Source organism: Streptomyces sp. NPDC001070 (assembly GCF_053598835.1).
The window spans coordinates 1-55,193 of sequence record NZ_JBSFLB010000030.1 but is presented as its reverse complement, the minus strand read 5'-3'; the positions used below and the strand labels follow the sequence as shown (position 1 = coordinate 55,193).

Below are 55,193 nucleotides of genomic sequence, written 5' to 3'. Positions count from 1 at the left end.
ATCTGCCGTACGCGTGTGTGGTGATCCATCGCCTGCCCGCCGTGCCCCCGGTCCGACGTGAGCAGTCCGAGGCTGCTGTGCATGGCCGCCTGGCCGAACAGGTCGCCTTCCGCCGTGGCCGCGTCCAGGGCTGTCCGTGCCGTGGCCTGCCACGTCGCCCGCGGCAGATGGAGCCAGAAGTAGCCGAACAGTGCGTTCGCCAGGTGCCAGGCGACGGGGCGGGGACCGTGGCGGCCGGCATGGTTGATGACGGCGAGCAGGTTCGCCCGTTCCGCCTCCAGCCATCGTCCGGCCGCGGTGGCGGGCGGAACGCCCGGGTGATCGCCGGGGGCGAGGTCGTGGGGCAGCTCCGGGAAGAGCCAGCTTCCCCCGACGGTGCGAGCGGCGCTCAGGTACCAGGTCAGGACGCGCTTCAATGCCGCGTCACGATCCGCAGCCGTCTCCTCCACCCGCGCGCGCTCCCGCGCGTACTCGCGGAGGAGATCATGGAAGAGGTACCGGCCCGCCGTCGCGGCCTCGACCAGATGGGCCGCGGCCAGGGCGCCGAGCAGGCGTCGGGCCTGCGGCAGCGGTACGTCCAGGAGGGCCGACGCGACCTCGGCGGTGAACTGTGGACCGGGGAACAGGCCGAGCAGGCGGAACAGCCGGCGTGCGGCGGGCGCCAGAACCGCGTACGACGCGGAAAAGGCCGTCCGCAGAGGGGAGTCGTCGTCATCGTCCGGCTCCAGCGCCTCCAGCCGGTTGCCCTGGGACATCTCGGCGACCAGGTCGGTCAGGCGCAGCCCCGGATCGCCCGCCAGCCTGGCGGCGGCCACGCGCAGCGCCAGCGGAAGTCTGCCGCACAGCCGGATCAGGTCGTCTGCGGCGTGCGGTTCGGCGGACAGCCGGTCGGCGCCGAGTGCCCGGCTGAGCAGCGCGCGGGCCTCGGCCGGCTGGAGGAGGTCCAGGGGCAAGGCGTGGGCCCCGTCGCGGGCGACGAGATCGCCGAGCCTGTTGCGACTGGTGACGAGGACGCAGCAGGACGGGCTGCCCGGCAGCAGAGCTCGGACCTGCTCCGCCGATGCCGCGTTGTCCAGCAGGACGAGCAGGCGTCTGCCCGACAGCAGAGTCCGGTACACGCGGGCCTGCGCCTCGTCGTTCAGGGGGATCTCCGACGCCTGGAGCCCCAGGCTGCGCAGCAGGAGTTCCAGGGCCTCGCCGGCCTTCAGCGGCGGCCGGTCGTGGTCGAATCCGTGCAGGTTCACATAGAGCTGACCGTCCGGGAAGCGTTCACGCACCTGGTGCGCCCAGTGCACCGCCAGAGCGGTCTTGCCGATGCCGGCGGCACCGCCGATGGCGGAGATGACCACCGTGCTCACCGGCTCCTGGCCGTGCTCCGGCGGAAGCAGCGCGTGCAGCCGGGCGAGTTCCCCGGTGCGGCCGGCGAATCCCGCGGCGCCGTGCGGCAACTCGGCCGGTGCCAACGGGGCGCTGCCGTGTGACGGGTGGGCGGACCGGGCCGGTGACCCCGGTCGCGCCGGCGCGGCTGCTGCCGGATCGTCGCGGGGGACGGGCCCGGAGAGCGTCTGCGCGGCAGGAGTAGCCGGACCGAGGAGGCAGGCGTCGTCCTGGCGCAGCACCGCCTCGTACACCCGGCGGAGCTCCTCACCGGGATCGACTCCGAGCTCGTCACGCAGGCGTTCGCGCATGTCCTGGTAGGCGTTCAGTGCTTCCGCCTGACGTTCGCAGCCGTACAGGGCCCGCATGCGCAACGCCAGCAGCGACTCGTCATACCGGTCGGACGCGGACAGCGCGGCGAGGCCGTCCAGGGCCTCCCCGAAGCGGCCCAGCAGAACGAGGCCTTCGAGCCGGGCCAGCCGAAGCGTTCGCCGGCGCTCCAGCAGCCGTTCCCGCTCGGCCTGCGCGAACGGTCCCGGGAGGTTGGCCAATGGCTCACCCCGGAACAGCGCGAGCGCCACGGACAGCTGGTCCGTCGCGGTGGCCAGGTCGCCGGACGCTTTGGTCCGCAGTGCCTCGTCGCCGCGCTCGTCCAGGTCCGCCACATCGAGCCGGACGTCGTCGGTGACGACGCGGTACCAGCCCTTGCCGCTGCGGATCACCGACTCCGTGTGCCGGGTGCCTTCGGCATCGAGTGCCCTGCGCAGCGGGTTCACGTGACTGGCCAGCACCTTGTGACCGGATGCGGGCGGCTCCGTCCCCCACACCGCGTCGAGCAGCCGCTCATGGCTCACCACGGTTCCCTGACGGAGCAGCAACGCGGCCAGCACGGCCTGTCGCTTGGCAGGCCCGAGATCCAGCGGTGTTCCGCCCTGCCAGGCCCGTAGCGGCCCGAGCAGCTCGATCCGCAGCCGCTGGGGAGATCCCCCGCTCATCTCCGAGCCTCCACTCCCGTACATCATCGGAATTTCATCAGCATTGCAGCACGCCCGGCCATGGTGGCGGACATGACATCGCACAACCCGCACAACCGAAGGGGGTCCGAGTGACCGAAGCGGAGTTGGTGGCCACCGCGTTGGCCACGGGGGCGGCGGCCGGACTCACGGACACGTCACGCGGAGTCGTCCACGACCTCCACGCCGCGCTGAGAGAGGTGGTCCGCCGGCGTTTGAGCGGGGCCGGCGGCAACAGTGTGCGCGGCGGTTACGGCGTACGGGTGCTGGACGCCTACGAGACGGACCCCGACGTGTGGTGGACCCGGCTGCTTCAGGTCCTGACGGGCTGCGGGGTGGAGTCGGACGAGGAGGTCCTCGCGGCGGCCCGTGCCGTGCTCCGCGCGGAGCGCCGGACACGGCACGAATCGCTGGTCGCCCGTGGGAGCGGGGGCTGACCTGAGTTCGACGACGAGCTTCACGGGGTCCGCCTCCTCCTGCTGCCGCCACGGCGGTCGGGGCGCAGGCCGAAGCGGGCACCATGCACCACCATTGACCGCAGGGTTGACGGCGCGCCGTTCAGGCGCCGGGCGCCACCCGGAGCGCGGTCAGGCCGTCAGCCACTCCATGACGGCCCTGGCGTCGAAGGCGCTCTGCCCACCGCGCACCAGCAGGCCGGCCGTCCCGAAGGCCGGATCGTCGGCCTGCATCGCGAGATACGGGACGGCGACGCACCGCATGCCCGCCCGGTGCGCCGCCTCGGCACCGGGCGGCGCGTCCTCGACCACCACGCAGTCCACCGGGTCCACCCCGAGCCGGGCCGCCGCCTCCAGGAAGACGTCGGGGGCGGGCTTGCCGCGGTCGACCTCCTCCGCGGACACCACGGTCGTCAGCAGGGCGTCCAGCCCGGTGCCCGCGAGCACTGCACGGATCGCGTCCCGCGAGGAGCCGGAGGCCACCGCCATGGGGTGACCGGCGTCCGCCAGCAGGTCCACGAAGGCGCGCATCCGGGGGAAGACGTCGGTGGCCGCACGGGCCAGCTCCAGGTAGAGCCGGTTCTTGCCGTCCAGCAACTCCTGGACGGACGCGGACAGGCCGTACTCCTCGCGCAGGGTCTCCAGCGTCTCCTTGGTGCCGATCCCGATGAAGCGCCGGTGCTGCTCCCAGGTGAAGTCGTCCACCCCGTGGGCGGCCAGCAGCCGGCGGCCCGCCTCGAAGTAGTTGGGCTCGCTGTCCACGAGGGTGCCGTCGAGGTCGAATATCACCGCGGGCAGGGTCATGCTCCCCAGCATGCCAAGACGGCGATCACGGCGTGCGGCGGCCGGCGGCGGCTTCCCTGCCGATCTCCCGCACCAGCGGCAGCATCCGCTGCGGCACCCGTTCGCGCAACGCGACCTCGGTACGGGTGCGGACCACGCCCGGCACCTGGATCAGGCGCTGGATCACGTCCTCCAGATGCGCGGCGTCGCGGGCGACCACCCGGGTCAGCAGGTCGCCGCCGCCGGTGATCGAGAACGCCTCGATGATCTCGGGCACGGCGGCCAGGGCCTCACCCGTGTCGTCCAGATGGCCCTGGGTCACCTCCAGGTGGACGAAGGCCAGCACCCGGTAGCCCAGCGCCTCGGGCGACAGCCGCGGGCCGTACCCGGTGATCACCCCGTCCCGCTCCATGCGGTCCAGCCGGGCCTGGAGCGTCCCGCGCGCCACCCCCAGGATGCGGGCGTACTCGCGCACGCTCGTGCGCGGCTGCTCCAGCAGCAGCGCGAGGATCCGCGCGTCCAGCTCGTCGGCGGGCATGGGCCGCCTTCCTCCTTCGGGACCCGGGTCGTACGACACACGACCAGCGGACCGACCGTACCAACGGCCCGCGCGGGCGGCTCAGAGGAGGACGTCGAGGGTGATCGGCAGTTCGCGGATGCGCTTGCCGGTGGCGTGGTAGACGGCGTTGGAGATCGCCGGCGCGATGCCGACCAGGCCGACCTCGCCGACGCCCTTGGTGCCGGTCGGCGTACCGTGGTCGGGCTCGCCGACGAAGATCACGTCGAGCTCCGGGATGTCCGCGTTCACCGCCACGAGGTAGTCGGCGAACGTCCCGTTGGCGATGCGGCCGGTGCGCGGGTCGGTGACGGTGTCCTCGTACAGGGCCATGCCGATCCCGCCGACGGTGGCGCCGATGATCTGGCTCCTGGCCGTCTTCTCGTTGAGGATGCGCCCGCCGTCGATCACGGACACCACCCGGGAGACCCGGACGAGGCCGAGGTCGGCGTCGACACGGACCTCGACGAACTTCGCGCCGTAGGCCCCGGCGGGCGACATGCCCAGCTCCTCGGCGTTCAAAGGGGTGCTGCTCCCGGTCGCCGTGAGCTGAGGCAGCCCGTGCCGGGCGAGGATGTCGACGTACGACTCGCCGTGGCCTGGGCGGCCCACGAGGTGGACCCGGCCGCCGGAGACCTCGACATCGTCAGGGGACGCCCCCAGCAGGGGCGAGTCGGCGTCCCCGCGCGCGAGGTCCGCGAACAGCCCCACCAGCTTCTGGCAGGCGTCGTGCACGGCGTTGCCGAGCGCGCCCGTCAGGCCCGAGCCGCCCGCCATCATCGAGTCGGGCATGTCGGAGTCGCCGAGGTCGAAACGGACCTTCTCCAGGGGCAGGCCCAGCTCCTCGGCGGACAGCTGGGCCATCACGGTGCCGGTGCCGGTGCCGATGTCGGTCGCCGCGCTGCGCACGAAGGCGCTGCCGTCGCGGTTGACGGTGGCCTCGGCCATGCACGCCGTCGCGAAGTACGGGAACATCGCGCTCGCCATGCCGTAGCCGACGAGCCAGTTCCCCTCGCGCATGGACCGCGGCTCGGGGGTGCGGTCGTACCAGCCGAAGCGCCGCGCGCCGACCTCGTAGCACTCCAGCATCGCCTTGCCGGTCCAGGGCAGCCCGTTGCGCGGGTCGACGTCGGTGTGGTTGCGCACCCGAAGCTCCACCGGGTCGATGCGCAGGGTGTACGCCAGCTCGTCGAGCGCCGACTCCAGCGCGAAGTTGCCCTGCGCCTCGGCCGGGGCGCGCATCGACGTCGGGACGGCGATGTTGAGTTTGACCTGCTGGTCCCGGGTGATGACGTTGGGACACCGGTAGGCGAAGGAGGTTCCGGAGGAGAAGGGCTCGAAGTCGTTGTCCTCCATGCTCAGCGAGCTGAGGCTGCGGTGGTCGAGGGCGACCAGTTCGCCGTCGCGCGTGGCGCCGACGCTGAGCCACTGCACCCCGCTGGGGCGGTGCCCGATGGAGGTGAACATCTGCGGCCGGGTCAGCACCAGCTTCACCGGGCGCTTGAGCACCCGGGCGGCCACGGCCGTGAGGATCACGTGCGGCCACGCCCGCAGCCCGGCGCCGAAACCCCCGCCCACATAGGGGACCAGGACCCGTACCGAGCTCTCCGGGATGCCGAAGGCCATGGCGAGGGTGGTGCGCACCATCGACGGCCACTGACTGGTGTCGTGGACGGTGAGGGTGTCCTCCTCCCACACGGCCAGGGTGGCGAACAGCCCGAGCGGGTTGTTGGTGTTGTCCGCCGTGAAGTACGTGCCGCGCACGGTCACGTCGGCGGCCTCCAGCGCGGCGGCGGCGTCGCCGCGCGTGTGGTCCATCCCCCATGGGTCGACGAGGTGCTCGGCCCGGGGGTCCTGCAGGTCCAGCAACGGCTCCGCGGCCTCGTACTCGGCGCTCACCAGCCGCGCCGCGGCAGCGGCCTGCTCGGGCGTCTCGGCCACCACGAAGGCGATGTGCTGCCCGTGGTGGATGATCCGGTCGTTGCGCAGGGGGGCTGGGGGTGCCGCGCCGAGCACGGTCGTCGGGCCCGTCCCGACCTCCGGAGTGTTCTCGTGGGTGAGCACCGAGATCACTCCGGGCGAGCGCTCGGCCGCCTCGGTGTCCATCCGGGCGATCCGGCCCGCGGCGATGGTGCTCTGCACCAGGGCGCCGTAGGCCTGGCCGGGGACGCTGAAGTCCATCGGGTAGGGCGCGGCGCCGGTGACCTTGCGCGGCCCGTCGACCCGGCTGACGCCCGCGCCGACCAGGGGCCTGCTCTCGACGGTGCTCATGCGGTCACTCCTGACACTGTCTGCAGCTCGCGCACCAGGGTGCGCCGGGCGAGCGGCACCTTGAACGCCGTGCCCGGCACGGTCCAGGCGTCGCGCATCGTCGCCTCCGCCGCGTCCCTGAAGGTGGCCGTCGTGGCCGGCGCGCCGGTCAGCACGTGCTCGGCCTCGTAGGCCCGCCAGGGCTTCGAGCCCACCCCGCCCAGCCCGACGCGGGCCTGACGGACCGTGCCGCCGTCCACGACGAGCAGCACCGCGGCCGAGGTGAGGGCGAACTCGTACGACATACGGTCGCGGACCTTGAGGTAGCCCGACCGGGCGGCGGGCGGCGGCAGCGGGATCTCGACCTCGGTGATCAGCTCGGCGTGCTCCAGGACGTTCTCGCGCTCGGGGCTCTCGTCGGCCGTCAGGTAGAACTCCGTCAGCGGCACGGTGCGCCGGCCCGACAGCCCCTGGATGTGCACGACCGCGTCGAGCGCCACCAGCGCGACGGCGAGGTCGGAGGCGTGCAGGGCGATGCAGCGCTCGCTCACGCCGAGCACGGCGTGCATGCGCGCCGCGCCCCGCACCGCCGCGCAGCCCGTGCCCGCGGAGCGCTTGTTGCACTCCAGGACCGCGGGGTCGCGGAAGTAGCGGCACCGCGTGCGCTGGAGCAGATTGCCCCCGATGGTGGCCATGTTGCGGAGCTGGACGGACGCGGCCAGCAGCAGGGCCTCGCGCACCACGGGCAGCCGCTCGGCCACCGTGGCGTCGGCGGCCAGCTCCTCCATCGTGGCCAGTGCTCCCACGTGCAGGGACTCACCGCGCCGCTCGATGCCGTGCAGGGGGAGCCGGGTGATGTCGATGAGCCGCGGCGGTTCCAGGACCCCGTCCTTCATCAGGTCGAGCTGCGTCGTGCCGCCCGCCAGACAGGACGCCGCCGGGTCGTCCGCCAGCATCCGCACCACCTCTTGGGTGTCGGTCGCCCGCACGTAGTCAAAGGTGCGCATCGTAACCTCCCGACGCCGCCTCGCGGATCGCGGCCACGATGTTGGGATAGGCCCCGCAGCGGCACAGGTTGCCGCTCATGAACTCCCGGATCTCGTCGTCCGAACCGGTACGGCCCTCGGCCATCAGCGCCACCGCGGACATGATCTGCCCGGGGGTGCAGAAGCCGCACTGGAAGCCGTCGTGCTCGACGAACGACCGCTGCACGGGGTGCGGCCCGTCGGCGCCGGAGATGCCCTCGATGGTGGTGATCGCCCGGCCCTCGGCCTGGGCCGCCAGGGTCAGGCAGGACAGCACTCTCCGGCCGTCGACGTGGACCGTGCAGGCGCCGCAGGCACCCTGGTCGCAGCCCTTCTTCGTGCCCACCAGGCCCATCCGGTCCCGCAGGGCGTCCAGCAGTGTGACACGGGTGTCGAGGCGCAGGGTGTACGACCGCCCGTTCACGTCGAGTGTCACGACCCGCTCGATGCTGTCGGGACGGTCGTCCACGTCCCGCTTGCTCGCCACGTCCCTCATCGCGTCCTCCTCCGGACGGGTCGGATTCGACTCGAGCCCCTCCTGGGGCGGATCCGGTGAGATGGTTCTCAGGCGCTGTTAAAGGCGGGAATCGACTATTTCACGTCAATAGATCCGCCTTTTCCATCAATATACGCCGAATGGGCGTTTCGGCATGGCCACTGGCCCCGCCTCGGCCGGGGCCGCGCCCTGTCGGCTGTGCCAATGGCCCAGCGAAAGGACGGGCGCTTGAGCCACGGGCACGGAGGATGTTTTCCTGGGCCGACGATGGCGTTGCGGGAGACCTGGGGTCCCCGCAGCGCCTTTCCCATGTACGGAGCCCTGCGGGGGCACACATCGCGACACAGCGAGGGGGCAGGACGGACAAGGTGGTGAAGCGGATGTTCATCGCAGCGGACCCGGGACGCGCGCGGCTGCGCAGCGCCACGCGCGCCGTCCTGGGCATCGGAGGGGCGGTCGCCGCCGTGGCGTCGGCCGGGCTGCCGCTGCCCGCCGTCGTGGTCGGCGGGCTGGCCGCGCTGCTCGCGCTGTTCGTCGTCGCCGACCCGGGCCCGGCGCGGCAGGCCGTGACGACCGCGCTGATGCCCGTCGTCGGCTTCCCCGTCCTCGCGCTGGCCGCGTGGCTGCACCCGTACCCGGGCGCGCGGGACGCGGCCTTCCTCGCCGTCGTCTTCGCCGGGGTCTACGCCCGCCGCTGGGGGCCGCGCGGCCACGCGGCGGGCGTCTTCGCCTTCATGATGTTCTTCATCGCCCAGTTCCTGCGGGCCGGGCCGGGCCTGCTGCCCGAGCTGTACGGGGCCATGGGCCTCGGGCTCGCCTGCGCCGCCCTCGTCCGCTTCGGCCTGTGGTGCTACGAGCGCGGCGCCGCGCCGGCGCCCGCCGTCGCCCTGGCCCAGCCGCGCGGGCTGCGCCGCCCGACGACCCGGCAGGCCTTCCAGGCGGTCCTCGCGGCCGGCATCGCGGTGGCCGTGGGCCAGGCGCTGTCCGAGGACCGCTGGTACTGGGCCGTCGGCACCGCCTGGTGGATCTTCGTGAACACCACGTCCCGCGGCGAGACGCTCGTGCGCGGCTTCCGCCGCGTCCTGGGCACCGTCACCGGCATTGTCGCCGGGTTCGCCGTCGCGCTCCCGCTGCACGGGGCGACCGCGCCGACCGCCGCGCTGGTCGCCGTGTGCGTCTTCGGGATCTTCTACACCGCCCCGGTCTCCTACAGCTGGATGATGTTCTTCGTGACCGTCATGGCGGGGCTGCTCTACGGCCTGCTCGGCATCCTCCACCCCGGGCTGCTCGCGCTGCGGCTGGGGGAGACCGCCGTCGGTGTCCTCGGCGCGGCCGTCGCGGTCCTGGCGGTGCTCCCGGTGACCACGCACGCGGCGACCGACGCGTGGATCCGGCACGCGCTGGGGGCCGTGCGCGACTTCACCGGCGAGGCCGCCCGCCACCTCGCGGGCGGCCCGGGTGAAGACCTGGGCCGCCATGTGGCGGAACTGGACGTGCTCCTGGAGCGCGTCCGCGCCACCGTCGCCCCGCTGGTGCATCCGCTGAGCCCGATGCGGCACCGCAAGGCCCGGGCCCGCACGGTCCTCGCCCTGCTCGACGAGTGCGCCCGCCAGGTCCGCGGCCTCGCGGAGGTCGTCGCCGACCCGTACGCCTGCCACGACGAGCGCCTCACGGCCGCCTGCCGCCGCGTCGAGATCGCCGTCCTGCGCCTGGTGCCCCCGGGCGCTGCCGGAAGCGGTGCCCTGACGCCCGCGGTGCCCGCCGCCGACGCCGCCGGCCCCCACCCACACGCCGACCGCGCCCTGGGGCACCTGCGGAGCCTCGAGACCGCCCTCACCGGCCTGGCCGCCCCCCTCAGTGCCTCGCCGCGCCCCACGGGCACCCCCTGACCCGTCCGCGCACGGGTCGCCCTGCCGGGCGCGCCGACGCTGCGAGGCCCGCCGTGGCCCCGCGCGCCCCGCGGGGGGCGCGCTCACGCCGTGCCGTGCCCACTTGTGGCGGCGCCGGGCGTGCGCGCTGCGTTGGTGTGCGCCCCCAGGCGGATCGGGACCGGTCACGGTCGTGACGTGACCGGATTGCGGCCAACCTGAGTCGTGTTGTCGTCAATTCACCCAATTCGACGTCGTGTTCGGCGGGGCATGCCAGGATGACTCACTCCTGACAAGCGGTAAGACCGATTCCATCTCGCGTCGTATCCGCGGGCCGTAAGGGACACGGTCCGCGCAGGGCGGTCTTGGGGGTGCCTGGCGTGCTGAGATTTCTGCGCCGTACCGGTGCGAAGAACGAGCGGCCGGCCGGACCGGACCGCGTGCCGCCGACGGCGGAGCACGCGCGGATGGACGGCCCCGAGCCGATGACCGGATGCCCCGCGGGGCACCCGCAGGCCCCTGAGGAGGGCGACGACGAGCGACATCCCGATGGCGTGCCGCTCTCCTGCCCCGTCGAGGGCGAGGCCGGTCACGGCGCGGGCCGGATCGCCCAGCACAAGGACGTGGACGTCCGCGCGCTGGCCACCGACTTCGTACGGCAGTACCACGAGGAGCTGCCCGGTGCCGCAGGGGACCCGGAGGAACGGCTGGCCGCGGTGCTCGCGGAGATCGACGCGACCGGCACCTACCGGCACACGCACGAGGAGCTGGTCTTCGGAGCGCGCGTCGCGTGGCGCAACAGCAACCGCTGCATAGGGCGGCTGTACTGGAACTCCCTCCAGGTCCGCGACCGCCGCCACGTCGCGACCGCGCGGGGGGTGGCCCTGGAGGCCGCGGCCCACCTGCGGGTCGCCACCAACGGCGGCCGAATACGCCCGGTCATCACCGTCTTCGCCCCGGACACACCGGACCGGCCCGGCCCGAGGATCTGGAACGACCAGCTCATCCGCTACGCCGGCTACCCCCGCCCCGACGGCGGAGTGCTCGGCGATCCGTGCAACGCGGGCATCACCGAGGTCGCCCGGCAGCTCGGCTGGTCCGGCGGCCCCGGCACGGCCTTCGACGTCCTGCCGCTGGTCGTCCAGGGCGGTGGCGAGCCGCCGCGTCATTTCCCGCTGCCGCCCGACGCGGTGCTGCAGGTGCCCATCGTGCACCCGGAGTTCGACTGGCTGGCGGAATGGGGTCTGCGGTGGCACGCGGTTCCCGCCATCTCCTCCATGTGCCTGGAGATCGGCGGCGTCTGCTACCCGGCCGCCCCGTTCAACGGCTGGTACATGGGTACCGAGATCGGCGCGCGCAACCTGGCCGACACCGACCGCTACGACCTCCTGCCGCGCTTCGCCGAACGCCTGGGCCTCGACACCTCCAGCGACCGCTCGCTCTGGCGCGACCGGGCCCTGGTCGAACTCAACCGGGCCGTGCTGCACTCCTTCGACCGCGTCGGTGCCACCATCACCGACCACCACACCGAATCCCGCCGCTTCCTGGCCCACATCGACCGGGAGGAGCGCAAGGGCCGTCCCGTTCCGGCCGACTGGTCGTGGATCGTGCCGCCCATCTCCGGCTCGGCCACCGGCGTCTTCCACCGCTACTACGACACCGGCGAGCTGACCCCCGCCTATGTCCACCACCCCGAATCGCTGGCCCTCTCCCGGGGCGAGACCCTGGTGTGACGGGGGCAACGGGATCGGTTTCCGGCCACTGCGTTACTCTCAGCCGCCGTACAGACAACCAGCGGAAGAGGTACGGCAGTGGCCGGGCACGTTTACATCGGGTCGTTCACCTCGGCGGGTGGCAAGGGACTGACCACCGCCGCCGTCGACCCCGACTCGGGGGCGCTGACGGTGCTGCGCGCCGACTCCGCGGTGGAGGACCCGTCCTTCCTCGTGCTCTCCGAGGACCGCACCCTGCTCTACGCCGTCAGTGAGCACGCCGAGGCCGGCGGCGCGGCCGTCTTCTCGCTGGACGACCCCGCCCGTCCGGAACCGATGGGCGCCGCCGTACCGGTGGGCGGCGGTGCGCCCACCCACCTGTGCCTGCACCGGGGCCATCTGCTCACCGCCAACTACGCCTCCGGCACCGTCAGCGTGCTGCCGGTGGACGAGCGGGGCGCGCTCGGCGAGCCGCGGCACATCCTGGAACACGAGGGCGACGGCCCGGTCCGGGAGCGGCAGGAGGGCCCGCACGCCCACATGGTGCTGCCCGACCCCTCGGGCCGCTGGGTGCTCAGCGTGGACCTCGGCACGGACTCCGTGCGGGTCTGCGAACTCGACGTGGCGAGCGGAGAACTGGAGATAGAGCGCGAGATGGGCCTGCGCTCCGGCACCGGACCGCGTCATCTCACCTTCCACCCGCGTGGCGACCGCGCCTACGTCATGAACGAGCTCGACTCCGTGGTGACGGTCTGTCACTGGGACGCGGAGGTGGGCCGTCTGAAGCCCGTCGCCGAGGTCTCCGTACTGCCCGCGGACGCCTCGGGCCCCAACTACCCCTCCGAGCTGGTGGTCTCGCCCGACGGCCGGTTCGCCTGGGCCGCCAACCGCGGGCACAACAGCATCGCCGTGCTGTCCCTCGACGAGAGCGGCGATCTGCTGGAACTGCTGGAGACGGTGGACTGCGGCGGCGACTGGCCGCGCCACCTGGCCCTCGACCCCTCGGGGAAGCGGCTCTACGCGGCCAACGAGCGCTCCGGCGACGTCAGCTGGTTCGACGTGGACCCGGCCACGGGCACTCCCAAGCACGCCGGCTCGGTGGCCGTACCGGCCGCGTCCTGCGTGGTCTTCGGCTGACGGACGCGGTCCCCGAACGCACAACGGCGTGGTGGCGCCACCCCGGGATCCCGGGGCGGCGCCACCACGCCGTAGTCGTCGGCGGCCCGGCCGGCTCAGCCGAGCGGGGCGCCCTGCGGCGGCTGGGCGAGGCCCAGGGCCGCCGTGTACGTGGCGACGATCAGCTTGCCGATGGTCGGGTAGGGGCCCAGCGCGTCGGCCGAGGAGCAACCGGCCTCCTTGGCGGCGTCGTGCAGCACCTCGGGGGCGACCTCGGGGCCGACCACGTACGGCGCGAGCGCCAGCGTCAGCGAGCCGGAGGACCGCAGCTGGTCGGCGGCCTGGGCGACCGAGCCCTCGATGTCCAGGGCGGCGGCCAGCACCGGCACCGCGAGGCGCGCGGCCAGCAGCAGACCGGTCACACCGGCGGCCTGGACGGCCTCCTCGCCACCGACGGTGGCCAGGATGATGCCGTCGGCGGCCGTGGCCACCGTGAACAGGCGGGCGCGGTCGGCGCGGGCCAGGCCGGCCTCGGAGAGCCGCACGTGCAGCGCCTCGGCCAGCAGCGGGTGAGGGCCGAGCACATCGGTCACCTCGGCGGCGGCGCGGCTGTCCATCACGGCCTGGCGGATCCGGCGCATCACCGACGGCTCGGGGCCGGCCAGCAGCGGGACGACGACGGCCGCGGGGGCCTCGTCCCCGCGCTCGGTGGCGGCCTGGGCCACCACGGACTCGAGCGTCGGGTACTCCTCGCCGTCGCCGTCGACGTAGCCGATGCGCGGGTCGAGACCGGACAACTCGATGCGGGCGATGCTGACGATCTCCTCCGCGAGACTGCGTATCGCGGGGGACGGGGTGCCGGGCACGGCGAGGACCAGTGCGGGGGCGCCCTCGGGCGTGGTCAGCGGTTCCGGCCGCCGGTGCCGCCCGGGCTGGCGGGGGCGGGGCATACGAACGGGCAGCCCGGGTGCGGGGCCTTCGGCAGTGCTCATGGCGAGGCATGCTAGTGCCTTTGCGCGCTCTGTTGTTCGGGCGGGTCCATCCCAGGGGTTACCTGTCCGGTTCTGCCCCGATACGGTGCCGGGTCCGCACACCCCGACACCGTATGCGCGCCATGATCAGCCCAGGCCGCGCGAGTCCTGCTTGAGGGCGGTGTCCACGGTGAGGGCCGAGGCGACGACCATGCTCAGCAGGGGGTCCGGCAGCTGCCGGTGGATCTGCAGCACGTAGTTGTCGGCCGTGGTGAACATCGTCTTCGCCAGGCCCTCCCAGGTCTTGGTGATCCGGGCGACCTCGGTGTCGGTGTGGTCGACGATGGCGAAGTTCCAGGCACGCCAGTTCTCGGCCTTGATCGCGCCGATCTTCTGGCCGTTGGCCTCGAAGGAGAAGTTGATCTTGCCGATGGCGTTCTGCTGGACGATCTCGCCGAGCGTCGTGCCGTCGGCGCGTTGCACGACCACCTTCGACTTGATGAACTTCGCCGGCCGCGTGAGCAGCAGCTGCGGCTGCCCGTGCGCGTCCCGCACCTCGAGCCGCACCGACATGAACTGGTCGACGCTGGCGACGAAGCGCAGCACCTTGCGCGCGGTGCTCTGGCCGACCTGGATCACCGAGCCGAGCTGGCGGCCCTGCTGGTCGAAGACGCTGTACTCGTTGTTCAGCTCGATGAGTTTGGCCTTCTGATTGACCACCAGGACCGGCTCGCTGAAGAGTGTGCCCCCGCCGGGCCCACCGGGGGCGACGCCGGCCTGCTGCTGCACCTGGCGCTGGATGCGCGACGGGTCGTGCCCCCCGTCTACGCCCAGCTCCCAGGGGTTGTCCTTGGGCTGCGGAGGGACCTGCGGGCCGCCCGCGTGCGTGTGCTCCGTCCACTGGGATCCGTCCCAGTAACGCAGCAGGTTCTGAGTGCCGTGCGGGTCCGGGTACCAGCCCGCCGGAGTGTTCGAATGCGTCGTCACCCGGGCAGACTAACGGCTGCCCCTGTCAGGGCAGCCGCCACTCCACCGGATGCCCGCCCTGCCGCGCCAGGAGGTCGTTGGCCCGGCTGAACGGACGCGAGCCGAAGAAGCCGCGGTCGGCCGACATGGGGGAGGGGTGGGCGGACTCGACGGCCGGCAGACTCCCCAGCAGCGGACGCAGCTTGCGCGCGTCGGAGCCCCAGAGGATGGACACCAGGGGCTTGCCGCGCGCGGCAAGTGCGCGGATGGCCTGCTCGGTGACCGCCTCCCAGCCCTTGCCGCGGTGCGCCGCGGGCTTGCGCGGGGCGGTGGTGAGCGCCCTGTTGAGCAGCAGGACGCCCTGCCGGGTCCACGGCGTGAGGTCGCCGTTGGAGGGCCTGGGCAGGCCGAGGTCGGTGTTGAGCTCCCGGTAGATGTTCTCCAGGCTGCCGGGCAGCGGCCGCACCTCGGGGGCGACCGAGAAGGAGAGCCCGACGGCGTGCCCCGGGGTGGGATACGGGTCCTGGCCCACGATCAGCACCCGGACGTCGTCGAAGGGCTGCTGGAACGCGCGCAGCACGTTCGCCCCCGACGGCAGGTAGGTGCGGCCCGCGGCGATCTCGGCGCGCAGGAAGTCGCCCATCGCGGCGATGTTCCCGGCCACCGGCTCCAGCGCCTTGGCCCAGCCCTCTTCGACGATCTCGTTCAATGGTCGTGCAGCCACAGTTGGTCACTCTAGTGGCTCACACCGACACTCAGACCACGGCCGCCCGCACGCACAGCACGTCCGGCAGGTGCGAGGCCACGAGCCGCCAGCTGTCGCCCTCGTCGGCGCTGGCGTACACCTCGCCGTTGCGGTTGCCGAAATACACCCCGACCGGGTCCGCGTCGTCGGTGCGCAGCCCGTCGCGGAGCACCACGCCGTAGTGCTCCTCGTCGGGCAGGCCGGCGGACAGGGCCGTCCACGAGCCTCCGGCGTCCTCCGTGCGGTAGACGCGGCAGCGGTAGTCAGGCTGGTAGCGGTCACCGCCGTCGTTGACGGGGGAGACGTACGCGACGCCGCCGCGGCGCGGGTGGGCGGCGATGGCGAAGCCGAAGTCGGCGGGCAGGCCCTTGCCGATCTCGGTCCAGCTCGCGCCCGCGTCGTCGCTGCGGTAGACACCGCCGTGGTTCTGCAGATAGAGCCGGTCGAGGTCCTCGGCGTCCCGGGCGACCTTGTGCACGCACTGGCCGAACTCCGGATACGGGTCGGGCATGAACTCCGCCTTGATCCCGGTGTTGGAGGGCGTCCAGCTGCCGCCGCCGTCGGCCGAGCGGTAGACCCCGCCCGTGGAGACGGCCACGGTCACCGCGTCGGCGTCGCGCGGATCGGTGAGCACCGTGTGGACCGCCTGGCCGCCGAACCCGGCGCCCCACTGCTCCCGTTGGGGGTGCTCCCACAGACTCCGCACGAAGTCGAACGTCACTCCTCCGTCGTCGGACCGGAACAGCGCGCCCGGCTCCGTGCCGGCCCACACCAGGTCCGGGTCGCCGGTGCCGCCCGGCTGGAGCTGCCAGACGCGCTCCAGGGACGTGTCCGTCTCCTTGGGGAACCGCACCGCCGGCCGGGCCGGCTCCTCCCAGCTGCGCCCTAGGTCGTCCGAGCGGAACACCGAGGGGCCCCAGTGCGAACTGTCCGCGCCGACCAGCAGCCTGGGCGCCGCGCGGCGCGTGTCGATGCCCACCGAGTACACCGCCTGCATGGGGAAGTGCGGGCCGGTCAGCTCCCACCTCCCGGCGCCGCCCCGGCGCCCCAGGAAGAGTCCTTTGCGTGTGCCGATCGCGAGTACGACGTCGTCCATGACGCACCATCTCCGAGCTACGGGAATGTGTCCTGCATCACAGATTCTGCACCGTCCCACCGACAACGGGGGCCGCGGCGCGCGTTCTTCCCGCTCGGCGGCAACAGGGCCCCATGGCGCCGCAGCAGCCTCCGACCAAGGCAGCCCGCGCTCCGGCCACCGGCGGGAGGGTGTGCGAGCACCCGGAACGCGCGGACATCCGCCTGGAGGCCGTGCTGCACGCGCTGTCCGACCCCCTGCGCCTGCGTGTGGTGCGCACCCTGGCGGCGCTGGGGCGGAGGCGGCGTGCTCCGACGTCGAGTTGCCGGTCAGCAAGTCCACCTGCACCCACCACTTCCGGGTGCTGCGCGAGGCCGGGGTGATCAGCCAGACCTACCGGGGCACGTCCAAGATGAACGCGCTGCGCCGCGAGGACCTAGACGCGGTCTTCCCCGGTCTTCTGGGCAGCGTCCTCGCCGCCGCCGACGGGCAGGACGGGCGGCTCGGCGGGGCCGCCGGCCGCGTCCGCGCCTGAACCCGATCCGCCGGGCAGGTGGTTGAAGAGCAGGTTGAGCACGATCGCGGTGATGCAGCCGGCGCTGATCCCGCTGTCCATCACCGTCTGGAACCAGTCGGGGAACCCGTCGTAGACCGTCGGGACGCCGACCGGCAGCAGCCCCACCGCGACCGACACCGCCACCACGGTCAGATTGCTGTTGCCGTGGAAGTCGACGCTGGACAGCGTCCGCACCCCGCTCGCCGCCACCGTCCCGAACATCACCAGCCCGGCCCCGCCGAGCACGGGCGCGGGGATCGCCGCGACCACCGCGCCCAGCTTGGGCAGCAGCCCCAGCAGGACGAGGATGCCGCCCGCGGTCGCCACCACCCAGCGGCTGCGCACCCGGGTCAGTCCGACCAGGCCGACGTTCTGCGCGTACGCGGTGTACGGGAAGGTGTTGAAGACCCCGCCGAGCACGGTCGAGACGCCGTCCGCGCGCAGTCCGTCCGCGAGCCGCCGCGGCCCCACGTGGCGGCCGGTGAGCTCGCCCACGGCGATGATGTCGCCGGTCGTCTCGGTCATCGTCACCAGCGCCACGACGAGCATCGAGGCGATCGCGGCGCCCTGGAAGGAAGGCGTGCCGAAGTGGAAGGGCGTGCTGATCCCGAGCCAGTCCGCGTCACCGACCGCGCCGAAGTCGGTGAAGCCCAGCGGCACTGCCGCCAGGGTGCCCAGGACGATGCCCGCCAGGACCGCGATGCGCGCGACGAACCCGGGCGCGAAACGCTGGATCAGCAGGACGGCCACCAGCACGCCGGCCGCGAGCGCGAGGTTCCTCGGCGCGCCGAAGTCCGCGGAACCCACCCCGCCGGCGGCCCAGTTGCCGGCCACAGGCAGCAGGCTGAGGCCGATGATCAGGATGACGGTCCCGGTCACGAGCGGCGGGAAGAACCGGAGCAGGCGCCCGAAGACCGGTGCCAGCACGAGCATCGCCAGCCCGGAGGCGATGACGGCGCCGTAGATGGCGGGGAGTCCGCCGTCCTGGCCGATCAGCACCATGGGCGAGACCGCGGCGAAAGTGCAGCCCTGCATGATGGGCAGCCGGACTCCGAACCGCCACCAGCCCACGCACTGCAGGAGCGTGGCGATGCCGCACACCAGCAGGTCGGCCGTGATGAGGTAGGCGAGCTCGGCGGGTGACAGCTTCAGCGCGCTGCCGACGATGAGCGGTACGGCGACCGCGCCCGCGTACATCGCCAGCACGTGCTGCAGGCCGAACGCCCCGAGTTGGGCGGCGGGCAGGACCTCGTCGACGGGATGGACGGCAGGGCTGTGCGTCGGCGTCGCCATGGGCAGCTCCTCGAACGCGGCGCGAATGAGCGGTTGATCGTGAAGGGGATGCCCGGGACCTTGGAGAGCGTAAACGGTTTGTTGATTGCGGAGGTGTTTCCAGCGCGTCTCACCCCGTGGGGCGGGCCGCCGCCAACAGTCCTTCCCAGTCGGGGATCTTCACGGTCCCGCGGTTGAGCGACCGTCCCAGCGCCGCCTCGGCGGCCTCGATGGCCTCCCACCCGGTCCACTCGACCGGGCGCTGCCCGAGCGCCCGCAGTCCCTCCAGCGGATCGGCGGCCGTCGTGCGGCGGGCCAGCAACACGTCCGCGTCCGCGATCAGGGCGGCCGCCGTCTGCTTGGCGCAGGGCCGGTTGGTGCCGATGACCCCGGTCGGCCCGCGCTTGATCCAGCCGGCGACGTACTCGCCCGGCGAGCGCGTACCGGCGCGCAGCACCCGGCCCTCCTCGTTGGGCACGATGCCGAGCCGGTCGTCGAACGGCAGCCCGTCCAGCGGCACTCCGCGGTAGCCGACCGAGCGCAGCACCAGTTCGGCGCCGATGTCCTCCAGGACGCCGGTGCCGCGCACTCCGCCCTGTCCGTCCGGCGCGGTCCGTTCGAACCGCACGCCCGTCACGCCGTCCTCGCCGAGCACCGCCACCGGCCTCAGGAAGAAGCGCAGATGGATGCGGCGGCTCCGTCCCGCCACGGGCCGTGACGTCCAGCCGCGCAGCACCTCCACATTGCGCCGGGCGACCGCGGGCAGCCCCTGCGGATCGGCGTACGCCGGGTCGAGTGCCAGCTCATCGGGGTGGACGAGCACGTCCGCATCGGGCAGATCGCCGAGCTCGCGCAGCTCCTTGGTGGTGAACTTCGCCTGCGAGGGCCCGCGCCGCCCCACCATGTGGACATCGGTGACCCTGCTGTCGGCCAGGGCGTGCAGCGCCCCCTCGGGCACGTCGGTGTGCCGCAGTTCGTCGGCGCCGCGGGCCAGGACGCGGGCCACGTCCACGGCCACGTTGCCGACACCGATGACGACGGCGGAGCGGGCGTGCAGCAGGAAGCCGCCGGATGCCTCGTCGGGATGCGCGCTGTACCAGGAGACGAAGTGCGTAGCGGCGTGACTGCCGGGCAGGTCCTCGCCGGGCACCCCCAGACGGCGGTCGGTCGCCGCGCCGACGCAGTAGACCACCGCGTGGTAGAGCCCCAGCAGCCGCTCGGTGGAGAGATCCGGACCGCCCACGGTCACATTGCCCAGGAAGCGGATCCGCGGGTCCTCCAGGACGCGGCGCAGATTGCCCTGCAGGGACTTGATCTTCTCGTGGTCCGGCGCCACTCCGTACCGGACCAGCCCGTACGGGCAGGGCAACCGGTCGAGCACGTCGACGGTGACGTCCGGCACCGTCTCCTGGCGGGTCAGCGCCTCGGCCGTGTACACCCCGCTGGGACCTGATCCGACGACTGCCACACGAAGCACGGGCACCTCCCCTTCGGCGAGGGTTCGGTTCACCTCTGGCGGGCCGGTTCGCCGCCCGGAGCGGGGCGGGATGGGCGGCCATGTCCAGCATTGCACCGAGTGACCACCGACGGGAGAGCGCCGGAGCGTGTCGCGGCACGGGTGTCAGCCCATGCCGCGCATCCGGGCGATCTCGGCGCTCTGCTGGGCGATCACCTCGTTCGCCCACTCTTCGACCTGGACGTTGCGGCCGTGCGTGAGCACGTCGGTGGCCATCGTCACCGCTCCCCGGTGGTGGGTGATCATCAGGCGCAGGAACTGCCGGTCGAACTCGGCGCCCCGGGCCTGGCGCAGCGCGGCCAGCTGTGCGGCGGTGGCCATCCCGGGCATCGCGGCGTGGTCGTGGCCGCTCTCGTGCGCGCCCCCGCCGTTGGTCTTCAGCCAGGCCTCCATGCTCGCGATCTCCGGGCCCTGGGCGGCGTCGATGCGCCCGGCGAGGCCGCGGACCCGCTTGTCGGAGGCGTAGGTGCCGGCGAGCGCGGTCATGGCAAGCGCCTGCTGGTGGTGGGCGATCATGTTCGTCACATAGGTCAGGTCGGCCGCGTTGGGGGAGTCGTCGGGGCGGGCCTTCGCCGCCTCGTCCGCGGAGAGGGTGGCGGCCCGCTCGCCGGGTGCGCCCGGTGCGATGACCGAAGGCGCCGCGGACGTGGAGTCCTGCCCCGAACCGCCGTCACAGCCGGTCAGAGCGAGCGCCAAAGAGGCGGTCAGGACAAGAGCGGGCAGCGTCGCAAGGCGATACGAAGAAAACACCGGCCCATTGTCATCTTTTGACGCGTGCATGAGAAGGGCCATACTGCCGGGGTCCGCATGAAGTTCAATCCCGAACGGACACAAGGGAGGACGCGGTGAAGCGCTTACGTACAGCCCTCGCTCGCCCCGGACGACTCGCGGCCCTCGCGGCCGCGGCCGTCATGATGCTCGGACTGGCGGCCCCGGCCCCTGCCGTCGCCGACGGGAGCATCCCCGGCGTCGACGAGGTCGTCACGAGCGCCAACGTCGAGCACCTGGTCAACATACCCAAGCAATCCCTGGCCGGATTCAACTCCGACCTGGCCTTCCAGGGCGGATACGCCTTCGCGGGCAACTACGACGGCTTCGTCGTCTACGACATCAGCCGTCCCACCAGCCCCAAGGTGGTCAGCCAGGTCCTCTGCCCCGGATCGCAGAACGACATCTCGGTCTCCGGGAACCTGCTGATCCTGTCCACCGACTCCTCGCGCTCGGACAACTCCTGCGCGAGCACGAGCCAGCCGGCCACGGAGAAGTCCTCGTGGGAGGGCATCAAGGTCTTCGACATCAGCGACAAGGCCAATCCGCGCTACGTCGCCGCCGTGGAGACCAGCTGCGGCTCCCACACCCACACGCTCGTCCCCGGCAAGCGCGACCTCTTCGTCTACGTCTCCTCCTACTCGCCCAGCGCCACCTTCCCGGACTGCCGGCCGCCACACGACGGCATCTCCGTGGTGAAGATCCCGCGCCACCACCCGGAGGATGCGGCCGTGGTCGGCTTCCCCGTCCTCTTCCCGGACGGCGGCAACCCGGGCATCCCGCCCACCGACACCCAGGCCCGGGTCAGTGAGACCACCGGCTGCCACGACATCACCGCGTTCCCGGAGCTGCGGCTCGCCGCCGGCGCCTGCATGGGCGACGGCATTTTGATGGACATCTCCGACCCCGAGCACCCGCAGGTCATCGACCGCGTCCAGGACAACGTCAACTTCTCGTTCTGGCACTCGGCGACCTTCAACGAGCGCGGCACCAAGGTCGTCTTCACCGACGAGCTGGGCGGTGGCGGCGGCGCCGAGTGCAACGCCGCGATCGGTCCCCAGCGCGGCGCCGACGGCATCTACGACATCGTCCGCAAGCACGGCGAGCTCAAGCTCGTCTTCCGCAACTACTACAAGATCCCGCGCCACCAGGCCGACACCGAGAACTGCGTCGCCCACAACGGATCGCTCATCCCCGCCAAGGGCCGCGACATCATGGTGCAGGCCTGGTACCAGGGCGGCGTCTCCGTGTGGGACTTCACCGACTCCGCGCACCCCAAGGAGATCGGCTACTTCGAACGCGGTCCCATCTCGACCGGCACGCTGACGGTCGGCGGCTCCTGGAGCGCGTACTACTACAACGGTTACATCTACTCGAACGACATCGCCAAGGGCTTCGACGTCCTCAGGATCTCCGACCGGCGCACCGACAGCGCCCGGGGCATCCGGCTCGCCGAGCTCAACGCCCAGTCCCAGCCCGACTATCGCTGAGCGGCACCTGGCAGCGGCGTTCCGCCGGGCGGCATCTCGCCCGGCGGAACGCCGAGCTCCCAGGACAGGCCGTACCGCTGGAACAGCTCGGCCCGCAGCCTGGGCAACGGCATCGCCGCCCCGGGGATCAGCTGCGCGAACACCCCGCCCATGAGCAGGGCCCTGAGCATCCGGTAGTCCTGCTCCGGATCCGTCGAGCCCCATGCCCGGACCGCGCCCAGCAGCAGCTCGGCCAGCCGCTGCCGTTCCTCGCACTCGCTGAACCCCTCCACCTGGAGGATCCCCGCCATGTGCGCCCGCATCACGACCGGATGGTGCACCGGCAGCCCCAGGACGGCGTCGATCGCCCGGGCCAGTTCCTCGCGGCCGTCCGCGGGGCGCGGCTCCCGTTCCAGGGCCGCCGCCAGCTCCCTGTGCATCAGCCGGTGCGCCGCGGACTGCAGCAGCAGCCGCTTGCCCGGGAAGTAGTACGAGACCAGTCCGCGCGCCGTCCCGGCGCGGTCGGCGATGTCCCCGAGGGTCGTGGCCTCGAACCCGCGTTCCTCGACCAGCTCGATGGTCGCCTGCAGCAGGCGCTCCCGCGAACGCCGGCGCATCGCTTCATTGACCGACGGTCGCCGAGGGGACATGATTTACTCCTGCGTTTACTGGCTCAGAGCCAATATACTCAGAGTCGACCCACGCGAGTGGCATGCTCATGCGGGTCACGGGGGTGAGGTGCACGTACCCGGCGGCGCGGGGGACCGCCGGGTGCCGCACCTCCGAGCCGGATCAACCGGACCCGCTCACACCTCGCTCACGCCGTCAGGTCCAGTACCGGCAGCAGCCCGGACGGCCGCCGCTGCACCGGCAGGTGCTCCACCAGGTGCACCGCGCAGCCCAGCGCCGCCGCCCCGCCGTCCGCCCGCCGGTCGTCCCCGACCATCGCCACCCGCTCCGGCGGCAGTCCCAGACCCTCGCACGCGATCCCGAACAGCCGCGGATCCGGCTTCTGCACCCCGTGCTCGAAGCTCAGGACGAAGACGTCCACCAGCCGCTCCAGATCATGCGCGCGGAACACCGGACGCAGATCCCAGCCGATGTTGCTCACCACCGCCACCGGCACGCCCCGGCGCCGCAACTCGCCCAGCACCTGCGCCGTGTCCGGGTACGGCGACCACGCCGCCGGCTTCATGTGCCGGTCGTACAGTGCCTCGTACACCCCCTCCCAGGGCAACTCCACCTCCCGCGCAAGCCCCGTGTACGCCGCGCGGTGGTGCTCCGCCGACAGGTCGCGCTCGCGCCACAGCCGCTCCAGGTGCCCGGGTACCCGCTCCGGCGACGCCCCGCCCGGCAGCGCCCCGGCGCGCTCCAGCCGCTCCGCGTACCCCGCCGATTCCCGCTCGCCCAGCGAGATCCCCATCCCCTCCAGCACGGCCCGCAGCCAGTCCGCGGTCGGTTCCACCCGCATCAGGGTCCCGGAGAAGTCGAACATGCATCCCTTGATGGTCATGACCGCCATCCTCCCCCCGGCCGGCGCCACCCCGTACCCGGAGCGGTGGAGGTACGGATGCGGGCGGGCCCGTCAGGCCCGTCATGACGGCGCCTCGTCCGGCGGCGTACGGCCCGTGCGCCACGGCTCGCACAACGCCGCGGTCCCGGCGAGGACGGCCGCGGCCAGGAGCCAGCCGCCGAGGACGTCGGAGGGCCAGTGGACGCCGAGGTAGACGCGGGTGAAGGCGACGCCGACGACGGAGACGAAGGCGACCGCGCAGGCGACCGCGCGCCACGGCGAGTGCGCCGGGAGGCGGAGCAGCAGCAGCCACAGCAGGGCGCCGCAGACGAGCGCGGCGGTCATGGCGTGACCGGAGGGGAAGGCCGCGTAGGCGGCGGTGTCCACGGGGTCCGGCCAGTGCGGGCGCTCGCGGCCGACCAGGGCCTTGACGGACTGCTGGAGCACCCAGCCGAGGGTGCCGGCCAGCACGAGCCACAGGGCCTGGCGGTTCTCGCGGCGCACGGCCAGCCACACGACGGCGGCCAGGAGCAGCAGGCGCATCGTCAGCGGGTCCCAGACCCAGTCCGTGAGGACGCGGTTGAGGTGCGTCCAGCCGGAGTGGCGTACCGCGAAGGCGTGCAGGTCGAGGGAGATGCGCCGGTCGGCGGCGAGCAGCGGCCCCCAGTGCCCCGCGACGAGCCCGAGCAGCAGCAGGAAGGCGGCGGAGGCCGCCGCGCACTGGCTCAGGCACGCGCTGCGCAGGGCGCGGTCGGGGTCCCGGACGCCGGAGGGTGCGGGAGGGGCGTGCATGAACCGAGGCTACGTGAGCGCCCCGATTCCGGGGCCGAAGGCCACGAGCAGCGGGACGACCGGGATCAGCAGCGCGCAGGCGGAAGCGCGGGCGCGGCCGAGGCGGGTGAGGCGGGGCGCCGGGTCCAGCAGCCGGTTGACGCGGAACGGGACCTGCGCGTCCTGCACCGGAAACGGACCGAACACACCGCGGTCCTCGTTGAGTTCGACGAGCGCCAGGGCGGTCGTGAGACGCCCGAAGCGGCGTGACGCGATGTCGTCCGCGGCCAGTTCGATGAGCCGGTGCACCTGGTCGCGGAATCCGGCGAAGACCGGCACCTGCGGGAAGCCCGAGGCCAGCGCGCCGGCGCAGTGCAGGAGGACGTCGTGGCGGGCCCGCGCGTGGCCCTGTTCGTGGGCGAGGACGGAGTCGAGTTGACGGCCCTTCAGGCGGTGCAGCGCGGCCGTGGTGATGACCAGTTGCGGCCGCGGGCCGGTCAGCCACCAGGCGTCCGGGCGGTCGCTCTCCAGGACGACCAGCCGCTCGTCGGAGGCCGCGGTCTCACCGGGCAGCCGGGGCGAGCGGGCCCGCAGTTCGGCGCGCCGCTGCCGCTGCCGGGAACGCGCCGCGCGGATCTCGCGGGCGAGCATGGCCGCCGTCCAGACACCGCCGCAGGCCAGCAGGACCGCCAGATAGCCCGCCCAGGGGCCGTAGCCGGGCAGCCCGTACGCGTCGACGACACCACTGGGAGCGAAGGCGAACAGCCTCTCGCGCAGCCACGTCCACGTGGCGGAGGCGCTGAGGGCCATGGCCAGGAACAGGCACAGCAGGACCGCACCGACCACGCACTGCCACACCCACAGGGCCAGTACGGGTTCCCGCTCCGGCCAGTCGGCGCGGGTGAGCAGCCGCGGGGCCATGGCGGCCGCCACCGCACCGAGCAGCAGCAGCACGAGCGGGACGGTCATGCCGCCACACTATGAGGGCGTCACCGCGCACCGGTACGGTCTTTCGCGCGAAAGTGACGCACGCCTCACAGCCGTCACAGGGTGAGCAGCATGGCGAACATCCCGATCGCCATGGACACGCGGCACGCCGACGCCAATTCGGGCGCGTGCGCGACCGGTGCCGGGTGCCCGGCGGCTGCCGTCGCGGTCACCGTCGCGGTCGCGGGCGCGGCAGCCGAGACCAGGCGGACCCCCGTCGCCAGAACGTATATCGCGAAGTACACGAGCAGCAGGCCGGTCAGCGCGGGCGTGCCCGCCGGGGCGTGACCCACGTGGGCCGTGGCGCCCGCGGTGCCCGCCTCGGCCATGGCCACCGCCATGTAGACCATCGCCCCCGCGCCCACCGCGTGGTGCAGGTGGTGCGCGTCGCGCCGGGCCAGCAGCAGCGCCCGTACAGCCGCCGCGCCGAAGACCACGCCGAAGGCCGCGGCGACCCAGTCCGGCGGATCGAGGACCGACACCGGCACCGCCATCACGGCCATGCCCATGCCCATCAGGGCCTCCGCGCGCGCCACCTGCCGTTCAGCGGGCGCCGCGCCGCGGCAGCCGCGCCGGGTGCGGAACAGGCAGTACGCCCCCGTGGCCGCGCCCAGCGCCACGAGCAGCCAGGCCACCAGCGGCGGTCCGTGCATGAGCGGCCTCCTTCGGCTCCTGCGCGGAGGATGCCCGGTCCCGGCGGCGCACACTCCAGCGCACGGGCGTACCGGGGGAGCGCGGCGGGGCCGTCCCCGGCCTCAGCTGCGGGCCCGCTGGGTGACAGCCACGCAGACCAGGACCGCCACAGCCGCGGGCGCGGTGAGCGCGCCCAGGTGCTCGCCGAGCAGTCCGGCCGCCCATACCAGCGTCAGCAGTGGCTGGGCGAGTTGCAACTGGCTCGCCCGCGCGACCCCGATGGCGGCCATGCCCCGGTACCACACCATCAGCCCGAGGAACTGCGACACCACCGAGACCCAGACCAGTCCGGCCAGCGCCTGACCGCCCGGGTGCACGGGCTCCAGGGCGAGCGCCACCGCCGCCGCGGGAACCGTCAGCGGCAGCGCGCCGATCAGAGCCCAGCCGATCACGTGCCAGCCGGGCATGACCGAGGCGAGTCGCCCGCCCTCCACGTAGCCGGCCGCGCAGACCAGCAGCGACGCGAAGAGGAAGAGGTCACCCGTGGTCAGGGCGCCGCCGCCCTGCCACAGGGCGAAGCCCACCACGACGGCCCCTCCCGTGACGGCGGCCGACCAGAACAGCGGCGAAGGCCGCGTGCCCACGCGCACGGCGGCCAGCACGGCGGTGACCAGGGGTAGCGCACCCACGACGACGGCGGCGTGCGAGGTGTCGGTGGTGCGCAGCGCCAGGGTGGTCAGCAACGGGAAGCCGAGGACGACACCGAGCGCCACGACCGCGAGCCCCGCCCAGTGCCGGCGCTCGGGCAGCGGCACCCGCGCCGCGGCCAGACAGACTCCCGCCACAGCCGCCGCCAGCACGCCCCGGACGGTGGTGGCCGACCAGGGGCCGAACCCCGTGAGCGCCCAGTGCGTCGCGGGAAAGGTCAGGGAGAAGGCGGCGACGCCGAGCCCGGCGAGCGCGGTGCCGCTCGCGCGGTTCCCGACCGCTATCGACGGAAGGGCAGTAGCGCTATTCTGTGCTGTCATGAACAACGGTAGCAGTTCGGGAAATCTCGCGGATACCCTGCGGGACGAGCTTCACCACTACTCTCCAGGCGAGAAGCTGCCGTCGAGCCGGGCCCTGGTCGAACGCTTCGGCGTCAGCCCTGTCACCGTCTCCCGCGCGCTGGCCTCCCTCGCCGCCGAGGGGCTGGTCGTCACCCGCCCCGGCGCGGGCGCCTACCGCGCCCACCGCGGCGGCGGCCCGCGCGCCGTCGACACCTCGTGGCAGCAGGTCGCGCTCACCGTCGAGGAGCAGCACGGCGAACCCGCGCCCCGGGTCGTCGACGCCTCCGGCGTGACCGCCAGCCTCGCCGTCCCGCCGCCCGGGGTCATCGCCTTCAACGGCGGCTATCTGCACCCCTCGCTCCAGCCCGAGCAGGCACTCGGCGCCGCGCTCGCCCGAGCCGCCCGCCGCCCCGGCGCCTGGGAAATGCCGCCGCTGGAAGGCCTGACGGCACTGCGCGCCTGGTTCGCCCGTGAGGTGGGCGGCCCCGCCGGCGGCCACATCGGCCCCGCCAACGTCCTGGTCACCGCGGGCGGCCAGGCCGCGCTCACCACCGCCCTGCGCGCACTGGCCCCGCCCGGCTCGCCGGTGCTGGTCGAGTCGCCGACGTACCCCGGCGCCATGGCCGTCGCCCGTGCGGCCGGGCTGCGACCCGTACCCGTCCCCATGGACGACGACGGCGTCCGCCCCGACCTGCTCGCCGACGCCTTCGCCGCCACCGGCGCCCGCGTCTTCTTCTGCCAGCCGCTCTTCCAGAACCCGACCGGCACCGTGCTGGCCCCCGAACGCCGCCGGCGGATCACCGAGATCGCGCACGCCGCCGGCGCCTTCCTCATCGAGGACGACTTCGCCCGGCGCCTCGGCCACGGCACCGAGCTTCCGCCGCCCCTCGTGGCAGACGATCCGTACGGCACCGTCGTCCACGTCACCTCGCTGACCAAGCCCACCTCGCCCAGCCTGCGCGTCGGCGCACTCGTCGCCCGCGGCCCGGTCATGGAACGGCTGCGCGCCATCCAGGTCGTCGACAGCTTCTTCGTGCCCCGCCCCCTCCAGGAGGCCACCCTCGAACTCGTCGGCGCCCCCGCCTGGCCCCGCCACCTGCGTGCCGTCTCCGCCGGCCTGCGCGAGCGCCGCGCCGCGATGCTCGCCGCCCTCCACCATGAGCTGCCCGACCTCGCCGCCACCGTGCGCGTCCCCTCCGGCGGCTACCAGCTGTGGCTCCGGCTCCCCGACGGCTCGGACGAGACCGTCCTCGCCGCCGCCTCGCTGCGCGCCGGCACCGCCGTCGCCCCCGGCCGCCCCTACTTCGCGGCCGAGGCCCCGGCCCCGTACATCCGCCTGAGCTTCGCCGACACCACCGGCACCGAGGAGATCGCCGAGGGCGTGCGCCGGCTCGCCGCCGCCTGCGCGGAGACGGGCGTCACGGCCGGCCGCGACGCCGCCGGGGGACAGCCGTCCCGGAACGTCCGGCGGCCTGCCCTTCCTGTCCGTGAACCGCAACAAGCGCTCCCTCGCGCTCGACCTGCGGGGCCCGCCGGGCCGAGGAGCTGGTGAGGCGCGCCGACGTCCTCTTCGAGAACTTCCGCCCCGGCACCATGGACAAGTACGGCCTCGGCTACGAAGCGGCCCAGGCCCTCAACCCCGGCATCGTCTACGGCTCGGTCACGGGCTCCCAGGGGCGCCGTGGCGGCCGATACAGCGTCGACGAGTCGCGGTTTGACTTCACCTCGGGGCCGGACGATCACCGTGACCCGGACGTGGATGCCGAGGAAGAAGCGCGCTATCAGGCGGCGCTCTGACATCGTCGACACGCAGCAACGGCCCGGAGGATGCCCGGGGCCGTTCGTGTCGCCCGTGGCTCAGGCGTCCCCACCGGGGCCACGGCCCTGCGGGCGGGTGCTCTGGCAGCCGCGTACCAGGCACGCCGGCGCGAGCATGGCGAGGCGTCAGGCGCCGGCCTTTTGGTCGGCCTGGACGCTCCCGGCGTAGGCGCGCAGGTCAGAGTGCTTGGTCGGCACCTTCCACCGACGCAGCGCGTCCATCGCACCCATCGGCCAGGTAGCCTCGTCCTGGTCGGCGACGAAGCGCACGACACGCTGTTGCACGTTGCTCAGGTCGCCGAAGGACTGCGGCGGTTCGGCGGGATCGCCCGGGAAAAGCAGAGTGAACAGCGTATCCGCCGTGTAGTACCTGTAATAAGACCCTCCGACGCCCGTACGGTCGGCCAGGCCGGCCAGCATGGCATCGACCGCCCGGAGCGTCGTGGTTTCGGACGTCTCGGCCAGGGCCATCGCCGCGAGGCCGCGGTAAGAGCCGCTCAGGAACGACATCGTCTCGGTCTTCTCAGGCGGCCGGGCGACGACCTGCGTCAGCACCTCGACGACGGCCGGGCCGGCGATGCCGAACCGTGTCAACGCGAAGGCGGCGGCCCAGCGGAGCTCGACGATCGGGCTGTCCAGGTAGCGACGGATGAAGGGGACGGTCGCCGGGTCGCCGAGCAGACCGATGGCGACCACTCCCGTCGCTGCCGCGCCAGGCGAGTCCTCGTCGGCGATGAACGCCTTCAAGAGCGGAATCGACGTCGCCGCGGACTCGGGGAACCACGCGAGCAAGTTCGCAGTCTCGGCCCGCAGTTCAGGGCTGTCCGAGGTCAGCAGCACGGCGAGTGCGGGAAGTGCCTCCCGGACGGCGTCATAGGAACGCACCACCGCTTCAGCGGCGATGAGCACCTGCGCCCAGCTCTCCTCGCGCTGTTTGCGCTGCTCATCGTCCGCCGCTTCGCCGATCCACTGAGCCCACTCGTCCGCTTCGCCGCGTAGATTCGCCAGGTTGGCGCGGTCTACCCGAGGGTCATAGCCGTTCGGCAGATAGTTGTTGTCCAGCCCGATCGCGATGGCGACCAGCAGACCGACGAGCCGATGCCTATTGACCAATCTCGGGTCGAGTGCCATCTGTACGAGGAACGGAACGGTATACACCGCAGCCTGCGATCGCGTGCCCTGGTGCACGATATGGTCCGCGAGCTGCGCACTCGGCGGGTACCGGCCCTCCCAAACCCCCGCCTGTATCGCCCGGAGGTGTCCGGGGACGTCGTCTGCCATGCCGTAGGAGTGATGCAGTTGGGCCCAGGGCACATCGTCCAGGCCGGTGAGAGGGTCGTCATCCGTCACGGCAGCAGATCCTGGCATACCAGGATTCCGTCCTGCGCTTCGAATGTCCGATCAGGTGATGGTCATGTGATCACCCGCGACCCGGGGTCGAGGAACACACGCGCCTCAGCTTGTGGAGCAAGCCGACGCCGGCCCAGGTGAGTGGCTGACGATGCGATGCTCGGCCGGTACTCCTTCCAGCTCCCCAACCTGCCCGACGGCCGGCGCCCGATGCGCGCCCCAGACGCCACCGACGAGGAATGACCGGTTCGTGGCCCGCCGGTGGTATTGGCGCCGGCGGGCGCGGGCCTGGTGGCGTCGGCTCTGGCGCTTTCCTTGCTGTCCGACCTCCCGTTTGTGGTGGCGGCATGCGTCTGGCCCGCCACCTGGGGCGCCCTAGGGGCGGTAGCGGAGCGGATGATCGGCTGGCACCTCCACAATGACAATCTTGTGTCCGTCCGGATCCTCGATCCACATCTCGATCAGCCCCCACGGCTCCCGCGCGGGCTCCCGAACGATCGGCACCCCGCGTTCGGCGAACCGGGCACGGCACTCCGCCACGTCCTCGACCTGCAGCCACAACTGGAGCCCCGGGGCCGGCGGCCCGTCCGCGTGCCCTGCGACCTCCAGGAAGCCCCCGCCCAGGAAGAACACCGTGCCGCGCTCCTCCCACGGCCCGAACTCCCGGTAGACGGCCAGCCCCAGGTCGTCGCGGTAGAAGGCCCGGGACCGCTCCAGATCCCTCGGCCGGAGCAGGATCCTGCTGCTCAGTACGTTCGTCACGGGCCCGAAGCTACCCACGTGGGGCCCGGAAAACCGGCTGACACGGCGCCCCCGCGCACGGGAGGCTGCCCCGCACGGACCACGGCCCCGTCTGGATCGCCCCGCTGCAGCGGAGCTGCCCCTGCTGCGGAACCGAGGCGGGGTGGGATCCGGCGTGGGAGCAGTGGGTGCGCGAACGCGGCTGCGCGCCGCCGGAGGAGTTCGTGCGGCACGTACAGGCCAGGGGCTTCATGCCGCCTCCCCGCCCGACCGGCTAGCCTCGGGACGAGCCACCGCCGCAGAGAGGACACCCCCGCCATGGAGACCGCGCAGCCCGTCGTCAGCCCCGTCTTCCACTTCCGTACCGCTACCGGTGAGGACGTTCCCGCGCTCGTCGAACTCATCGAGTCCGCGTACCGGGGCGAGTCCAGCCGCGCCGGGTGGACGACGGAGGCGGATCTGCTCGAGGGCCGGCGCACCGATTCCGAGGGCGTGGCGGCCGTTGTCGACGGCGAGCACAGCCTCATCCTCGTGGTCGAGTCGGACGGCGCCGTCGTGGCCTGCTGCCAGCTGGAGAACCGCGACGGGCACGCCTACTTCGGCATGTTCGCCGTGCGCCCCGCCCTCCAGGGCGGCGGCCTCGGCAAGCTGGTGCTCGCGGAGGCGGAGCGCCTCGCCCGGGAGGAGTGGGCGGCGGACGAGATGCACATGACGGTGATCAGGCAGCGCGAGGACCTGATCGCCTGGTACGTGCGCCGCGGCTACGCGCGGACCGGCCGCACCAGCCCCTTCCCGTACGGCGACGCCCGGTTCGGGCTGCCCACGCGCGACGACCTCGCGTTCGAGCTGCTGGTGAAGAAGCTCGGCTGACGGCCGCCTCGGAGCCGCCCGGCCTCGACGATCCGCGACAGGTAACGCCGGGTGCGCTCGTGCGCGGGCGCGCCGAAGACGTCGGCGGGCGTGCCGCGCTCGAGCACCACGCCGCCGTCGAGGAAGCAGACCTGGCAGGACCACGTGCCGGAGGGTGGTCACCAGTCGGTGAGACCGCCCTCGACCGCCCGCTTGACGTCCGGCATGTCGGTGACGACGCCGTCGAGACCGAGGGCGCGCGCCAGCGCGAGGTCGGCCGGGGTGTTGACGGTCCAGGCGATCACCGAGATGCCCGCGCGGTGGCACTCCTGAACCAGCGCCAGGCTGATCCGGCGCAGGCTCAGGCTCACGAGCTTCGCGCCGACCGCCTGGGCACGGGTGACGATCTCCGAGCCCATCGGGCCCTGGGCGACCAGCACGGTGCGCACGTCGGGCAGGCACTCGCGGATCTCGGCGAGCGCCTCGTCGTGGAAGGACAGTACGTCGACCCGCTCGACCAGATCGCGCTCGCGCATCAGCTCGGCCAGCACGCGGGCCGCCGCCACGTCCTTGATCTCGGCCTGGATCGGCTTGGAGACCGCGTCCAGCACCTCCTCGAAGACGGGCACCCGCTCGCCGCGGCCCGCGTCGAGCTCGCGCAGCTCGGCCAGTGTGAGGTCGCCGATCAGTCCGGAGCCGTCCGTGGTGCGGTCGACCTTCACGTCGTGCATGACGATCAGGGCGCCGTCCTTGCTCAGGTGCAGGTCGAGCTCGATCTGGTCCATGTCCTCGCGTTCGGCGCGGACGAAGGAGCGGAGGGTGTTCTCGGGCTCGACGCCCATGACACCGCGGTGGCCGACGGTGAGAAAGCTCAAGGCGGATCGCTTCCGGTGCTGGTGCTGCGCGTGATCGACGGACAGCCGGCAGCCTAGCGGCCCCTTGCGGCACACGGCCGAACGCGGGATGAACGGCGCGGCCGTGCGCAGGAGGATCCACGGTGCGGGGCCGTTCGGGCGGAAGAATCTCCTCCGGCTCCACTTGAACGGAAGAAGCTGCCGTATATACGGTGGGGCGACAAGAGGTTCTTCAGTGAAGGAGGGGGCGTGACGGAAATTCTGTCGCCGGCAGCGGCACCGATAGACAGCGCAGCCACCAGCGAGACCGGTGTGTCCGGCGGCGGCATTGTCCGGCACCCGGCGTGGGCGGTCCTGAAGCAGGCGGTGGAGGAGATCCGCCCCTGGCAGAGCAAGGACGGCTCCATCGACTTCTCCGCCGAGGGCGCGCCCGAGCGCGCCGTCGCCGAGAGCGCGATCGACCGGGCGATCCACGCCGTGGAGGACCTCTCGCCCCTCCTGCCGCACGACAAGGCCTACCACGAGGCCCTGGTCGTGGACCTGCGCCGCTGGGCCGACGGCGGCTTCGCCGTCCCCGACTTCCTGGACTCGCTACTGGCCTTCCAGCCCGCCGCCGACCGCCGGGACGGCCTGGAGCACCTCGTGGTGTTCCCGATGTACACCCAGAACGGCAACCCGGACCGCAACCTGGAGGCCGTCGCGCTGCGCGTCGTGTGGCCCGAGTGGCTGTCCGAGCTGGAGCGCACCCGCTACGACAACCCCCTCTTCGTGCCGATCACCTTCGAGGACTTCACCCCCGGGTACGACACGAACTCCGCGGTGCTCTTCCCCGAGACCGTCGCCGTCCGCGAGGCCCCCGAGCGCTTCACCTGGGGCGGCATCTTCTGCGACCGCGAGGCGGCCCGCTTCCGCGCCGTGAGCCGCGCCGCCGTCGACACCCTCGGCCTCGCGCTCCCCGAGGACGCCGCCGGGCTGCTGGAGGACCAGGAGCTCAGCCAGCAGACCTTCACGCTGTGGGACATGATCCACGACCGTACCCACAGCCACGGCGACCTGCCCTTCGACCCTTTCATGATCAAGCAGCGCCAGCCGTTCTGGATGTACGGCCTGGAGGAGCTCCGCTGCGACCTCACGACCTTCAAGGAGGCCGTGAAACTGGAGGCCGAGGGCCACGGGATGGGCCGCTACGTCCAGTACGCGATCCTCTTCGACCGTCTCTTCCGCTTCCCGGTCACCGGAGACCGCGTCCGCAACTACGACGGTCTCGGCGGCCAGCTGCTCTTCGCGTACCTGCACAAGCACGACGCCGTACGCTGGACGGACAACAAGCTCCACATCGACTGGGAGCGCGCTCCGCAGGTGACCAACCAGCTGTGCGCCGACATCGAGAAGCTGTACCGGGACGGCATCGACCGCCCCAAGCTCGTGCACTGGTTCGCCGCCTACGACCTCGTCGCGGGCTACCTCTCGCCGCACCCCGGCTCGGTCTGGGCCAAGGGCCCGGAGGCCCTGGACCTCGACCAGCCGCCGCGGAAGCTCGTGGACGACGTGCTGCCGGACGAATTTCCGCTCAGCATGTTCTACGAGGCCCTGGCCAAGAAGCTGCGTGATGTGATCGCCTCGACCAAGGGCATCACGGCCCGCGGCACGGGCCAGGTGGCCGCGTGACCGATCCAGGCGAGGAGGCGGCGGAGATGACGGAAGCCAACGAGGCGGCCAGGGGACCCCTGGCCGGAGCCGTGATCGCGGTGGCGGGTGCCGGCGGCCCCGCCGGACGCGCGACACTGCAGCGGCTCGCCCGTGCCGGCGCCTGGGTCATCGCCGCGGACGCCAACCCCGAGCGGCTCGCCGAGGCCGTGGACCTGGCCCGCTTCGACGCCGGCGGTGCCGGTATCACCGGGGACATCGTCGACCTGCTCGACCTCGACGCCACCCGCGAGTGGGCGGGCCGCATCGAGAAGGAGCACGGGCGGATCGACGGCATGGTCCACCTGGTCGGCGGCTGGCGCGGTTCGGCCTCCTTCCAGGAGACCGACCTCGCGGACTGGGACTTCCTCGAGAAGCTCCTCATCCGCACCGTCCAGCACACATCGCTGGCCTTCCACGACGGACTGCTCTCCAGTCCCTACGGCCGCTACGTACTGATCAGCGCCGCCGGGGCCACCCAGCCCACCGCCGGCAACGCCGCGTACGCCGCCGCCAAGGCCGCCGCCGAGGCGTGGACGCTGGCGATGGGCGACTCCTTCCGCAAGCTCGCGGGGGAGCAGGGCCCGACCGCCGCCGCCACCGTGCTGGTGATCAAGGCGCTGGTGCACGAGCAGATGCGCAAGGAGCGCCCGAACGCCAAGTTCGCGGGCTTCACCGATGTGACCGAGCTGGCCGACGCCATCGCAGATGTGTGGACCCGGCCCGCCGAGGAAGTGAACGGAACCCGCCAGTGGCTGACACCCCGCCCGTGACCGCACCGTCGACCGACGCGGTCAGGCACCACGACCCCGAGGTCCGGGGCTTCGCCAGCGACAACTACGCCGGCGTCCACCCCGAGGTGCTGGCGGCCCTCGCCCTCGCCAACGGCGGCCACCAGGTCGCCTACGGCGAGGACGAGTACACCGCCCACCTGCAGGAGGTCTTCCGCGGCCACTTCGGCCCGCGGGCCGAGGCCTTCCCGGTCTTCAACGGCACCGGTGCCAACGTCGTCGCCCTCCAGTCGCTGACCGAGCGCTGGGGAGCGGTCATCTGTGCCGCCTCTGCCCACATCAACGTGGACGAGGGCGGCGCCCCGGAGCGGATGGGCGGCCTCAAGCTGCTCGCCGTGCCCACCCCGGACGGCAAGCTCACTCCCGAGCTGATCGACCGGGAGGCCTGGGGCTTCGACGACGAGCACCGCGCGCAGCCGCAGGTCGTCTCGATCACCCAGTCCACCGAACTGGGCACCTGTTACACGCCCGCGGAGATCCGCGAGATCTGCGACCACGCCCACGAGCGGGGCCTCGCCGTCCATCTCGACGGCTCGCGGATCGCCAACGCCGCAGCCACCCTCGGTGTGCCGTTCAGGGAGTTCACCACCGACGCCGGTGTGGACGTCCTCTCCTTCGGCGGCACCAAGAACGGGCTCCTGCTCGGCGAGTGCGTCGTCGTGCTGAACCCGGAGCGAGTCCGCGCGATGAAGCACCTGCGCAAGCTGTCGATGCAGCTCGCCTCCAAGATGCGCTTCGTCTCGGTGCAGTTCGAGGCGCTGCTCACCGGCGACCTGTGGCTGCGCAGCGCCGGTCACGCCAACGCGATGGCCCGGCGGCTGGAGGCGGCCGTCCGTGCGGTCGATGGCGTCACCGTCGTCCGTCCCGTCCAGGCGAACGCGGTCTTCGCGCTGCTGCCGCGCGAGGTCAGCGAGCGACTGCAGAAGCGCTACCGCTTCTATTTCTGGGACGAGTCCACCGGCGAGGTGCGCTGGATGTGCTCGTTCGACACGACCGAGGAGGACGTGGATTCCTTCGCGGCCGCGCTGGCCGAGGAAATGGCCGCGCACTCCGCCTGATTCGGTGTCCTGAATCCGGGCCGCACGGACAGAACCCGAGGGGCGTACGGGATTTCCCGTACGCCCCTCGGTGCGTCGCGTCGCGCGCCCCTTGTGGGGGCGCCGGATCACGCGTTGACGCAGGCGTTGCCGAGCGCCGGGTTCAGCAGCGCGAAGAAGTCGACGGTGTTGCCGCACAGGTTGACCGGAGTGCTGACCGGAATCTGGATGACGTTCCGCCGGCGATGCCGGGGGAACCGACGGCAGCCGCATTGGCCGAGGCACCGCCGTGGTCGTGGCCGTGGCCGTGGCCGCGACCGTGGTCGGTCGCGCCGGCGGCGCCCGCCGCACCCAGGACGGCGACGCCGGCGACCGCGGTCAGGGCCGCGGCCTTCGCGATGCGCATCACGTTCTCCATGGTGGAGATCGCTACGTGGATCCTGATCAACGACCCGTGGCATAGGCGGATGTGGGAGTCCACCCGTTCGGCCCTTGCGCCAACCGCGCGAACGTCACCGACTCGTACGGGGAGGAGACTCCGGTCTCGTACAGCAGGCCGACCGTGCCGTCACCGAGTTCGACGAGGTCGGAATAGGCCGCCGGGAGCGCGCTGACGGGGGGCTCGGACACCCAGGTCCTGCCGTCGTCGCCGCTGATCCGCAGCGTCATGCCCCTGCGCTTGCGGGGATCGGCCGGGTCCGAGTACAGCAGTGTCCCGTCGCGCGTCCGCAGCACGCTGCCCTGCACCTCGGGGCCTTCGAGGGTGCCCTGCGGCCGGAAGATGCCGTCGATGCCCAGCCCGCCGTCCGAGCTGTAGGCGTCGGCGCGGGTGGCCGCGGAAAAGCCGTGGTCGTCACGGCTGTTGACGTAGATCCGCCCGTCGGGGAGCTCGGCCATGGTGCTCTCGTTGAGATTGAGCCATTCTCCCGGCAGCGCCTGCACGAATCCGATGTGCCAGTCCCGCCCGCCGTTGTCGCTGTAGAGCGCGTGGGCGCCGTGCACCGTCTCGCCGGCCACGACCGCGGTGTGGTTGGCGGGCGCCAGCAGCCTTCCGGCGTACGGGCCGTGGCTCAGGGCGATCGCGTGTCCCGGACCGGTGGCGTACCAGCGCCAGTTGGCGGGTTTGACCTCGGAGGTGATGTCGCGGGGCGGCGACCAGGTGGCTCCGGCGGAGTCGCTGTGCAGTTCGTAGACGAGCCTTTCACGGCCGGTGCCGCGGCAGATCAGCAGCGCGACGCGCCCGGTGCGCGGATCCACCACCGGGGTCGGGTTGCCGAAGGTGTCGGTGCCGGCGTCGGCGATCACCTGGAGGGCGTTCCAGGTGCAGCCGCCGTCGAAGGAGCGCCGCAGCACGACGTCGATGTCACCTTCGTCCGCGCCCGAGTTGCGGCGCCCCTCGGCGAAGGCGAGGACGGTGGCCCCGCCGGTGCGCACGACCGCCGGGATCCGGAAGGTGTGGTGGCCATCGGTGCCGGACCGGAACGGCACCGATGTCGCGCAGGCCGCCGGGAGCGGCGTGGCCGCCTCGCCTTCGGACGCCTGCCATCCGGCCGTGCCGGTGAGCAGGAGGGCGAGGCCCGCCAGCGTGCGTCTGCCCCTGGCGGCAGGGTGTGTCATCGGGAATTCCTCCGGGCGGCGTGACGTCGGCCAGCGGCGTTACATTCTCATTCGTCCGCCCGAGTCGCCGTATGACACTCCGTTCGATGCTTTTCCGGTAGTTCAATATGAGGAATTCCGCCGAAACGGTGAGGATATCCTTGACGGTTGCCCGGTCCCGCCTTTGTCTGTGTCAGAGGTATCGACCAATGAATATGCCCGGATCTTGCCGGGGGTGCTGGTCGAAAGGCCCGCGTGGGGCGATAGTTGTGCACCTGTCGTTCCATGCCCATGACAGGGGGGACCACCCGCCATGACACGACCGACACCGCGTCGTACGGTGCTGGCCGCCGCCATCGCGGCGGCCGCCGCGGCCACGACCGGCCCACGGGCCTTCGCCGCGTCCGGAGCGGACGAGTGCGCCGCGGCCGAGAAAGCCGGCGGCAGGGACCGCGCCGACGAAGGCGACGAGGCTCCCGTGGACTATCGGGCCTGGACCCGGTGGGCCGACTGGCACCGCGGGGAGGGCTCCGGCACCGGTGTCGTCCCCGGCCCGCGCCCCGGCGTGGCCATCCTCCGCCCGACCGGCACTCTGGAGTACACCGACCCGCACACCCGGACCACCGCGACCTGGGAGACCGCTACCTGGACCTCCCCCGAGCACACCCCGCGGCACCCGGCGACCGAGATCGTCGCCTCCTGGAACGCCCGCACACCACCCGGCACTTGGATCCAGGTCGAGTTGTGCGCCACGTACACCGACGGCAGCCGGTCCCCCTGGTACGTGATGTGCCGCTGGGCCTCCGGCGACGCCGACATCAAGCGCACCTCCGTCGACGACCAGAGCGACGGCAAGAGCAGTGTGTGGACCGACACCCTCGCCGTCGACGACCCCGCCTCGGGCCTGCGGCTCGCCTCGTACCGCCTGCGGCTCACCCTGCTGCGCACCCCCGGCTCCCGGGTCACCCCCACCGTCTGGCGACTCGGCGCCATGGCCTCCGACATCCCCGACCGCTTCACGGTGCCGGCCTCCGTCCCCGGCGTGGGGCGCGGGATCGAACTGCCCGTGCCGCGCTACTCGCAGGAGATCCACAAGGGCCAGTACCCGCAGTTCGACAACGGCGGCGAGGCCTGGTGCAGTCCCACGTCCTCCCAGATGGTCATCGAGTACTGGGGCCGCAAGCCGAGCACCGCCGACCTCGCCTGGGTCGACCCCTCCTACGCCGACCCCCAGGTCGACCACGCGGCCCGCTACACCTACGACAGCCAGTACGAGGGCTGCGGCAACTGGCCGTTCAACGCCGCCTACGCCGCCACCTACCGCGAGATGGTCGCGGTCATCACCCGGCTGCACAGCCTGAACGACGTGGAACGGCTCATCAGAGCCGGCATCCCGGTGATAACGTCCCAGTCCTTCCTCGCCACCGAACTGGACGGCGCGGGCTACGGAACCTCAGGGCACCTGATGTGCGTCATCGGCTTCACCGCCGACGGCGACGTCATCGCCAACGACCCCGCCAGCCGCGACGACGCCTCGGTGCGGCGCGTCTACAAGCGGTCGCAGTTCGAGTCGATCTGGCTCAGGACGAAGCGCTACACCGCCGACGGGCAGCTCCGCAGCGGCACGGGCGGCGTCTGCTACCTGTACTGGCCGCTGCGGCCCTCGGGCCCGCAGTACCGGGCACTGCACCGGATCGGGGTGCTCTGAATCCCTCGTCCCTGGGACAGTGTTGCGGCTGCATGAAATCCCGCGGGGCGGGCGGCCACCGGGAATGCCGGGGGCGACCCCGTTCGCTGAGCGCGTCGGGACCGACCGGTCCCGACGCGCCCACCCGTACGAGGAGCCCCGTCATGTCGCGCAGTGCAGTCACCGCCGTGCCCGTGCACCCGCCGCTCGCGGAGCGCTGGAGTCCTCGGTCCTTCGACGCCGCGCACGAGCTCACGGATCCGCGGCTCGCCGCGCTTCCGGAGGCCGCCCGGTGGGCCGCCTCCGCGCACAACGTCCAGCCCTGGCGGTTCCTCGTCGGACGGCGGGGCGACACCACCTTCAAGGGCGTCCACGACACGCTCATCGGCTTCAACCAGCAGGGGGCACGCAATGCCTCGGCACTGATCGCGGTCGCCTCACGCGATCGGCGCCCCCTCGGGGAGACCTTCTTCGCCGGGGAGTGGGGGGAGCCGGTCGCCCTGCGTTCAGCGTGAGGGCGCGGGCGCTATGTCCAGCTCCCTGAGGAGGTCGGAGGGCAACACGAGCGAAGGGGTGGGGAGGAGGCGGCTCGGGAATCCCGTCGGCCGCAGACCGGGCATGTTCTCCAGCCAGGTGTAAGTCGGCTGGAGGTATGTCGGTTGGGCGTACGTCGGCTGCGGGTACGTCGGTCCGCACGACAGGGCCCCACTCGACCCGACGGTGCAACGGTTCCCCATCGGGGGCCTCGTTGTGTCGTTGACCCCGCTGCGCGCGACGAGGAGGGCGATGAGGACGCCGGCCCCGGCTATTCCCAGGGCGACATAGCCCTGACGCTTCCTGGCCGCCTCGGCGGTGTGGTCGGCCACGGTCGTGAAGTGCCACCCCTGGAACGAGGGCTCCGTCACCTCGTCCTCCTCAGTCCACGGATTCGCGGGGTCGGGCGGCCCGGACCGGTCCGGGTTCACGTCCAGGAGCGTGAGGTGCAGCCGCAGCCGGTCGAGTTCGGGCGGCTGCGAGAGCGCCTCGGCGATGAGCACGCGCAGTCCCTCGTCCGTGAGGCCCTCGCATTCAAGGCGGGTGCCGCCGCCCCAGAGCGGGCGCCACGAAGCCCGTCCTTCCCGGAGCAAGGTGTGGCCCACCAACGCGTGGAGCGCGTCGGCCAGTTCCTCGCGGGTGCCGTCGAACTCCCCGGCCAGGCGGACGAGCCCGTTGTCGGCCAGCAAGCGCAGCACCGTGTCCAGCCCCGGGTCACGTCGCCCGGTCACGCGGGACGCGGCACGCAGGAGTTCCCAGGCCCGCGTGCCCGCCGCACGATTCGCGGAGAGCTCGATCCAGCGCTCCCAGGGAATGGTGGTCACCTGTGAGGCCGATCCCCGCAGTTGCTCCATCACCTTGGCCGTGTCACGTGGGAGCAGGCGCAGGGCCCCCGTCCCGTCGTCGTCACCGGCCGGTACGTCGAGCTTGGCGATCCGGTCCAGCCGAACACCCAGCGGAGGATGGGAGTCGTGGCGCCCCGCCCTCGCGGGACCGGTGTCCACGGGCGACCGCCGTACTCCGAGGTCACCGAGCAGGTACTGGAACGCCAGGTAGGGATGGTCCGGATGCATGCCGGCGAGGGCGGAGGGTTCGAGCCATTCCGCGGTGAACCGCCGCCAGGCTCCGGCGGTCCCGTGCATGGCCCGCAGGGCGTCGGCTGTGACCTCTCGGCCCGCGAGCCTCGCAGCCGTGCGGTCCGCCTCGATCTCCTGCCGCCTGCGGGCCGCGAAGGTGAGCCGGCGGAAGACAGCGGCGTACAACCGCAGCGAGTACCGGACGAGAAGATGCAGACCGGTGACGATGCGGGTTCCGTACCGCAGCCTGTCGAAAGCGGTGTCGAGGGTCGCGGAAATGCGGTAGCACAGGGCCCCGAAGCGCGTGTGGCGGCCGGTGAAGTGACCGAATTCGTGGGCGAGGATCGCCCTGAGCTCGGCATGCGTCAGTGCCGCCAGCAACGGCAGTCCCAGGTAGAGCCGGCGTTGACCGGACAGCAGCCCCAGCATGCGCGCGTCCTCGGCCACCGCGGCATTGGTGTCCGCGGTCAGCAGCAGCACGTCCGGTGGCCGGGTCCCCGCCTGCCAGGCCACACCCGTCGCCATTTCCCAGAGCGCGGGGGCGTCCTCGCGCGAGACCGGCACAGCCTCGGCACGCACCGGGATCGGACTGCTGATGGCCTTCAGTACCTGCCCTATGACCACCAGTATGAGCACAGCGGCCAACACGACCTGCAGGCTGGTCAAGGCATCGGTGACCCCCTCCCGGCCGGCACGCGCGCCACCCACTTTCAGGACGGTGAACGCCACGGCGCCCAGCCCGAACCCGATCAGCAGCGCGTAGAGCCCCGCCAGCAGAACGATCGCCAACAGCGCCCGTAACGAAGCCCACACAGCGCTCATCGCGCACCCCCTCGCATCCCCCGTGTCCCTCGATGATGCCTGCTCGCGGAGGGTCCCGGCCAGTTGTCCACAGGCCCGGCCGGCAGGGCCCGCCGGGCGCCGTCTCAGCCGGCCGCCACGCGCGCGTAGCGGCCCACCACGCGCAGGTCCTCGCCGATGCGCGCGGCGGCCTCGCGCAGCGCGGGCAGCAACTCGGAGCGGGACTGCTCCACGGAGCGGCGGCTGGCGTGCATGGAGACGTTGATCGCGGCGACCACCCGGCCGCCGCGGTCGCGTACGGGGACGGCGATGGAGCGCAGGCCCTCCTCCAGTTCCTCGCTGACCAGGGCGTGCCCCTCCGCGGTGACCCGGTCCAGGACTCCGGACAGCCGCTCCGCGTCAGTGACGGTGTGCCGGGTCAGTTGCGTGAAGTCCGTGCGGGCGAGATGCGCCGCGCGCTCCTGCGCGGGCAGCCCTGCCAGCAGGACGCGGCCCATGGCGGTCGCGTACGCCGGGAAGCGGGTGCCGACCGTGATGTTGACGCTCATGATGCGCACGGTGGGGACGCGTGCCACGTACAGGATGTGCTCGCCGGACAGGACCGCCATCGACGCCGAGTCGTGCACGGCCTCGACGAGCTCGGTCAGATGGGGCTGGGCGATCTCGGGGAGCGTCAGCCGCGACAGATGGGCGCAGCCGAGCTCCAGCACGTGCGGGGTGAGCCGGAACAGGCGTCCCTCGGAGGCGACGTATCCCAGGTGCTCCAGGGTGATGAGGGAGCGCCGTGCGGTGGCGCGGGCCAGCCCGGTGGCCTCGGCCACGGCGGTGAGCGGGAGTTCCGCGCGGCCTTCGCCGAAGGCGGTCAGCACCGCGAGCCCGCGGGCCAGGGACTCCACGAACTCCGGGCCCAGCTCCTGTTTGGAGGCCCGCGTCCAGGCGGCGGGGGACGCGCCCGCGGGGGAGGGGGCGGGCGAGACCGGGGGGCGGGACAGCGCCTCCTCCATGGCCGCGACCGTCTCACGGAGCCGGGGCAGCACGGCCTCGCGCAGCGACTCGGCGCTGTGCCTGCTGGTGTGGCTGACCACGCTGACCGCGCACACCGGCCGGCCGGCCGCGTCCCGTACGGGGACGGCGACGGCGATCAGCCCCGGTTCGATCAGCTGGTCGTCCGCGGACCAGCCGTGCACACGGGAGGCCGCGACCCGCTCCTCGAAGGAGGCGGCGGCGTCCTCGTGCCCGCGCGGCAGGGCGGGGAAGGCCGTGTCCAGCGGGTCCTCCGCGCGGCGCCGCCGCCAGCGCTCCCAGTCGCCGTCGTCCCAGCAGCCCGCGAAGAGCGCGCCGGGCGCGCCCCGCTCGGCGGGCAGCGGGTCGCCGATGCGGAAGGTGAGGGACATCGCGCGGCGGCGGGTCGCCTGGTGGACGAAGCGGATCCCGTCGCCGTCCGGCACGGCGATGGACACGGACTCGTCCAGGCCGTCCGCGAGGGCGTCGGCGAGCGGTCCCAGCAGGTCGGGGAAGCGGCTGGCGGCGAGGTAGGCGTTGCCGAGCTCCATCAGCCGCGGTGCGATGACGGCGTCCCGGCCCTCGACCCGCAGGTAGCCGATGCGGACGAGCGTGCTGACCACCCGGTCCACCGTGGACCGCGCCAGGCCGGTGGCGCGTACGAGATCCCCGACCGAGCGCCGGCCGCCGGCCGCCGCGAGCTCGCGCAGCACGGCGAGCCCCCGGACCAGGGGGCCGACGGCCTCCTGCGGCGGGGGAGCGGCGACGGTGGTCAGCGGTGTCATCAGCACTCCAGCGTGGCGAAAGGTCGTCGAAACCGTACCGCCCCGGAACGTTGACAGAGCGGGCGCCCGGGGATCAGACTCAGGCACAAGCAATTGTGAACTTAAGTTCACTGGACGAACAAGAAGGTGGCGCAGGATGGACAAGGTGGTCGCCTCGGCCGCTGAGGCCGTAGCGGACGTCCAGGACGGCGCGTCGCTGGCGGTCGGCGGCTTCGGCCTGAGCGGCGTGCCCAACACGCTGATCCAGGCCGTGTACGACGCCGGGACCAGTGGTCTCGCCGTCGTCTCCAACAACTGCGGCGCCCTCGACTCGGGCCTCGCGGTCCTGCTCGCCGCGCACCGTATCGCCCGTGTCACCGGCAGCTACATCGGGGCCAACAAGGAGTTCGCCCGCCAGTACCTGGCCGGAGAGCTGGAGCTCGAACTGATCCCGCAGGGCACCCTCGCCGAACGCCTGCGCGCCGGCGGCTGCGGCATTCCCGCCTTCTACACCCCGGCCGGCGTCGGCACCCAGGTCGCCGAGGGCGGGCTGCCCTGGCGCTACGACGGCGACGGCGGCGTGGCGCTGGCCTCCCCGCCCAAGGAGGTCCGCGAGTTCGACGGCGTCGAGTACGTCCTGGAACGCGGCATCACCACCGACTTCGCGCTCGTCCGCGCCGCCAAGGGCGACCGCCACGGGAACCTGGTCTTCAACAAGTCCTCCCGGAACTTCAACCCGCTCGCCGCGATGGCCGGCCGGATCACCGTCGCCGAGGTCGAGGAGCTGGTCGAGCCCGGCGAGATCGCCCCGGACCAGGTGCACCTGCCGGGCATCTTCGTCCAGCGCGTGGTGGCGCTCACCCCCGAGCAGGCCGCCGACAAGAAGATCGAATTCCGTACCGTCACCGCCAGGGAGGTGCAGGCCTGATGGCCTGGACACGAGACGAGATGGCCGCCCGCGCGGCCCTGGAACTGCGCGACGGCGAGTACGTCAACCTCGGCATCGGCCTGCCCACGCTGATCCCCAACCACCTCCCCGAGGGCGTCGAGGTCATCCTCGAATCCGAGAACGGCATCCTCGGCACCGGCCCCTTCCCGTACGAGGAGGAGGTCGACCCCGACCTGATCAACGCGGGCAAGGAGACCGTCACAGTCCTGCCCGGCGCGGCGTTCTTCGACTCCGCGCTGTCCTTCGGGATGATCCGCGGCGGCCACATCGACGCCGCCGTGCTCGGCGCCATGCAGGTCTCCGCCCGCGGCGACCTCGCCAACTGGGCAGTCCCCGGCAAGCTCGTCACCGGCATCGGCGGCGCCATGGACCTGGTCCACGGGGCCCGGCGGGTCCTGGTCACCATGACCCACACCGCCAAGGACGGCAGCCCCAAGATCCTCGAGGAGTGCACCCTGCCGCTCACCGGCCGGGCCTGCGTGGACCGGATCATCACCGACCTCGGCGTCCTCGACGTCACCGATGAGGGACTCGTCCTCGTGGAGACCGCCCCCGGCGTCACCGCAGAGGAGATCCTGGAGAAGACCGCGGCCCCGGTGCGCATCGCCGTCGCCGCAGAAGGGAGCGCCCGATGAGCGGGCAGCTGCGTGATGTGTACATCGTCGACGCCGTCCGTACCCCGGTCGGCAAGTACGGCGGCGCCCTGTCCGGGGTACGCCCCGACGACCTCGCCGCGCACGTCGTGGCCTCGCTCGTGGCCCGTACGCCCGAGCTCGACCCGGCCCGCATCGACGACGTCTTCTTCGGCGACGCCAACGGCGCCGGCGAGGACAACCGCGACGTCGCCCGAATGGCCGTGCTGCTCGCCGGACTGCCCGTCACCGTGCCCGGCACCACCGTCAACCGGCTCTGCGGATCCGGCCTCGAAGCCGTGGTCCAGGCGGCCCGCGCGGTCGCCGTCGGCGACGCCTCCATCGCCATCGCCGGCGGTGTGGAGTCCATGAGCCGCGCCCCCTGGGTGCTGCCCAAGCCGGAGCGCGCCTTTCCCGCCGGCCATCAGGAGATGTATTCCACGACCCTGGGCTGGCGCATGGTCAACCCGAGGATGGACCCGCAGTGGACCATCCCCCTCGGCGAGAGCGCAGAGCTGATCGCCGACCGGCACGGCATCACCCGCGAGCAGCAGGACGCCTACGCCCTCGCCAGTCACGAGAAGGCCGCCCGCGCGTGGAAGGACGGCCTGTACGACGCCGAGGTCGTCCCCGTCGACGGCGTGGACCTGCTCCGCGACGAGACGATCCGCGACAACACCTCCATGGAGGCGCTCGCCCGCCTCAGGCCGGCCTTCCGCAAGGAGGGCGGCACGGTCACCGCGGGCAACGCATCGCCTCTCAACGACGGTGCCGCGGCCCTGCTCATCGTGGACGAGGAAGGACTGAAGGCCACCGGACGCGAGCCGCTCGCCCGCGTCCGCACCTCCGCCGTCACCGGAATCGAGCCGCAGTACTTCGGCCTCGCCCCCGTCGAGGCCGTCCGCAAGGCCCTGGCCAAGGCCGGCAAGGGCTTCGGCGACCTCACCACCCTCGAGCTCAACGAGGCCTACGCCTCGCAGGTCCTCGGCTGCCTCGCAGGCTGGCCCGAGGTCGACCCCTCGATCGTCAACCCGCGTGGCGGCGCGATCGCCATCGGCCACCCGCTCGGCGCCTCCGGTGCCCGCATCGCCGGTGCCGTCGCCCACCAGCTCGCCGCCGCGGGCTCCGGCACCGGTCTGGCCGCGCTGTGCATCGGCGTCGGGCAGGGCATCGCCCTGGTCATGGAAAGGTAGGAGGCTCGGCGCATGACGACCCCCCTCACCCAGGGCGACATCTCCGCAGAGATCGCCGACGAGCGCGCGGCCTACGCCAAGCGCCTCGCCGACGGCGGCGCGGTGGAGGACCACCCCAGCCGCAGTTACCCGCCGTACCGCAGCAGCCTGCTGCGGCACCCCAAGCGCCCGCTGGTCGCCGCCGGCGCCGCCGCCGGTGACCCCGAGGCCGTCGAACTGTCCGGTCCGGTCTTCGGCGCCACCGACGTCACCGCCCTCGACCACGACCTGACCCGGCAGCACCAGGGCGAGCCGCTCGGGGAACGCATCAAGGTGACCGGGCGCGTCCTGGACCGCGACGGCCGGCCCGTCCGCGGTCAGCTCGTCGAGATCTGGCAGGCCAACGCCTCCGGCCGGTACGCGCACCAGCGCGACGACCACCCCGCCCCGCTCGACCCCAACTTCACGGGCGTGGGCCGCACCCTGACCGGGGACGACGGCACGTACGAGTTCGTCACCGTCAAGCCCGGCGCGTACCCCTGGCGGAACCACGTCAACGCCTGGCGCCCGGCGCACATCCACTTCTCGCTCTTCGGCACGGCCTTCACCCAGCGCCTGGTCACCCAGATGTACTTCCCGGGGGACCCGCTCTTCGCCTACGACCCGATCCTCCAGTCCGTCACCGACGACTCCGCCCGGCAGCGGCTCGTGGCGACGTACGACCACGACCTGTCCACCCCCGAATGGTCGCTCGGCTACCGCTGGGACATCGTCCTCGACGGCCCGGCCGCCACCTGGATCGAGGAGGGCCGATGACCTCGCAGGCACCCGCCCCCACCCCGTCGCAGACCGTCGGTCCCTTCTACGGCTACGCGCTGCCCTTCCCCAAGGGCGGCGACCTCGCCCCCGCCGGGCATCCGGACACCGTCACCGTCCACGGCTGGGTCTACGACGGTGCCGGGCAGCCCGTCCCCGACGCGCTCATCGAGGTCTGGCAGCCGGGCCCCGACGGCTCCCGCCACGGCGCCCCCGGCTCGCTGCGCCGCGACCCGGTCACCGGTGCGGTCGTCGGGCGCGACGGCCTGGTCTTCACCGGCTTCGGCCGCATCGCCACCGACGCCGACGGGCACTACGTGATCCGCACGCTGCCGCCCGGCGGCGTCCCCTATCTGTCGCTGATCGTCTTCGCCCGAGGCCTCCTGCACCACCTGCACACCCGGGCCTATCTCACCGACGCCCCCGGTGATCCCCTGCTCGGCGCGCTGGAGCCGGAACGGCGCGCCACGCTGGTCGCCGCCGCGGACGGCGAGCGCGTGCACCGCTTCGACATCCGCCTCCAGTACGACGGAGTCCACGAGGAGACGGTCTTCCTTGCCTTCGACTGACCCCGCCGCGGACGTCGGCCTGCTCTCCCCGGGCCGGGCCGGCTCGGCCGCCGAGGAGGCGACCGGCGACGCGGCCTTCGTACGGGGCATGCTCGACGCCGAGGCGGCGCTGACCCGGGCGCAGTCCGCGCTCGGGCTGGCGCCCGCCTCCGCGGGGGCCGCGGTGACCGCCGCCGCTGCCGAGTCCGGCCGGTTCGACGCGCGCGACCTCGCGCTGCGCGCGCGATCCGGCGGCAACCCGGTGATCCCGCTCGTGGCCGATCTGACGGCCGCGGTGGGGGAGCGGGACTCCGACGCCGCCGCCTTTGTGCACCGCGGCGCCACCAGCCAGGACATCCTCGACACCGCCGCCATGCTCGTCGCGTCCCGGGCGCTGGACCCGGTCCTGGACGACCTCGCCGCCGCGGCCGGCGCGCTCGGGCGGCTCGCCGCCGAGCACCGCGACACGCCGATGGCCGGGCGCACCCTGACGCAACACGCCGTCCCCACCACTTTCGGCCTCAAGGCGGCGGGCTGGCGCGCCCTCGTCCTCGACGCCCACGACCGCCTCACAGCCGTCCGCAGCGCCCTTCCCGCACAGCTGGGCGGCGCCGCCGGCACACTCGCCGCGTTCCACGCCTTCGCCGAGGCCGACGGCGCCGGCGGAGCGTCTCCCGAGGCCGGTCTGCCGCTGCTCGCCGCCTACGCCGCCGAGACGGGGCTCGCGGAGCCCGTGCTGCCCTGGCACACCCTGAGGACGCCGGTCGCCGACCTGGCCGGGGCCCTCGCCTTCACGGCGGGCGCGCTGGGCAAGGTCGCCGCCGACGTGCTGGTGCTGACCCGCACCGAGATCGGCGAGGTCAGCGAGGGCACCGGCGGCGGTTCCTCCGCCATGCCCCACAAGGCCAACCCCGTCCGCGCCACCCTCATCGCCGCCGCGGCCCGCCAGGTGCCCGCACTCGCCTCCGTGCTGTACGGCTCGCTCGCCGCCGAGGACGAACGTCCGGCCGGTGCCTGGCACGCCGAATGGCAGCCCCTGCGCGAGGCCCTGCGCCTCGTCGGCGGCGCGGCGCGCGACGCCGCCGAACTCGCCGCAGGCCTGCGCGTCCACCCGCACCGCATGCGCGACGGCCTCGAGGCGACCGGGGGCCTCGTGGTCACCGAACGTCTCGCCGCGGCCCTCACCGCCCTGATCGGCCGCGGCGAGGCCGAGTCCGTCCTCACCCGGGCCTCCCGACGTGCCGTCGAGGAGGGGATCGACCTCGACGACGCCCTCGTGGAAGAGCCCGCCCTCGCAGGTCTGCTGCCCAAGGAACGCCTCCGGGACCTCACGGACCCCACCCGCTACACGGGATCCGCCGGTGTCCTCGTCGACCGAGCCCTGCGCCGCCCCGGCCCCGCGGGAGGGCCGCCGTGACCCCCGCGCCCTGTCCGGACGCCCGCCGATCGGGGTACCCCATGTCTGAAGGCCAGGGGCGCCCGGGCACCTGCCCGGTCGCCGGGCCGCACCGTGCCGTGACACCGCAAACGGCCACCGGCACCATCCGGGAGGAGCCCGCATGAGCACGCCGTACGAGGCCACCGGGCCGCGACTGCCGCATCACCGGGTGGACGGAGCCGCGGGCCTCCCGCCGCTGATCCTGGGTCCCAGCCTGGGCACCTCGCTCGCCGTGTGGGACCCGCAGATCCCCGCCCTCACACGCGGCCACCGCGTCATCCGCTGGGACCTGCCCGGTCACGGCGGCAGCCCCGCCGCGCTGCTCCCGGAGAACGGCACGGTCGAGGACCTCGCCCGCTCCGTGCTGGCCCTCGCCGACGCGCTCGGCGCCGACCGCTTCGCGTACGCCGGCATCTCCCTCGGCGGAGCCGTCGGGACCTGGCTGGCGATCCACCACCCGGAACGGGTCACCGCGCTCGCGATCGTCTGCTCCTCCGCCCGCTTCGGCGAACCGGACGGCTGGCGGGAACGCGCCGCCCTGGTCAGGGCGAAGGGCACGGGACCGGTGGCCGACACGGCGGCAGGCCGCTGGTTCACCCCCGCCTTCACCGACGACCCGGCCGCCGGCGCTCTCGTGGACGACCTGCGCGCCGCCGACCCGGAGGCGTACGCCACGCTCTGCGACGCGCTCGCAGCCTACGACGTACGCGCCGACCTGCACCGGATCACCGCGCCCACCCTCGTCGTCGCGGGCCGCGGGGACCCCGCGACCCCGGTCGCGGACGCCCGCGCCCTCGCCGACGGCATCCCCGGCGCGAGCCTGACCGAGGTCGCGCACGCCGCGCACCTGGCGGGCGTCGAGCGCCCGGCCCCCGTCCTCGCCGCGCTCCTGCAGCACTTCGCCTCCGAGCCGACCGCCGACGACGGCGCCCGCCACACCGAGGGCATGGCCGTCCGCCGCGCCGTGCTCGGCGACGCGCACGTCGACCGGGCGATCGCCCGCACCACCGCCTTCACCGCCCCCTTCCAGGACTTCATCACCCGCTACGCCTGGGGCGAGATCTGGACCAGGCCGGGCCTCAGCCGCAGGACCCGCAGCTGCATCACCCTCACCGCGCTGGTGGCCCGCGGTCACCTCGAGGAGCTGGCGATGCACGTGCGCGCCGCCCGGCACAACGGCCTCACCTGGGAGGAGATCCAGGAGGTCCTGCTCCAGTCCGCCGTCTACTGCGGCGTGCCCGCGGCCAACGCCGCGTTCGCCGTCGCGAACCGCATCCTCGAAGAAGAGGAGTAGGAGAACACATGCAGCACCACACCACCGTCGGCATCGTCGGCGGCGGCCCGGCCGGCCTGCTGCTCGCCCGGCTGCTCCACAACTCCGGCATCGACTGCGTCGTCCTGGAGAGCCGCGAACGCGACTACGTCGAGCAGCGTCAGCGCGCCGGGATCCTGGAGCAGGGCACGGTCGACGTGCTGCGCTCGTCCGGCGCGGGCGAGCGGCTGGACCGCGAGGGCCTGGTCCACGAAGGCATCGAACTGCGCTGGAACCGCCGCTCCCACCGCGTGGACTTCCCGGCCCTGACCGGTGGCCGCCGCGTGTGGGTCTACGCGCAGACCGAGGTCGTCAAGGACCTGATCACCCTCCAGCTCAAGGACGGCGCGCCGCTGCTCTTCGGCGCCCAGGTGCGTGCGGTCGAGGGGGCCGACACGGACCGTCCGGTGGTCCGCTACCGCCACAAGGGCCAGGACAAGACCCTGACCTGCGACTACGTCGTCGGCTGCGACGGCTTCCACGGCGTGACCCGGGACGCGGTCCCGCAGAGCGCCCGGCGGACGTACGAGCGGGTCTACCCGTACTCGTGGTTCGGGATCCTCGCCGACGTCCCGCCGTCCTGCGATGAGCTGATCTACGCCCACTCGCCGCGCGGCTTCGCCCTGCACAGCATGCGCTCGCCCAAGGTCAGCAGGCTGTACCTGCAGGTGCCCAACGGCACCGACCCCGCCGGCTGGTCCGACGAGCGGATCTGGGACGAGCTGGACGCCCGGTTCGCCGTCGACGGCGACTGGAAGCTGGAGCGCGGGCCGATCACCTCCAAGGCCGTGCTGCCGATGCGCAGCTTCGTGACGGAGCCGATGCGCTGGGGCCGCTTGCTGCTCGCGGGCGACGCCGCGCACATCGTGCCGCCGACCGGTGCCAAGGGCCTCAACCTGGCAGCCGCCGATGTCATCGTGCTGGCCAGGGCCTTCGCCCACTTGAAGGAGACCGGCTCCGCCGACCTCCTCGACGCCTACTCCGACACCTGCCTGCGCCGGGTGTGGCGCGCCGAGCACTTCTCCTGGTTCATGACCACGACCCTGCACACCGACCCGGCGCAGAGCGACTTCGACACCCGGCTGCAGATCTCCCAGCTCGACCGCATCGCCGCCTCACCGCACGCGGCGGCCGAACTGGCCGAGAACTACGCGGGCCTGGAGATCGGCTAGGCCTCGGGCGGTATCCGGCGGTATCCGGCCGCCACCTGTGCGCGGGCCCCGGTACCCGTGCCCCGGGCAAGACCGCGCACCTATTACGCCTTGCTTACGGGGCGGCCCCGGCGGTCCGTGACCGCACCGCATGGGATTACCGTGAGACGTATGGACGGCAAGGGCACGCCGGTCGGCCGGCGCGTGGTGCTCGGGATGCTCGGGCTGGGCGCTCTCGGGGTGGCGCTCGGCAGCCGCGCGCAGGACGGGCTGGACTCGGCGCTCTCACAGGTGGCGGGCAAGGATCCGACCGGGCTCAGCGGGCTGCTCCCCGGGGGCGGCGGCTTCCGCATCTACAACGCGGCGAACTCCGTCCCCCACCGGGACGCGACGGACTACCGCCTCACCGTCTCCGGGCTCGTCGACCGGCAGGCCGGCTACACCCTCGCCGACCTGCGGGCCATGCCGCAGACCCGGCTGGTGCGCGATGTCCAGTGCGTGACCGGATGGCGCGTCCCCGGCACGCCCTTCGAAGGGGTGCGGCTCTCCCACCTCCTCGACCTCGCGGGGGTGCGCGACGGCGCCGGCGCCGTGCGCTTCACCTGTTTCGACGGGGTCTACAGCGAGAGCCTCACCCTCGAACAGGCCCGCAGGGACGACGTCCTGGTCGCCCTGAAGATGCAGGACAAGCCGGTCACCACGGCGCACGGCGGCCCGGTCCGGCTCTATGTGGCGCCGATGTACTTCTACAAGTCCGCGAAGTGGCTGTCGGGCATCGAGGTCACCCGGGACGTGCGGCCCGGCTACTGGGAGAACTACGGTTACGACGTCGACGCCTGGGTCGGCCGCTCGAACGGACGGCACGATGACCCCACGTCCTGAGACCGTGCGCCGGTTCACCCGCAGTGAGCGCTGGGTGCACCGCACCACGGCCGCGCTCATGCTCGTCTGCCTTTTCACGGCTGCGGCCCTGTACCTGCCGCCGCTCGCCGAACTCGTCGGCCGCAGGCGCCTGGTGGTCACCGTCCACGAGTGGGCGGGCATCGCCCTGCCGCTGCCCGCTCTCGCCGGCCTCGCCTCCCGCGCCTTCCGGCACGACCTGCGACTGCTCAACCGCTTCGCCTCGTACGACTGGGGCTGGTTGCGCGACGCGCTGCGCCGGGTGCCCCACGACCGGCGTGCGGCAGGCAAGTTCAACGCGGGGCAGAAGCTCTATGCGTCCTTCGCCGCGGGCGCGGCCCTCGTCATGCTCGGCACCGGACTGCTGATGATGTTCCCCCATCTGAGCAGCGTGGTGTGGCGTACGGGCGCGACCTTCGTCCACGACTGGCTCGCCCTCGCGGTGGCGGCGGTGGTCGCGGGCCACATGTGGATGGCGGCCAATGACCCGGAGGCGCGACTGGGGATGCGCACCGGCTTCGTCACGCCGGAATGGGCGCGGCGCCACCATCCGCGGTGGGAGCACACGGAGTCCGGGGAATCCGAGGACCGGCCCCGCACGCCCGCCGCCTGACGCCTCGTCGGGGACGCTCGGCCCGGCCCGCCGGGGGCCTGCGGGCCCGAGGCGAACTGAACCAGACAACGGTGTCGGCCTCTTGACGTGCCGTCGACGATTGCCGTCGACGGCACGTAGTCATGTTCATGCAATTTTTGCCGACCGGCATCTACTCGCATAGACCCTCGCGGCTCCATCCTGACTTCGCACACCAGTACCACCAGTTCGGTTCCGCATCCGGTTGCACCACCATGCCCGCGCGTCACAACGCGCCCGTCAGTGACTGGAGACCCATGCGCCGAATCACCACCGGCTTCGCCGCCACCGCGGTCGCGGCCGTCGCCACCGTCGTCTTCACCGTCCCCGCCCAGGCCGCTCCCGCCGACAAGGCCCAGGTGCTGTCGAGTTGGACCCAGACCAGCGCGGCCAGCTACAACGCCTGGTGGTCCGCCCGCCAGAACCAGGGCGCCTGGGCCGCCTACGGCTTCGACTGGTCCACCGACTACTGCAGCAGCTCCCCGGACAACCCCTTCGGCTTCCCCTTCCAGAACTCCTGCGCCCGCCACGACTTCGGCTACCGCAACTACAAGGCCGCCGGCACGTTCTCCGCCAACAAGAGCCGCCTCGACAGCGCCCTCTACGAGGACCTCAAGCGCATCTGCGCCAACTACAGCGGCGCCACCGCGACGGCCTGCAACAGCACCGCCTGGACCTACTACCAGGCGGTCAAGGCCTTCGGCTGATCCGCGCACAGAGCGGCCCGGCACCGGCCGTTCCGGTGCCGGGCCGCTTCGGGGGCTGGGTCAGCCGATCGTGCCGGACTTGGCGATCTCGACGCGGGCGCTGGTGGAGCCGGTGCGCGAGCCGAGCGACTCGATCTTCTTGACGACGTCCATGCCCTCGACGACCTCGCCGAAGACCACGTGCTTGCCGTCGAGCCAGTCGGTGACGATCGTGGTGATGAAGAACTGCGAGCCGTTGGTGTTCGGGCCCGCGTTGGCCATGGAGAGCTGGCCGGGCTTGGTGTGCTTGAGCTGGAAGTTCTCGTCGGCGAACTTCGCACCGTAGATGCTCTTGCCGCCGGTGCCGTTGCCGGCGGTGAAGTCACCGCCCTGGAGCATGAAGTCCGGGATCACGCGGTGGAAGTGCGAACCCTCGTAGCCGAAGCCGTGCTCGCCGGTGGCGAGCTCGCGGAAGTTCCGCGCGGTCTTGGGGACCACGTCGTCGAAGAGGGTGAAGACGATCCGTCCGGCGGGTTCGCCGTCGATCGTGATGTCGAAGAACACGTCGTTGCTGTTCATGCCCCCATTTTCGCATCAAGGTCGCCGCACCCTTGACGCGCCCCGCGGAAACGCGCTTGACGGGCGCCCGGCCGGGGCACCACCATCCGGGGCATGCCCGAACCCGTGATCTTGGAAGGCAAGCACGTCCGCCTGGAGCCGCTGAGCGCCGCTCACACCGACGGGCTGCTCCGCGCCGCCGCCGAATCCCGCGAGACCTACGCCTTCACCAGGGTGCCGAGCGACCGCGACGCGATGGCGCAGTACATCGAGGAGGCCCTTCAGGACCAGGCGGCAGGGGAGTCGCTCCCCTTCGTCGTACGGGAGGTCCAGCGCGACACCCTGGTCGGCTCGACGCGCTTCCTCGACCTCGATCACTGGACGGCCACCCCCGCCTGGCCCGCGGGCCGCACCGTTGCCCGCGTCGGCGCCGTGCCCACGGTCGCCGAGATCGGCAGTACCTGGCTCGCCGCCTCCGCGCAGCGCACCCCCTGCAACACCGAGGCGAAGCTGCTGCTGCTCACCCACGCGTTCGAGGAGTGGGGTGTGCTCCGCGTCACCCTCAAGACGGACGCGCGCAACACGCGTTCCCGCACGGCGATCGAGCGCATCGGTGCCCGCTTCGAGGGCATCCGCCGTGCCCACACCCTCGCCGTCGACGGCACCGTCCGGGACAGCGCCTACTACTCGATCCTCGGCGAGGAATGGCCCGGTGTCCGTTCGGCCCTGGAGGCCCGGCTCACCTGATCGCCGCGGCGGGGAGTGCCCGCGGCGGGAACCGACAACGGCCGGGCCGGCTCCCGAGCCAGGCCCACTTGTGACCGCCCTGGTCGGCCTGCAGCTCAGCGACGCCGCCGACCACGAGGACGTGG

At 72.6% G+C, this 55,193-nt stretch carries 52 protein-coding genes and 2 pseudogenes (1 of these 54 running past the window's edge); 26 read left to right on the top strand and 28 right to left on the bottom strand.

All coding sequences use genetic code 11. The features are described 5' to 3' along the window. Window positions 1-2,372, bottom strand: the 5' portion of a protein-coding gene (locus ACWDAS_RS31385; protein ID WP_450397759.1) for an AfsR/SARP family transcriptional regulator. The gene continues 1,006 nt to the left of window position 1, outside the view; the window shows 2,372 of its 3,378 coding nt (coding positions 1-2,372); the start codon lies at window positions 2,370-2,372; its stop codon lies beyond the left edge, outside the window. A gap of 110 nt (window positions 2,373-2,482) precedes the next feature. On the opposite strand from ACWDAS_RS31385, the gene ACWDAS_RS31380 reads away from it, so the two are divergent. Then, window positions 2,483-2,827, top strand: a complete 345-nt coding sequence (locus ACWDAS_RS31380) for a hypothetical protein (RefSeq protein ID WP_450397757.1) — start codon at window positions 2,483-2,485, stop codon at window positions 2,825-2,827. Window positions 2,828-2,977: 150 nt separating this feature from the next. Here ACWDAS_RS31380 and ACWDAS_RS31375 read toward each other — a convergent pair whose 3' ends face one another. The 5 genes from ACWDAS_RS31375 to ACWDAS_RS31355 form a co-directional block, all read right to left on the bottom strand. Then, window positions 2,978-3,649, bottom strand: coding sequence for an HAD family hydrolase (locus tag ACWDAS_RS31375; RefSeq protein ID WP_450397755.1), 672 nt, complete (start codon window positions 3,647-3,649; stop codon window positions 2,978-2,980). Window positions 3,650-3,674: 25 nt separating this feature from the next. Further along, entirely contained in the window at window positions 3,675-4,166 is a 492-nt protein-coding gene (locus tag ACWDAS_RS31370; RefSeq protein ID WP_450397753.1) for an Lrp/AsnC family transcriptional regulator, read from the bottom strand. 81 nt (window positions 4,167-4,247) lie between these two features. Next, on the bottom strand, window positions 4,248-6,455 hold the full coding sequence (locus tag ACWDAS_RS31365; protein WP_450397752.1) for a xanthine dehydrogenase family protein molybdopterin-binding subunit: 2,208 nt from the start codon (window positions 6,453-6,455) through the stop codon (window positions 4,248-4,250). Then, window positions 6,452-7,441 (bottom strand): FAD binding domain-containing protein, encoded by a 990-nt coding sequence (locus ACWDAS_RS31360; RefSeq protein WP_450397750.1) that lies wholly within the window; start codon window positions 7,439-7,441, stop codon window positions 6,452-6,454. Before ACWDAS_RS31360 ends, ACWDAS_RS31365 begins: the two co-directional genes overlap by 4 nt. Further along, window positions 7,428-7,955: a (2Fe-2S)-binding protein gene (locus ACWDAS_RS31355; RefSeq protein ID WP_450397748.1), complete on the bottom strand. Its 528-nt coding sequence runs from the start codon at window positions 7,953-7,955 to the stop codon at window positions 7,428-7,430. The genes ACWDAS_RS31360 and ACWDAS_RS31355 overlap by 14 nt, the downstream gene beginning before the upstream one ends. A gap of 380 nt (window positions 7,956-8,335) precedes the next feature. Between ACWDAS_RS31355 and ACWDAS_RS31350 the strand changes: the two genes are divergently transcribed. From ACWDAS_RS31350 to ACWDAS_RS31340, 3 genes are all read left to right on the top strand, one after another. Next, window positions 8,336-9,844, top strand: coding sequence for an FUSC family protein (locus ACWDAS_RS31350; RefSeq protein ID WP_450397747.1), 1,509 nt, complete (start codon window positions 8,336-8,338; stop codon window positions 9,842-9,844). Window positions 9,845-10,290: 446 nt separating this feature from the next. Then, window positions 10,291-11,556: a nitric oxide synthase oxygenase gene (locus ACWDAS_RS31345; RefSeq protein ID WP_450397860.1), complete on the top strand. Its 1,266-nt coding sequence runs from the start codon at window positions 10,291-10,293 to the stop codon at window positions 11,554-11,556. A gap of 78 nt (window positions 11,557-11,634) precedes the next feature. After that, window positions 11,635-12,672 (top strand): lactonase family protein, encoded by a 1,038-nt coding sequence (locus ACWDAS_RS31340; protein ID WP_450397745.1) that lies wholly within the window; start codon window positions 11,635-11,637, stop codon window positions 12,670-12,672. 95 nt (window positions 12,673-12,767) lie between these two features. Here ACWDAS_RS31340 and ACWDAS_RS31335 read toward each other — a convergent pair whose 3' ends face one another. The 4 genes from ACWDAS_RS31335 to ACWDAS_RS31320 form a co-directional block, all read right to left on the bottom strand. After that, on the bottom strand, window positions 12,768-13,643 hold the full coding sequence (locus tag ACWDAS_RS31335) for a sirohydrochlorin chelatase (protein WP_450397743.1): 876 nt from the start codon (window positions 13,641-13,643) through the stop codon (window positions 12,768-12,770). A gap of 126 nt (window positions 13,644-13,769) precedes the next feature. Next, complete coding sequence (locus ACWDAS_RS31330) at window positions 13,770-14,609, bottom strand: phospholipid scramblase-related protein (protein ID WP_450397741.1); 840 nt, start codon at window positions 14,607-14,609, stop codon at window positions 13,770-13,772. 25 nt (window positions 14,610-14,634) lie between these two features. After that, window positions 14,635-15,312 carry a uracil-DNA glycosylase gene (locus ACWDAS_RS31325; protein ID WP_450397739.1) on the bottom strand — a complete coding sequence of 226 codons (678 nt, stop codon included), beginning with the start codon at window positions 15,310-15,312 and terminating at the stop codon, window positions 14,635-14,637. Window positions 15,313-15,343: 31 nt separating this feature from the next. Then, the gene (locus tag ACWDAS_RS31320) at window positions 15,344-16,429 is read right to left on the bottom strand and encodes a WD40/YVTN/BNR-like repeat-containing protein (RefSeq protein WP_450397737.1); all 1,086 of its coding nucleotides are present in this window, start codon (window positions 16,427-16,429) and stop codon (window positions 15,344-15,346) included. Between the two features lie 113 nt (window positions 16,430-16,542). Between ACWDAS_RS31320 and ACWDAS_RS31315 the strand changes: the two are divergent. After that, window positions 16,543-16,943 (top strand): annotated as a pseudogene (locus ACWDAS_RS31315) (ArsR/SmtB family transcription factor). Here the strand turns inward: ACWDAS_RS31315 and ACWDAS_RS31310 are convergent. The 3 genes from ACWDAS_RS31310 to ACWDAS_RS31300 all read right to left on the bottom strand — a co-directional run bounded on the left by ACWDAS_RS31310 (window position 16,845) and on the right by ACWDAS_RS31300 (window position 20,532). Beyond that, a complete protein-coding gene (locus ACWDAS_RS31310) occupies window positions 16,845-18,257 on the bottom strand; it encodes a nucleobase:cation symporter-2 family protein (RefSeq protein ID WP_450397735.1) in 1,413 nt (470 codons plus the stop codon). The pseudogene ACWDAS_RS31315 and the gene ACWDAS_RS31310 sit on opposite strands and share 99 nt — an antisense overlap. A gap of 109 nt (window positions 18,258-18,366) precedes the next feature. Further along, window positions 18,367-19,713: an FAD-dependent oxidoreductase gene (locus ACWDAS_RS31305; protein ID WP_450397733.1), complete on the bottom strand. Its 1,347-nt coding sequence runs from the start codon at window positions 19,711-19,713 to the stop codon at window positions 18,367-18,369. Between the two features lie 144 nt (window positions 19,714-19,857). Beyond that, window positions 19,858-20,532, bottom strand: a complete 675-nt coding sequence (locus ACWDAS_RS31300) for a DUF305 domain-containing protein (RefSeq protein ID WP_450397731.1) — start codon at window positions 20,530-20,532, stop codon at window positions 19,858-19,860. 134 nt (window positions 20,533-20,666) lie between these two features. Between ACWDAS_RS31300 and ACWDAS_RS31295 the strand changes: the two genes are divergently transcribed. Then, window positions 20,667-22,010, top strand: coding sequence for an LVIVD repeat-containing protein (locus tag ACWDAS_RS31295; protein ID WP_450397858.1), 1,344 nt, complete (start codon window positions 20,667-20,669; stop codon window positions 22,008-22,010). Here the strand turns inward: ACWDAS_RS31295 and ACWDAS_RS31290 are convergent. The 6 genes from ACWDAS_RS31290 to ACWDAS_RS31265 all read right to left on the bottom strand — a co-directional run bounded on the left by ACWDAS_RS31290 (window position 22,001) and on the right by ACWDAS_RS31265 (window position 26,921). Further along, entirely contained in the window at window positions 22,001-22,639 is a 639-nt protein-coding gene (locus ACWDAS_RS31290; protein WP_450397729.1) for a TetR/AcrR family transcriptional regulator, read from the bottom strand. The two genes, ACWDAS_RS31295 and ACWDAS_RS31290, sit on opposite strands and share 10 nt — an antisense overlap. A 167-nt stretch (window positions 22,640-22,806) precedes the next feature. Then, complete coding sequence (locus tag ACWDAS_RS31285) at window positions 22,807-23,502, bottom strand: HAD family hydrolase (protein WP_450397727.1); 696 nt, start codon at window positions 23,500-23,502, stop codon at window positions 22,807-22,809. A gap of 81 nt (window positions 23,503-23,583) precedes the next feature. After that, entirely contained in the window at window positions 23,584-24,294 is a 711-nt protein-coding gene (locus ACWDAS_RS31280; protein ID WP_450397725.1) for a phosphatase PAP2 family protein, read from the bottom strand. 9 nt (window positions 24,295-24,303) lie between these two features. Further along, entirely contained in the window at window positions 24,304-25,242 is a 939-nt protein-coding gene (locus ACWDAS_RS31275; protein ID WP_450397723.1) for a M56 family metallopeptidase, read from the bottom strand. A 74-nt stretch (window positions 25,243-25,316) separates the two neighbouring features. After that, window positions 25,317-25,913, bottom strand: coding sequence for a DUF5134 domain-containing protein (locus ACWDAS_RS31270; RefSeq protein WP_450397721.1), 597 nt, complete (start codon window positions 25,911-25,913; stop codon window positions 25,317-25,319). A 102-nt stretch (window positions 25,914-26,015) separates the two neighbouring features. After that, window positions 26,016-26,921, bottom strand: a complete 906-nt coding sequence (locus ACWDAS_RS31265) for a DMT family transporter (protein ID WP_450397720.1) — start codon at window positions 26,919-26,921, stop codon at window positions 26,016-26,018. Here ACWDAS_RS31265 and ACWDAS_RS31260 point away from each other — a divergent pair. Further along, window positions 26,920-28,494, top strand: a complete 1,575-nt coding sequence (locus ACWDAS_RS31260; protein WP_450397718.1) for an aminotransferase-like domain-containing protein — start codon at window positions 26,920-26,922, stop codon at window positions 28,492-28,494. The two genes, ACWDAS_RS31265 and ACWDAS_RS31260, sit on opposite strands and share 2 nt — an antisense overlap. Further along, the gene (locus ACWDAS_RS31255) at window positions 28,491-28,739 is read left to right on the top strand and encodes a CoA transferase (RefSeq protein ID WP_450397716.1); all 249 of its coding nucleotides are present in this window, start codon (window positions 28,491-28,493) and stop codon (window positions 28,737-28,739) included. Before ACWDAS_RS31260 ends, ACWDAS_RS31255 begins: the two co-directional genes overlap by 4 nt. A gap of 147 nt (window positions 28,740-28,886) precedes the next feature. Here the strand turns inward: ACWDAS_RS31255 and ACWDAS_RS31250 are convergent, their stop codons facing one another. After that, window positions 28,887-30,110 carry a HEAT repeat domain-containing protein gene (locus ACWDAS_RS31250; RefSeq protein WP_450397715.1) on the bottom strand — a complete coding sequence of 408 codons (1,224 nt, stop codon included), beginning with the start codon at window positions 30,108-30,110 and terminating at the stop codon, window positions 28,887-28,889. A gap of 375 nt (window positions 30,111-30,485) precedes the next feature. Next, entirely contained in the window at window positions 30,486-30,872 is a 387-nt protein-coding gene (locus tag ACWDAS_RS31245; RefSeq protein ID WP_450397713.1) for a VOC family protein, read from the bottom strand. Between the two features lie 297 nt (window positions 30,873-31,169). On the opposite strand from ACWDAS_RS31245, the gene ACWDAS_RS31240 reads away from it, so the two are divergent. Then, on the top strand, window positions 31,170-31,721 hold the full coding sequence (locus ACWDAS_RS31240) for a GNAT family N-acetyltransferase (RefSeq protein ID WP_450397711.1): 552 nt from the start codon (window positions 31,170-31,172) through the stop codon (window positions 31,719-31,721). An 11-nt stretch (window positions 31,722-31,732) separates the two neighbouring features. Here the strand turns inward: ACWDAS_RS31240 and ACWDAS_RS31235 are convergent. Beyond that, window positions 31,733-31,855: pseudogene (locus tag ACWDAS_RS31235) on the bottom strand (peptide ABC transporter ATP-binding protein); the annotation flags it as partial. A 24-nt stretch (window positions 31,856-31,879) separates the two neighbouring features. Further along, window positions 31,880-32,575 (bottom strand): glycerophosphodiester phosphodiesterase, encoded by a 696-nt coding sequence (locus ACWDAS_RS31230; RefSeq protein ID WP_450397709.1) that lies wholly within the window; start codon window positions 32,573-32,575, stop codon window positions 31,880-31,882. Between the two features lie 228 nt (window positions 32,576-32,803). On the opposite strand from ACWDAS_RS31230, the gene ACWDAS_RS31225 reads away from it, so the two are divergent. From ACWDAS_RS31225 to ACWDAS_RS31215, 3 genes are read left to right on the top strand one after another with little or no spacing between them, the layout of a single operon-like run. After that, a complete protein-coding gene (locus ACWDAS_RS31225) occupies window positions 32,804-34,222 on the top strand; it encodes a DUF6421 family protein (RefSeq protein ID WP_450397708.1) in 1,419 nt (472 codons plus the stop codon). A 26-nt stretch (window positions 34,223-34,248) separates the two neighbouring features. Then, window positions 34,249-35,013 (top strand): SDR family oxidoreductase, encoded by a 765-nt coding sequence (locus tag ACWDAS_RS31220; RefSeq protein ID WP_450397856.1) that lies wholly within the window; start codon window positions 34,249-34,251, stop codon window positions 35,011-35,013. Then, window positions 34,992-36,089, top strand: coding sequence for a threonine aldolase family protein (locus ACWDAS_RS31215; RefSeq protein WP_450397707.1), 1,098 nt, complete (start codon window positions 34,992-34,994; stop codon window positions 36,087-36,089). The genes ACWDAS_RS31220 and ACWDAS_RS31215 overlap by 22 nt, the downstream gene beginning before the upstream one ends. Before the next feature lie 107 nt (window positions 36,090-36,196). Here ACWDAS_RS31215 and ACWDAS_RS31210 read toward each other — a convergent pair whose 3' ends face one another. Then, window positions 36,197-36,529 (bottom strand): chaplin, encoded by a 333-nt coding sequence (locus ACWDAS_RS31210; RefSeq protein WP_450397705.1) that lies wholly within the window; start codon window positions 36,527-36,529, stop codon window positions 36,197-36,199. Beyond that, on the bottom strand, window positions 36,513-37,685 hold the full coding sequence (locus tag ACWDAS_RS31205) for a sialidase family protein (protein WP_450397704.1): 1,173 nt from the start codon (window positions 37,683-37,685) through the stop codon (window positions 36,513-36,515). The genes ACWDAS_RS31210 and ACWDAS_RS31205 overlap by 17 nt, the downstream gene beginning before the upstream one ends. Before the next feature lie 292 nt (window positions 37,686-37,977). Between ACWDAS_RS31205 and ACWDAS_RS31200 the strand changes: the two genes are divergently transcribed. After that, window positions 37,978-39,372: a peptidase C39 family protein gene (locus ACWDAS_RS31200; RefSeq protein WP_450397702.1), complete on the top strand. Its 1,395-nt coding sequence runs from the start codon at window positions 37,978-37,980 to the stop codon at window positions 39,370-39,372. Window positions 39,373-39,515: 143 nt separating this feature from the next. Continuing rightward, on the top strand, window positions 39,516-39,866 hold the full coding sequence (locus tag ACWDAS_RS31195; RefSeq protein ID WP_450397700.1) for a nitroreductase family protein: 351 nt from the start codon (window positions 39,516-39,518) through the stop codon (window positions 39,864-39,866). Here the strand turns inward: ACWDAS_RS31195 and ACWDAS_RS31190 are convergent. Then, window positions 39,858-41,750, bottom strand: coding sequence for a M48 family metallopeptidase (locus ACWDAS_RS31190; RefSeq protein WP_450397698.1), 1,893 nt, complete (start codon window positions 41,748-41,750; stop codon window positions 39,858-39,860). The genes ACWDAS_RS31195 and ACWDAS_RS31190 overlap by 9 nt on opposite strands. A gap of 137 nt (window positions 41,751-41,887) precedes the next feature. Further along, the gene (locus tag ACWDAS_RS31185; protein WP_450397696.1) at window positions 41,888-43,549 is read right to left on the bottom strand and encodes an IclR family transcriptional regulator domain-containing protein; all 1,662 of its coding nucleotides are present in this window, start codon (window positions 43,547-43,549) and stop codon (window positions 41,888-41,890) included. 136 nt (window positions 43,550-43,685) lie between these two features. On the opposite strand from ACWDAS_RS31185, the gene ACWDAS_RS31180 reads away from it, so the two are divergent. From ACWDAS_RS31180 to ACWDAS_RS31130, 11 genes are all read left to right on the top strand, one after another. Then, window positions 43,686-44,456: a CoA transferase subunit A gene (locus tag ACWDAS_RS31180; protein WP_450397694.1), complete on the top strand. Its 771-nt coding sequence runs from the start codon at window positions 43,686-43,688 to the stop codon at window positions 44,454-44,456. Further along, window positions 44,456-45,112: a CoA transferase subunit B gene (locus ACWDAS_RS31175; protein WP_450397692.1), complete on the top strand. Its 657-nt coding sequence runs from the start codon at window positions 44,456-44,458 to the stop codon at window positions 45,110-45,112. Before ACWDAS_RS31180 ends, ACWDAS_RS31175 begins: the two co-directional genes overlap by 1 nt. Continuing rightward, window positions 45,109-46,302 (top strand): thiolase family protein, encoded by a 1,194-nt coding sequence (locus ACWDAS_RS31170; RefSeq protein ID WP_450397691.1) that lies wholly within the window; start codon window positions 45,109-45,111, stop codon window positions 46,300-46,302. The genes ACWDAS_RS31175 and ACWDAS_RS31170 overlap by 4 nt, the downstream gene beginning before the upstream one ends. 12 nt (window positions 46,303-46,314) lie before the next feature. Continuing rightward, on the top strand, window positions 46,315-47,097 hold the full coding sequence (gene pcaH / locus ACWDAS_RS31165) for a protocatechuate 3,4-dioxygenase subunit beta (RefSeq protein WP_450397689.1): 783 nt from the start codon (window positions 46,315-46,317) through the stop codon (window positions 47,095-47,097). Further along, window positions 47,094-47,666, top strand: coding sequence for a protocatechuate 3,4-dioxygenase subunit alpha (gene pcaG, locus ACWDAS_RS31160; RefSeq protein WP_450397687.1), 573 nt, complete (start codon window positions 47,094-47,096; stop codon window positions 47,664-47,666). Before pcaH ends, pcaG begins: the two co-directional genes overlap by 4 nt. Then, window positions 47,653-49,062: a 3-carboxy-cis,cis-muconate cycloisomerase gene (pcaB, locus tag ACWDAS_RS31155; protein ID WP_450397685.1), complete on the top strand. Its 1,410-nt coding sequence runs from the start codon at window positions 47,653-47,655 to the stop codon at window positions 49,060-49,062. The genes pcaG and pcaB overlap by 14 nt, the downstream gene beginning before the upstream one ends. 142 nt (window positions 49,063-49,204) lie before the next feature. Then, entirely contained in the window at window positions 49,205-50,377 is a 1,173-nt protein-coding gene (pcaDC, locus tag ACWDAS_RS31150; RefSeq protein ID WP_450397683.1) for a bifunctional 3-oxoadipate enol-lactonase/4-carboxymuconolactone decarboxylase PcaDC, read from the top strand. Window positions 50,378-50,385: 8 nt separating this feature from the next. After that, window positions 50,386-51,567, top strand: a complete 1,182-nt coding sequence (locus ACWDAS_RS31145) for a 4-hydroxybenzoate 3-monooxygenase (protein ID WP_450397681.1) — start codon at window positions 50,386-50,388, stop codon at window positions 51,565-51,567. A gap of 150 nt (window positions 51,568-51,717) precedes the next feature. After that, window positions 51,718-52,428, top strand: a complete 711-nt coding sequence (locus ACWDAS_RS31140) for a molybdopterin-dependent oxidoreductase (protein WP_450397679.1) — start codon at window positions 51,718-51,720, stop codon at window positions 52,426-52,428. Beyond that, window positions 52,412-53,059, top strand: coding sequence for a cytochrome b/b6 domain-containing protein (locus ACWDAS_RS31135; RefSeq protein WP_450397678.1), 648 nt, complete (start codon window positions 52,412-52,414; stop codon window positions 53,057-53,059). Before ACWDAS_RS31140 ends, ACWDAS_RS31135 begins: the two co-directional genes overlap by 17 nt. A gap of 275 nt (window positions 53,060-53,334) precedes the next feature. Next, window positions 53,335-53,784, top strand: a complete 450-nt coding sequence (locus ACWDAS_RS31130; RefSeq protein WP_450397677.1) for a phospholipase — start codon at window positions 53,335-53,337, stop codon at window positions 53,782-53,784. A gap of 60 nt (window positions 53,785-53,844) precedes the next feature. Here ACWDAS_RS31130 and ACWDAS_RS31125 read toward each other — a convergent pair whose 3' ends face one another. Continuing rightward, a complete protein-coding gene (locus tag ACWDAS_RS31125) occupies window positions 53,845-54,342 on the bottom strand; it encodes a peptidylprolyl isomerase (protein WP_450397675.1) in 498 nt (165 codons plus the stop codon). A gap of 93 nt (window positions 54,343-54,435) precedes the next feature. Here ACWDAS_RS31125 and ACWDAS_RS31120 point away from each other — a divergent pair, with 93 nt between their 5' ends. Beyond that, a complete protein-coding gene (locus tag ACWDAS_RS31120) occupies window positions 54,436-55,068 on the top strand; it encodes a GNAT family N-acetyltransferase (protein WP_450397673.1) in 633 nt (210 codons plus the stop codon). The last annotated feature ends 125 nt before the right edge of the window (window positions 55,069-55,193 follow it).

Excerpts from the sequence above, each read along its gene's own strand:
- ACWDAS_RS31375 (WP_450397755.1), bottom strand. The coding sequence starts at position 3,649 with ATGACCCTGCCCGCGGTGATATTCGACCTCGACGGCACCCTCGTGGAC.
- ACWDAS_RS31370 (WP_450397753.1), bottom strand. The coding sequence starts at position 4,166 with ATGCCCGCCGACGAGCTGGACGCGCGGATCCTCGCGCTGCTGCTGGAG.
- ACWDAS_RS31365 (WP_450397752.1), bottom strand. The coding sequence starts at position 6,455 with ATGAGCACCGTCGAGAGCAGGCCCCTGGTCGGCGCGGGCGTCAGCCGG.
- ACWDAS_RS31360 (WP_450397750.1), bottom strand. The coding sequence starts at position 7,441 with ATGCGCACCTTTGACTACGTGCGGGCGACCGACACCCAAGAGGTGGTG.
- ACWDAS_RS31355 (WP_450397748.1), bottom strand. The coding sequence starts at position 7,955 with ATGAGGGACGTGGCGAGCAAGCGGGACGTGGACGACCGTCCCGACAGC.
- ACWDAS_RS31350 (WP_450397747.1), top strand. The coding sequence starts at position 8,336 with ATGTTCATCGCAGCGGACCCGGGACGCGCGCGGCTGCGCAGCGCCACG.
- ACWDAS_RS31345 (WP_450397860.1), top strand. The coding sequence starts at position 10,291 with ATGGACGGCCCCGAGCCGATGACCGGATGCCCCGCGGGGCACCCGCAG.
- ACWDAS_RS31335 (WP_450397743.1), bottom strand. The coding sequence starts at position 13,643 with ATGAGCACTGCCGAAGGCCCCGCACCCGGGCTGCCCGTTCGTATGCCC.
- ACWDAS_RS31320 (WP_450397737.1), bottom strand. The coding sequence starts at position 16,429 with ATGGACGACGTCGTACTCGCGATCGGCACACGCAAAGGACTCTTCCTG.
- ACWDAS_RS31310 (WP_450397735.1), bottom strand. The coding sequence starts at position 18,257 with ATGGCGACGCCGACGCACAGCCCTGCCGTCCATCCCGTCGACGAGGTC.
- ACWDAS_RS31300 (WP_450397731.1), bottom strand. The coding sequence starts at position 20,532 with ATGCACGCGTCAAAAGATGACAATGGGCCGGTGTTTTCTTCGTATCGC.
- ACWDAS_RS31295 (WP_450397858.1), top strand. The coding sequence starts at position 20,667 with ATGCTCGGACTGGCGGCCCCGGCCCCTGCCGTCGCCGACGGGAGCATC.
- ACWDAS_RS31290 (WP_450397729.1), bottom strand. The coding sequence starts at position 22,639 with ATGTCCCCTCGGCGACCGTCGGTCAATGAAGCGATGCGCCGGCGTTCG.
- ACWDAS_RS31285 (WP_450397727.1), bottom strand. The coding sequence starts at position 23,502 with ATGACCATCAAGGGATGCATGTTCGACTTCTCCGGGACCCTGATGCGG.
- ACWDAS_RS31280 (WP_450397725.1), bottom strand. The coding sequence starts at position 24,294 with ATGCACGCCCCTCCCGCACCCTCCGGCGTCCGGGACCCCGACCGCGCC.
- ACWDAS_RS31275 (WP_450397723.1), bottom strand. The coding sequence starts at position 25,242 with ATGACCGTCCCGCTCGTGCTGCTGCTGCTCGGTGCGGTGGCGGCCGCC.
- ACWDAS_RS31270 (WP_450397721.1), bottom strand. The coding sequence starts at position 25,913 with ATGCACGGACCGCCGCTGGTGGCCTGGCTGCTCGTGGCGCTGGGCGCG.
- ACWDAS_RS31260 (WP_450397718.1), top strand. The coding sequence starts at position 26,920 with ATGAACAACGGTAGCAGTTCGGGAAATCTCGCGGATACCCTGCGGGAC.
- ACWDAS_RS31265 (WP_450397720.1), bottom strand. The coding sequence starts at position 26,921 with ATGACAGCACAGAATAGCGCTACTGCCCTTCCGTCGATAGCGGTCGGG.
- ACWDAS_RS31240 (WP_450397711.1), top strand. The coding sequence starts at position 31,170 with ATGGAGACCGCGCAGCCCGTCGTCAGCCCCGTCTTCCACTTCCGTACC.
- ACWDAS_RS31220 (WP_450397856.1), top strand. The coding sequence starts at position 34,249 with ATGACGGAAGCCAACGAGGCGGCCAGGGGACCCCTGGCCGGAGCCGTG.
- ACWDAS_RS31210 (WP_450397705.1), bottom strand. The coding sequence starts at position 36,529 with ATGCCACGGGTCGTTGATCAGGATCCACGTAGCGATCTCCACCATGGA.
- ACWDAS_RS31205 (WP_450397704.1), bottom strand. The coding sequence starts at position 37,685 with ATGACACACCCTGCCGCCAGGGGCAGACGCACGCTGGCGGGCCTCGCC.
- ACWDAS_RS31200 (WP_450397702.1), top strand. The coding sequence starts at position 37,978 with ATGACACGACCGACACCGCGTCGTACGGTGCTGGCCGCCGCCATCGCG.
- ACWDAS_RS31195 (WP_450397700.1), top strand. The coding sequence starts at position 39,516 with ATGTCGCGCAGTGCAGTCACCGCCGTGCCCGTGCACCCGCCGCTCGCG.
- ACWDAS_RS31185 (WP_450397696.1), bottom strand. The coding sequence starts at position 43,549 with ATGACACCGCTGACCACCGTCGCCGCTCCCCCGCCGCAGGAGGCCGTC.
- ACWDAS_RS31180 (WP_450397694.1), top strand. The coding sequence starts at position 43,686 with ATGGACAAGGTGGTCGCCTCGGCCGCTGAGGCCGTAGCGGACGTCCAG.
- ACWDAS_RS31175 (WP_450397692.1), top strand. The coding sequence starts at position 44,456 with ATGGCCTGGACACGAGACGAGATGGCCGCCCGCGCGGCCCTGGAACTG.
- ACWDAS_RS31170 (WP_450397691.1), top strand. The coding sequence starts at position 45,109 with ATGAGCGGGCAGCTGCGTGATGTGTACATCGTCGACGCCGTCCGTACC.
- pcaH (WP_450397689.1), top strand. The coding sequence starts at position 46,315 with ATGACGACCCCCCTCACCCAGGGCGACATCTCCGCAGAGATCGCCGAC.
- pcaG (WP_450397687.1), top strand. The coding sequence starts at position 47,094 with ATGACCTCGCAGGCACCCGCCCCCACCCCGTCGCAGACCGTCGGTCCC.
- pcaDC (WP_450397683.1), top strand. The coding sequence starts at position 49,205 with ATGAGCACGCCGTACGAGGCCACCGGGCCGCGACTGCCGCATCACCGG.
- ACWDAS_RS31145 (WP_450397681.1), top strand. The coding sequence starts at position 50,386 with ATGCAGCACCACACCACCGTCGGCATCGTCGGCGGCGGCCCGGCCGGC.
- ACWDAS_RS31140 (WP_450397679.1), top strand. The coding sequence starts at position 51,718 with ATGGACGGCAAGGGCACGCCGGTCGGCCGGCGCGTGGTGCTCGGGATG.
- ACWDAS_RS31135 (WP_450397678.1), top strand. The coding sequence starts at position 52,412 with ATGACCCCACGTCCTGAGACCGTGCGCCGGTTCACCCGCAGTGAGCGC.
- ACWDAS_RS31130 (WP_450397677.1), top strand. The coding sequence starts at position 53,335 with ATGCGCCGAATCACCACCGGCTTCGCCGCCACCGCGGTCGCGGCCGTC.
- ACWDAS_RS31125 (WP_450397675.1), bottom strand. The coding sequence starts at position 54,342 with ATGAACAGCAACGACGTGTTCTTCGACATCACGATCGACGGCGAACCC.
- ACWDAS_RS31120 (WP_450397673.1), top strand. The coding sequence starts at position 54,436 with ATGCCCGAACCCGTGATCTTGGAAGGCAAGCACGTCCGCCTGGAGCCG.